Annotated in this window: 57 protein-coding genes, 4 tRNA genes and 2 pseudogenes (2 of these 63 running past the window's edge); 26 read left to right on the top strand and 37 right to left on the bottom strand. The window is 59.3% G+C overall.

The window, feature by feature from the left end; translation table 11 throughout:
• Positions 1-814: the 5' portion of a LysR family transcriptional regulator gene (locus tag AACY50_RS02625; RefSeq protein WP_090282283.1), read on the bottom strand. It extends 80 nt beyond the left edge of the window; the window shows 814 of its 894 coding nt (coding positions 1-814); the start codon lies at positions 812-814; its stop codon lies beyond the left edge, outside the window.
• A 314-nt stretch (positions 815-1,128) separates the two neighbouring features.
• Between AACY50_RS02625 and speB the strand changes: the two genes are divergently transcribed.
• The 6 genes from speB (at position 1,129) to AACY50_RS02595 (ending at position 6,694) form a co-directional block, all read left to right on the top strand.
• Positions 1,129-2,079 carry an agmatinase gene (gene speB, locus AACY50_RS02620; protein WP_339430775.1) on the top strand — a complete coding sequence of 317 codons (951 nt, stop codon included), beginning with the start codon at positions 1,129-1,131 and terminating at the stop codon, positions 2,077-2,079.
• Between the two features lie 10 nt (positions 2,080-2,089).
• The gene (locus AACY50_RS02615; protein WP_339430776.1) at positions 2,090-2,530 is read left to right on the top strand and encodes a YybH family protein; all 441 of its coding nucleotides are present in this window, start codon (positions 2,090-2,092) and stop codon (positions 2,528-2,530) included.
• A gap of 75 nt (positions 2,531-2,605) precedes the next feature.
• Complete coding sequence (locus AACY50_RS02610) at positions 2,606-4,117, top strand: purine-cytosine permease family protein (RefSeq protein WP_339430777.1); 1,512 nt, start codon at positions 2,606-2,608, stop codon at positions 4,115-4,117.
• A gap of 93 nt (positions 4,118-4,210) precedes the next feature.
• Positions 4,211-5,590, top strand: coding sequence for a sodium:solute symporter (locus AACY50_RS02605; RefSeq protein WP_339430778.1), 1,380 nt, complete (start codon positions 4,211-4,213; stop codon positions 5,588-5,590).
• Positions 5,591-5,676: 86 nt separating this feature from the next.
• Positions 5,677-6,402 (top strand): MBL fold metallo-hydrolase, encoded by a 726-nt coding sequence (locus AACY50_RS02600; protein ID WP_339538109.1) that lies wholly within the window; start codon positions 5,677-5,679, stop codon positions 6,400-6,402.
• 43 nt (positions 6,403-6,445) lie between these two features.
• Positions 6,446-6,694, top strand: a complete 249-nt coding sequence (locus AACY50_RS02595) for an acyl carrier protein (RefSeq protein WP_339430780.1) — start codon at positions 6,446-6,448, stop codon at positions 6,692-6,694.
• A gap of 89 nt (positions 6,695-6,783) precedes the next feature.
• On the opposite strand, the gene AACY50_RS02590 is transcribed toward AACY50_RS02595, so the two are convergent.
• Complete coding sequence (locus AACY50_RS02590; RefSeq protein ID WP_339538108.1) at positions 6,784-6,897, bottom strand: PA1414 family protein; 114 nt, start codon at positions 6,895-6,897, stop codon at positions 6,784-6,786.
• A 142-nt stretch (positions 6,898-7,039) separates the two neighbouring features.
• Complete coding sequence (gene ptrR / locus AACY50_RS02585) at positions 7,040-7,933, bottom strand: putrescine utilization regulator PtrR (RefSeq protein ID WP_339430781.1); 894 nt, start codon at positions 7,931-7,933, stop codon at positions 7,040-7,042.
• Positions 7,934-8,037: 104 nt separating this feature from the next.
• Between ptrR and AACY50_RS02580 the strand changes: the two genes are divergently transcribed.
• Positions 8,038-9,219, top strand: coding sequence for an MFS transporter (locus tag AACY50_RS02580; protein WP_339538107.1), 1,182 nt, complete (start codon positions 8,038-8,040; stop codon positions 9,217-9,219).
• On the opposite strand, the gene AACY50_RS02575 is transcribed toward AACY50_RS02580, so the two are convergent.
• The 3 genes from AACY50_RS02575 to AACY50_RS02565 form a co-directional block, all read right to left on the bottom strand.
• Positions 9,167-10,096 (bottom strand): DMT family transporter, encoded by a 930-nt coding sequence (locus AACY50_RS02575; RefSeq protein ID WP_221733691.1) that lies wholly within the window; start codon positions 10,094-10,096, stop codon positions 9,167-9,169. The two genes, AACY50_RS02580 and AACY50_RS02575, sit on opposite strands and share 53 nt — an antisense overlap.
• A 249-nt stretch (positions 10,097-10,345) precedes the next feature.
• The gene (locus AACY50_RS02570; protein ID WP_339538106.1) at positions 10,346-10,750 is read right to left on the bottom strand and encodes a DUF2177 family protein; all 405 of its coding nucleotides are present in this window, start codon (positions 10,748-10,750) and stop codon (positions 10,346-10,348) included.
• 45 nt (positions 10,751-10,795) lie between these two features.
• Positions 10,796-11,632, bottom strand: coding sequence for a CvfB family protein (locus AACY50_RS02565; protein ID WP_339496082.1), 837 nt, complete (start codon positions 11,630-11,632; stop codon positions 10,796-10,798).
• 340 nt (positions 11,633-11,972) lie between these two features.
• Here AACY50_RS02565 and AACY50_RS02560 point away from each other — a divergent pair, with 340 nt between their 5' ends.
• From AACY50_RS02560 to AACY50_RS02550, 3 genes are all read left to right on the top strand, one after another.
• Positions 11,973-12,161 (top strand): hypothetical protein, encoded by a 189-nt coding sequence (locus tag AACY50_RS02560; protein WP_016985943.1) that lies wholly within the window; start codon positions 11,973-11,975, stop codon positions 12,159-12,161.
• Between the two features lie 209 nt (positions 12,162-12,370).
• A complete protein-coding gene (locus AACY50_RS02555) occupies positions 12,371-13,087 on the top strand; it encodes a TorF family putative porin (protein ID WP_339430784.1) in 717 nt (238 codons plus the stop codon).
• 77 nt (positions 13,088-13,164) lie between these two features.
• On the top strand, positions 13,165-14,034 hold the full coding sequence (locus AACY50_RS02550; protein WP_339538105.1) for a DUF6279 family lipoprotein: 870 nt from the start codon (positions 13,165-13,167) through the stop codon (positions 14,032-14,034).
• Positions 14,035-14,086: 52 nt separating this feature from the next.
• Here AACY50_RS02550 and AACY50_RS02545 read toward each other — a convergent pair whose 3' ends face one another.
• Positions 14,087-14,479 (bottom strand): transcriptional regulator, encoded by a 393-nt coding sequence (locus AACY50_RS02545; RefSeq protein ID WP_339538104.1) that lies wholly within the window; start codon positions 14,477-14,479, stop codon positions 14,087-14,089.
• Positions 14,480-14,655: 176 nt separating this feature from the next.
• On the opposite strand from AACY50_RS02545, the gene AACY50_RS02540 reads away from it, so the two are divergent.
• The 4 genes from AACY50_RS02540 to AACY50_RS02525 all read left to right on the top strand — a co-directional run bounded on the left by AACY50_RS02540 (position 14,656) and on the right by AACY50_RS02525 (position 17,400).
• Positions 14,656-15,396, top strand: coding sequence for a DUF899 domain-containing protein (locus AACY50_RS02540; RefSeq protein ID WP_339430787.1), 741 nt, complete (start codon positions 14,656-14,658; stop codon positions 15,394-15,396).
• A 268-nt stretch (positions 15,397-15,664) separates the two neighbouring features.
• On the top strand, positions 15,665-15,940 hold the full coding sequence (locus AACY50_RS02535; protein ID WP_339430788.1) for a hypothetical protein: 276 nt from the start codon (positions 15,665-15,667) through the stop codon (positions 15,938-15,940).
• Between the two features lie 263 nt (positions 15,941-16,203).
• Positions 16,204-16,788 carry a papain-like cysteine protease family protein gene (locus AACY50_RS02530; protein ID WP_339430789.1) on the top strand — a complete coding sequence of 195 codons (585 nt, stop codon included), beginning with the start codon at positions 16,204-16,206 and terminating at the stop codon, positions 16,786-16,788.
• A gap of 12 nt (positions 16,789-16,800) precedes the next feature.
• Positions 16,801-17,400 carry a hypothetical protein gene (locus AACY50_RS02525; protein ID WP_339430790.1) on the top strand — a complete coding sequence of 200 codons (600 nt, stop codon included), beginning with the start codon at positions 16,801-16,803 and terminating at the stop codon, positions 17,398-17,400.
• A 61-nt stretch (positions 17,401-17,461) separates the two neighbouring features.
• On the opposite strand, the gene AACY50_RS02520 is transcribed toward AACY50_RS02525, so the two are convergent.
• On the bottom strand, positions 17,462-18,802 hold the full coding sequence (locus AACY50_RS02520; RefSeq protein WP_339430791.1) for a DEAD/DEAH box helicase: 1,341 nt from the start codon (positions 18,800-18,802) through the stop codon (positions 17,462-17,464).
• 190 nt (positions 18,803-18,992) lie between these two features.
• Here AACY50_RS02520 and AACY50_RS02515 point away from each other — a divergent pair, with 190 nt between their 5' ends.
• The gene (locus AACY50_RS02515) at positions 18,993-20,291 is read left to right on the top strand and encodes a mechanosensitive ion channel family protein (protein ID WP_221733702.1); all 1,299 of its coding nucleotides are present in this window, start codon (positions 18,993-18,995) and stop codon (positions 20,289-20,291) included.
• Between the two features lie 50 nt (positions 20,292-20,341).
• On the opposite strand, the gene AACY50_RS02510 is transcribed toward AACY50_RS02515, so the two are convergent.
• The 13 genes from AACY50_RS02510 to AACY50_RS02450 all read right to left on the bottom strand — a co-directional run bounded on the left by AACY50_RS02510 (position 20,342) and on the right by AACY50_RS02450 (position 32,814).
• Positions 20,342-21,208 (bottom strand): carboxylate/amino acid/amine transporter, encoded by an 867-nt coding sequence (locus AACY50_RS02510; RefSeq protein ID WP_339538103.1) that lies wholly within the window; start codon positions 21,206-21,208, stop codon positions 20,342-20,344.
• 141 nt (positions 21,209-21,349) lie between these two features.
• A complete protein-coding gene (locus AACY50_RS02505; protein WP_339430794.1) occupies positions 21,350-21,946 on the bottom strand; it encodes a nucleotidyltransferase family protein in 597 nt (198 codons plus the stop codon).
• Positions 21,943-22,923, bottom strand: coding sequence for an XdhC family protein (locus AACY50_RS02500; RefSeq protein WP_339496043.1), 981 nt, complete (start codon positions 22,921-22,923; stop codon positions 21,943-21,945). Before AACY50_RS02500 ends, AACY50_RS02505 begins: the two co-directional genes overlap by 4 nt.
• Positions 22,923-25,244 (bottom strand): xanthine dehydrogenase family protein molybdopterin-binding subunit, encoded by a 2,322-nt coding sequence (locus tag AACY50_RS02495; RefSeq protein ID WP_339430796.1) that lies wholly within the window; start codon positions 25,242-25,244, stop codon positions 22,923-22,925. Before AACY50_RS02495 ends, AACY50_RS02500 begins: the two co-directional genes overlap by 1 nt.
• Positions 25,241-25,711 (bottom strand): (2Fe-2S)-binding protein, encoded by a 471-nt coding sequence (locus tag AACY50_RS02490; protein WP_221733707.1) that lies wholly within the window; start codon positions 25,709-25,711, stop codon positions 25,241-25,243. The genes AACY50_RS02495 and AACY50_RS02490 overlap by 4 nt, the downstream gene beginning before the upstream one ends.
• Positions 25,712-25,958: 247 nt before the next feature.
• Positions 25,959-26,978 carry a UDP-N-acetylmuramate dehydrogenase gene (murB, locus tag AACY50_RS02485; RefSeq protein WP_339507806.1) on the bottom strand — a complete coding sequence of 340 codons (1,020 nt, stop codon included), beginning with the start codon at positions 26,976-26,978 and terminating at the stop codon, positions 25,959-25,961.
• Positions 26,975-27,439 carry a low molecular weight protein-tyrosine-phosphatase gene (locus tag AACY50_RS02480; RefSeq protein ID WP_339430798.1) on the bottom strand — a complete coding sequence of 155 codons (465 nt, stop codon included), beginning with the start codon at positions 27,437-27,439 and terminating at the stop codon, positions 26,975-26,977. Before AACY50_RS02480 ends, murB begins: the two co-directional genes overlap by 4 nt.
• On the bottom strand, positions 27,439-28,203 hold the full coding sequence (kdsB, locus tag AACY50_RS02475) for a 3-deoxy-manno-octulosonate cytidylyltransferase (RefSeq protein ID WP_339538102.1): 765 nt from the start codon (positions 28,201-28,203) through the stop codon (positions 27,439-27,441). Before kdsB ends, AACY50_RS02480 begins: the two co-directional genes overlap by 1 nt.
• Positions 28,200-28,385, bottom strand: coding sequence for a Trm112 family protein (locus AACY50_RS02470; RefSeq protein ID WP_187677807.1), 186 nt, complete (start codon positions 28,383-28,385; stop codon positions 28,200-28,202). The genes kdsB and AACY50_RS02470 overlap by 4 nt, the downstream gene beginning before the upstream one ends.
• Positions 28,386-28,407: 22 nt before the next feature.
• Positions 28,408-29,418 (bottom strand): tetraacyldisaccharide 4'-kinase, encoded by a 1,011-nt coding sequence (gene lpxK, locus AACY50_RS02465; RefSeq protein ID WP_339430799.1) that lies wholly within the window; start codon positions 29,416-29,418, stop codon positions 28,408-28,410.
• Positions 29,418-29,846, bottom strand: coding sequence for an ExbD/TolR family protein (locus AACY50_RS02460; protein ID WP_221733712.1), 429 nt, complete (start codon positions 29,844-29,846; stop codon positions 29,418-29,420). The genes lpxK and AACY50_RS02460 overlap by 1 nt, the downstream gene beginning before the upstream one ends.
• Positions 29,843-30,478 (bottom strand): MotA/TolQ/ExbB proton channel family protein, encoded by a 636-nt coding sequence (locus AACY50_RS02455; RefSeq protein ID WP_221733720.1) that lies wholly within the window; start codon positions 30,476-30,478, stop codon positions 29,843-29,845. The genes AACY50_RS02460 and AACY50_RS02455 overlap by 4 nt, the downstream gene beginning before the upstream one ends.
• Positions 30,479-30,579: 101 nt before the next feature.
• Complete coding sequence (locus tag AACY50_RS02450; protein ID WP_339538100.1) at positions 30,580-32,814, bottom strand: DNA internalization-related competence protein ComEC/Rec2; 2,235 nt, start codon at positions 32,812-32,814, stop codon at positions 30,580-30,582.
• Positions 32,815-32,950: 136 nt separating this feature from the next.
• Here AACY50_RS02450 and AACY50_RS02445 point away from each other — a divergent pair, with 136 nt between their 5' ends.
• Positions 32,951-33,469, top strand: coding sequence for a DUF2062 domain-containing protein (locus AACY50_RS02445; RefSeq protein WP_339430801.1), 519 nt, complete (start codon positions 32,951-32,953; stop codon positions 33,467-33,469).
• Positions 33,470-33,544: 75 nt separating this feature from the next.
• Here AACY50_RS02445 and AACY50_RS02440 read toward each other — a convergent pair whose 3' ends face one another.
• The 4 genes from AACY50_RS02440 to AACY50_RS02425 all read right to left on the bottom strand — a co-directional run bounded on the left by AACY50_RS02440 (position 33,545) and on the right by AACY50_RS02425 (position 36,716).
• Positions 33,545-34,324, bottom strand: a complete 780-nt coding sequence (locus AACY50_RS02440; RefSeq protein WP_339430802.1) for an ABC transporter permease — start codon at positions 34,322-34,324, stop codon at positions 33,545-33,547.
• Positions 34,321-35,253 carry an ABC transporter ATP-binding protein gene (locus AACY50_RS02435; RefSeq protein WP_339430803.1) on the bottom strand — a complete coding sequence of 311 codons (933 nt, stop codon included), beginning with the start codon at positions 35,251-35,253 and terminating at the stop codon, positions 34,321-34,323. The genes AACY50_RS02440 and AACY50_RS02435 overlap by 4 nt, the downstream gene beginning before the upstream one ends.
• Before the next feature lie 136 nt (positions 35,254-35,389).
• The gene (locus AACY50_RS02430) at positions 35,390-36,013 is read right to left on the bottom strand and encodes a glutathione S-transferase family protein (RefSeq protein WP_339538099.1); all 624 of its coding nucleotides are present in this window, start codon (positions 36,011-36,013) and stop codon (positions 35,390-35,392) included.
• Between the two features lie 43 nt (positions 36,014-36,056).
• Positions 36,057-36,716 carry a transglutaminase-like domain-containing protein gene (locus AACY50_RS02425; RefSeq protein ID WP_339430805.1) on the bottom strand — a complete coding sequence of 220 codons (660 nt, stop codon included), beginning with the start codon at positions 36,714-36,716 and terminating at the stop codon, positions 36,057-36,059.
• Positions 36,717-36,964: 248 nt separating this feature from the next.
• On the opposite strand from AACY50_RS02425, the gene AACY50_RS02420 reads away from it, so the two are divergent.
• Positions 36,965-39,412 carry an acyl-CoA dehydrogenase gene (locus AACY50_RS02420; RefSeq protein ID WP_339464092.1) on the top strand — a complete coding sequence of 816 codons (2,448 nt, stop codon included), beginning with the start codon at positions 36,965-36,967 and terminating at the stop codon, positions 39,410-39,412.
• A gap of 87 nt (positions 39,413-39,499) precedes the next feature.
• A complete protein-coding gene (locus AACY50_RS02415; protein ID WP_339430807.1) occupies positions 39,500-39,907 on the top strand; it encodes a PA2817 family protein in 408 nt (135 codons plus the stop codon).
• A 63-nt stretch (positions 39,908-39,970) separates the two neighbouring features.
• Here the strand turns inward: AACY50_RS02415 and AACY50_RS02410 are convergent, their stop codons facing one another.
• On the bottom strand, positions 39,971-40,969 hold the full coding sequence (locus tag AACY50_RS02410; protein WP_339430808.1) for a LysR family transcriptional regulator: 999 nt from the start codon (positions 40,967-40,969) through the stop codon (positions 39,971-39,973).
• Between the two features lie 90 nt (positions 40,970-41,059).
• Between AACY50_RS02410 and AACY50_RS02405 the strand changes: the two genes are divergently transcribed.
• The 3 genes from AACY50_RS02405 to AACY50_RS02395 all read left to right on the top strand — a co-directional run bounded on the left by AACY50_RS02405 (position 41,060) and on the right by AACY50_RS02395 (position 43,186).
• Entirely contained in the window at positions 41,060-41,686 is a 627-nt protein-coding gene (locus tag AACY50_RS02405; RefSeq protein WP_339430809.1) for an alanyl-tRNA editing protein, read from the top strand.
• Positions 41,687-41,775: 89 nt separating this feature from the next.
• The gene (locus AACY50_RS02400) at positions 41,776-42,546 is read left to right on the top strand and encodes a 2OG-Fe(II) oxygenase (protein WP_339430810.1); all 771 of its coding nucleotides are present in this window, start codon (positions 41,776-41,778) and stop codon (positions 42,544-42,546) included.
• Between the two features lies 1 nt (position 42,547).
• Positions 42,548-43,186 carry a LysE family translocator gene (locus AACY50_RS02395; protein WP_339430811.1) on the top strand — a complete coding sequence of 213 codons (639 nt, stop codon included), beginning with the start codon at positions 42,548-42,550 and terminating at the stop codon, positions 43,184-43,186.
• A gap of 137 nt (positions 43,187-43,323) precedes the next feature.
• Here AACY50_RS02395 and AACY50_RS02390 read toward each other — a convergent pair.
• The 4 genes from AACY50_RS02390 to AACY50_RS02375 form a co-directional block, all read right to left on the bottom strand.
• A tRNA-Gly gene (locus AACY50_RS02390) sits at positions 43,324-43,399 on the bottom strand.
• A 3-nt stretch (positions 43,400-43,402) separates the two neighbouring features.
• Positions 43,403-43,478 (bottom strand) — tRNA-Glu (locus AACY50_RS02385).
• Positions 43,479-43,582: 104 nt separating this feature from the next.
• Positions 43,583-43,658, bottom strand: a tRNA-Gly gene (locus AACY50_RS02380).
• A 2-nt stretch (positions 43,659-43,660) separates the two neighbouring features.
• Positions 43,661-43,736: transfer RNA gene (locus AACY50_RS02375), tRNA-Glu, on the bottom strand.
• 385 nt (positions 43,737-44,121) lie between these two features.
• On the opposite strand from AACY50_RS02375, the gene AACY50_RS02370 reads away from it, so the two are divergent.
• Positions 44,122-44,880, top strand: a complete 759-nt coding sequence (locus tag AACY50_RS02370; protein WP_339430812.1) for a hypothetical protein — start codon at positions 44,122-44,124, stop codon at positions 44,878-44,880.
• 141 nt (positions 44,881-45,021) lie between these two features.
• On the opposite strand, the gene AACY50_RS28645 is transcribed toward AACY50_RS02370, so the two are convergent.
• The 4 genes and pseudogenes from AACY50_RS28645 to AACY50_RS02355 all read right to left on the bottom strand — a co-directional run bounded on the left by AACY50_RS28645 (position 45,022) and on the right by AACY50_RS02355 (position 49,451).
• Positions 45,022-45,885 carry a methyl-accepting chemotaxis protein gene (locus tag AACY50_RS28645; RefSeq protein ID WP_445261464.1) on the bottom strand — a complete coding sequence of 288 codons (864 nt, stop codon included), beginning with the start codon at positions 45,883-45,885 and terminating at the stop codon, positions 45,022-45,024.
• Positions 45,883-46,107, bottom strand: a pseudogene (locus AACY50_RS28640) (HAMP domain-containing protein); the annotation flags it as partial. The gene AACY50_RS28645 and the pseudogene AACY50_RS28640, both read right to left, overlap by 3 nt.
• A gap of 990 nt (positions 46,108-47,097) precedes the next feature.
• On the bottom strand, positions 47,098-48,498 hold the full coding sequence (locus AACY50_RS02360; RefSeq protein WP_339464087.1) for an aminotransferase-like domain-containing protein: 1,401 nt from the start codon (positions 48,496-48,498) through the stop codon (positions 47,098-47,100).
• Positions 48,499-48,689: 191 nt separating this feature from the next.
• Positions 48,690-49,451, bottom strand: coding sequence for an SDR family oxidoreductase (locus tag AACY50_RS02355; protein WP_339430814.1), 762 nt, complete (start codon positions 49,449-49,451; stop codon positions 48,690-48,692).
• 237 nt (positions 49,452-49,688) lie between these two features.
• Here AACY50_RS02355 and AACY50_RS02350 point away from each other — a divergent pair, with 237 nt between their 5' ends.
• The gene (locus tag AACY50_RS02350; RefSeq protein ID WP_339464086.1) at positions 49,689-50,693 is read left to right on the top strand and encodes an NADP-dependent oxidoreductase; all 1,005 of its coding nucleotides are present in this window, start codon (positions 49,689-49,691) and stop codon (positions 50,691-50,693) included.
• Positions 50,694-50,819: 126 nt separating this feature from the next.
• Here AACY50_RS02350 and pyrF read toward each other — a convergent pair whose 3' ends face one another.
• On the bottom strand, positions 50,820-51,518 hold the full coding sequence (pyrF, locus tag AACY50_RS02340) for an orotidine-5'-phosphate decarboxylase (protein WP_339538098.1): 699 nt from the start codon (positions 51,516-51,518) through the stop codon (positions 50,820-50,822).
• 295 nt (positions 51,519-51,813) lie between these two features.
• On the opposite strand from pyrF, the gene AACY50_RS02335 reads away from it, so the two are divergent.
• The 3 genes and pseudogenes from AACY50_RS02335 to AACY50_RS02325 all read left to right on the top strand — a co-directional run.
• Positions 51,814-52,563, top strand: coding sequence for a response regulator (locus AACY50_RS02335; RefSeq protein ID WP_445261463.1), 750 nt, complete (start codon positions 51,814-51,816; stop codon positions 52,561-52,563).
• Positions 52,563-53,612 (top strand): sensor histidine kinase, encoded by a 1,050-nt coding sequence (locus AACY50_RS02330; protein WP_339538097.1) that lies wholly within the window; start codon positions 52,563-52,565, stop codon positions 53,610-53,612. Before AACY50_RS02335 ends, AACY50_RS02330 begins: the two co-directional genes overlap by 1 nt.
• Before the next feature lie 87 nt (positions 53,613-53,699).
• Positions 53,700-53,855: pseudogene (locus tag AACY50_RS02325) on the top strand (histidine kinase); the annotation flags it as partial.
• A 76-nt stretch (positions 53,856-53,931) separates the two neighbouring features.
• Here AACY50_RS02325 and AACY50_RS02320 read toward each other — a convergent pair.
• Complete coding sequence (locus tag AACY50_RS02320; RefSeq protein ID WP_339430818.1) at positions 53,932-54,984, bottom strand: AI-2E family transporter; 1,053 nt, start codon at positions 54,982-54,984, stop codon at positions 53,932-53,934.
• Positions 54,985-55,050: 66 nt separating this feature from the next.
• Positions 55,051-55,561, bottom strand: the 3' portion of a protein-coding gene (locus tag AACY50_RS02315) for a DUF4892 domain-containing protein (RefSeq protein WP_221732995.1). 299 nt of this gene lie beyond the right edge of the window; 511 of the gene's 810 nt are visible here — the last part of the coding sequence; its start codon lies off the right edge, out of view; it ends in the stop codon at positions 55,051-55,053.

The raw sequence follows: 55,561 nt of genomic DNA, 5'->3' as shown, positions 1-55,561 counted from the left end.
TCATCGAAAACGGCGCCTGATAACCAAAAGTCGCTGGCAGCAACACGCGCAAATCACCCTTGTCGGCCCAGGCCTGAGCGTAGTGTTCCGGCAGATACCCGATGTAGGCGCCGGACAGCACCAGAATCAGCTGCGCTTCCATACTTTCCACGGTGGCGGCGCTGTGTTTGAAGCCGTGACGTGCCAGTTCCGCCTGGCTCCAGTAGCCGCGACCGACCATGCGTTGCTGAGTGATGACTTGCTCGGGAATGCGCCGTTCGTTGAACAACGGGTGGCGACTGCTGCAATACAGCCAGTGCTGCTCGCGGTACAGCGGCATGTAGACCAGACCGCTCATGCGTGTGGAGAACGCGCCGATCGCCAGATCGAGGCGGTTGTCCTGCACGCCGAGTTGCAGTTCGTAAGGGCTCATCACCGACAGGTGCAAATGCACCGCCGGGTGTTCCTGACTGTAGGCGCCGATGGCTTCGGCGAAGGGTAGGGCCTTGTCGCTGACGGTGGAATCGATCACGCCGAGGTTGAGTGTGCCGCGCAGTTCGCCCTTGAGCGCAGCGGCGTATTGCTCGAAACCTTCAAGTTCGCCGAGCAGGCGCAGGGTTTCCTGATGGAACAGCTCACCCTTGCTGGTCAGGCTGAAGCCGCCACGGCCGCGATGGCACAGCACCAGACCGAGCGCGGCTTCGAGCTGGCTCATGTAGGTGCTGATCGCCGAGGTCGACAGGTTGAGTTCCTGCTGCGCGTTGGCGAAACCCTGATGACGCACCACGCTGACGAAGATGCGCAACAGTTTCAGGTCGGGTAAAGCGTTGGCCATGTCTACTCCAGGTTTGTGTCGACACACCGTAAATGTGGGAGCGGGCTTGCTCGCGAAAGCGCCGGGCCAGCCGACATCCACGTTGCCTGACACACCGTATTCGCGAGCAAGCCCGCTCCCACTGAGGCGCCATGTTCACCCCGGTGAACGACAACGAGTCTATCTTCAGCCTCGCCGTTAGTTTAGAAAAATCTGAACTAAGTATTTGCTCGTAGCGATTCTTCCCCACCCCTGCATTTCGCAGAATCGGCCCACAGCGGTGCCCGCCAGCCGGCGCGCCGACATAAATAAAACAAGACGATGAGGCCCTACCCGTGGACAAAATTCTTCACCAACCACTGGGCGGCAACGAAATGCCGCGCTTCGGCGGCATCGCCACCATGCTCCGACTCCCCCATGTACCGAGCGCTGCCGGCCTGGACGCTGCCTTCGTTGGCGTGCCGCTGGACATCGGCACTTCGCTGCGCCCCGGCACCCGCTTCGGGCCACGTGAAATCCGCACCGAATCGGTGATGATCCGCCCTTACAACATGGCCACCGGCGCCGCGCCGTTCGACTCGCTGTCGGTGGCCGACATCGGTGACGTGGCGATCAACACCTTCAACCTGCTCGACGCCGTGCGCATCATCGAAGAAGCCTACGACAACATCCTCGAGCACAACGTCATCCCGATGACCCTGGGTGGCGACCACACCATCACCCTGCCGATCCTGCGTGCCATCCACAAGAAACACGGCAAGGTCGGTCTGGTACACATCGACGCCCACGCTGACGTCAACGATCACATGTTCGGCGAGAAAATCGCCCACGGCACCACCTTCCGTCGCGCCGTCGAAGAAGGTCTTCTGGACTGCGATCGTGTGGTGCAGATTGGTTTGCGCGCGCAGGGTTACACCGCTGACGACTTCAACTGGAGCCGTGATCAGGGTTTCCGCGTGGTGCAGGCCGAAGAGTGCTGGCACAAGTCGCTGGCACCGCTGATGGCCGAAGTGCGGGAGAAAGTCGGCGGCGGTCCGGTGTACCTGAGCTTTGACATCGACGGCATCGACCCGGCCTGGGCGCCTGGCACCGGCACCCCGGAAATCGGCGGTCTGACGACCATTCAGGCGATTGAAATCGTTCGCGGCTGCCAAGGCCTCGACCTGATCGGTTGCGATCTGGTAGAAGTTTCGCCCGCTTACGACACCACCGGTAACACCTCGCTGCTGGCCGCCAACCTGCTGTACGAAATGCTCTGCGTACTGCCTGGCGTAGTTCACCGCTGAGGGTCGGGTCATGAGCGAACGTGATCAGGTATTGAAAGCGGCCGCCGAGCTGGTGTGCGCCTTCGCCCGTAACGATCGCGAGGCTTACTTCGGCGCGTTCAGCGCTGATGCGAGTTTCGTGTTCTACACCCTCGAACAGCCGCTGCTGTCGCGCGACGCCTATCAGGCGTTGTGGGACAACTGGCGCGCCGAGGATGGCTTTGAAGTGCTCTCGTGCACTTCGAGCAACGCCTTCGTCAGCCTGCAAGGTGACGTGGCGATTTTCATCCATGACGTGGCCACCGAGCTGCGCATGCAAGGGGAGCAACACTTCAGCCAGGAGCGCGAGACGATTGTTTTCAAGAAACAAGCGTCGAGCCTAGAACAACAAGGCCTTTGGCTGGCCTGTCATGAACATTTATCCGCGATGCCGGAAGGGCTGCCATCCCTAGGGTCTGCTGACGTTGGGTGACGACCGCGACGGAGACCCTACCCAAACAGGTGACGCTCACACACGATGAGCGCGCCTTTATGATCGGAGCAGATCATGAATAACAACAACAACGACCAAAGCCTTACGCAAATTGAAACCCACGGGGTCGAACAGATCCCGGACAACGAACGCACCGCAGGCCCGACGGATTTGTTCCGGATGATCTTCGGTGGTTCCAACACCTTTGCCACCGCCGTGCTCGGCAGCTTCCCGGTGCTGTTCGGCCTGTCGTTTCAGGCTGGCGTCTGGGCGATTGTCTCGGGCGTGCTGCTGGGCTCGCTGATCCTCGCACCGATGGGCCTGTTCGGCCCGCTCAATGGCACCAACAATGCCGTGTCGTCCGGTGCGCATTTCGGCGTGCACGGGCGGATCGTCGGCTCGTTTCTGTCGCTGTTGACCGCCATCGCATTCTTCTCGCTCTCGGTGTGGAGTTCGGGCGATGCGCTGATCGGCGGTGCGAAACGCTTGATAGGCTTGCCGGAAACCGACCTGACCCTGGGTTTGGCCTACGGCCTGTTCGCGATCCTGGTACTGACCGTGTGCATCTATGGCTTCCGCTTTTTGCTGTGGGTGAACAAGATCGCGGTATGGAGCGCCAGCCTGCTGTTTCTGCTGGGCGCGGTCGCTTTCGCCGCTCCTTTCGACGCGCAATACGCCGGCACGGTCAGTCTCGGTCAGCCCGGTTTCTGGGCCGCGTTCATCGGCGCCGCACTGGTGGCCATGAGCAACCCGATTTCCTTCGGCGCGTTCCTCGGCGACTGGTCGCGCTACATCCCGCGTGACACCTCCAAGCAGCGGATCATGGCCGCCGTCGTGCTGTCGCAGATCGCCACGTTCATCCCGTTCCTGTTCGGCCTGGCCACCGCGACCATCGTCGCGATCAAGGCGCCGGACTACATCGCGGCGAACAACTATGTGGGCGGTCTGCTGGCGGTGTCGCCGAGCTGGTTCTTCCTGCCGGTGTGCCTGATTGCGGTGATCGGCGGCATGTCCACCGGCACCACATCGCTGTATGGCACCGGGCTGGACATGTCCAGCGTGTTCCCTCGCGTACTGTCGCGGGTCAAGGCGACGTTGCTGATCGGCGTGCTGTCGATTGCCTTCATCTTCATCGGGCGCTTTGCGGCGAACCTGGTGCAGAGCGTGTCGACATTCGCCGTGCTGATCATCACCTGCACTACGCCGTGGATGGTGATCATGATCATCGGCCTGCTGGTGCGTCGTGGCTTCTACTGCCCGGACGACCTGCAAGTGTTCACGCGCGGCGAACAGGGCGGACGCTACTGGTTCAGTCACGGCTGGAACTGGCGTGGCCTGGGCGCCTGGATCCCGAGTGCGGCGGTCGGCCTGTGCTTCGTCAACCTGCCGGGGCAGTTCGTCGGCCCGCTGGGTGAAATGGCCGGCGGCATCGACATCAGCCTACCCGTCACCCTCGGCCTGGCTTCGGTGGTGTACCTGACGCTACTGCGCCTGTTCCCGGAACCGCGCGACGTGTTCGGCCCGCAGGATGCCCGAAACCAGGGCGCAAACGCGCCGGCTAAAGCGTCGTTGCGCCAGGCCGCCTGAAGAAACACATAACCCCTGTGGGCGCGGGCCCGCTCCCACAAGGGCAAATCGATTCGAGCCTCACATAAAAAAGACAATCGGAGACACGCCATCATGGCTTTGGATTTAATCGTCGTACTCATCTACGCCGCCGCGATGCTGATTCTGGGCTATTACGGCATGCGCAAAGCCAAGACCCACGAAGACTATCTGGTCGCCGGTCGTAACCTGGGCCCGAGCCTGTACATGGGCACCATGGCCGCAACTGTACTGGGTGGCGCGTCCACCGTCGGCACCGTGCGTTTGGGTTATGTGCACGGTATTTCCGGGTTCTGGCTGTGCGCAGCACTGGGTTGCGGCATCGTTGCGCTGAACCTGTTCCTCGCCAAGCCACTGCTGAAACTGAAAGTGTTTACCGTCACCCAGGTGCTGGAAAAACGCTACAACCCGATGGCTCGTACCGCCAGCGCCACCATCATGCTGGCCTACGCCTTGATGATCGGCGTGACCTCGATCCTGGCGATCGGCACCGTGTTGCAAGTGCTGTTCGGCCTGCCGTTCTGGATGTCTGTGCTGCTGGGTGGCGGCATCGTCGTGATCTATTCGACCATCGGCGGTATGTGGTCGCTGACCCTGACCGACATCGTCCAGTTCGCCATCCAGACCGTCGGCCTGATGTTCCTGCTGCTGCCGATCTGCCTGTACCGCGTCGGTGGCTGGGATCAACTGGTGGCGCAATTGCCGGCCGCCAGCTTCAGCTTCACCAGCATCGGCTGGGACACGATCATTACCTACTTCATGATCTACTTCTTCGGCATCCTGATCGGTCAGGACATCTGGCAGCGTGTGTTCACCGCCAAAAGCGAGAAAGTCGCGAAGTACGCCGGCACTTCGGCCGGCATCTACTGCATCATCTACGGCCTGGTCTGCGCCCTGATCGGCATGGCTGCACACGTCCTGATCCCGGATCTGGACAACGTCAACAACGCCTTCGCCGCCATCGTCAAAGTCTCGCTGCCGGACGGCATCCGGGGTCTGGTGATCGCTGCTGCACTGGCCGCGATGATGTCCACCGCCAGCGCCGGCCTGCTCGCCGCATCCACCACGCTGACGGAAGACCTGCTGCCAAAACTGCGCGGCGGTAAACAATCCAGCGTGGCCGTCAGCCGCCTGTTTACCCTGTTGACCGGCGTTGCGGTGCTGGGCATCGCACTGGTGGTCAATGACGTCATCAGTGCCCTGACCCTGGCCTACAACCTTCTGGTCGGCGGCATGCTGATTCCATTGATGGGGGCGATTTTCTGGAAACGCGCGACCACCGCAGGCGCGATCAGTGCGATGACCCTGGGTTTCGCCACCTCCTTGATCTTCATGTTCAAGGACGGGATGGACGCCAACTCGCCGATCTATTACAGCCTGGGTATCAGCCTGGCAAGTTTCGTGCTGGTCAGCCTGTTCTCGCGCCGCCCTGCGATGGTGGCGAGTGCGCTATAAGCTTTGATGTAACCACTTGATGCTTTCTTCGACGGGTGTGGCGTCGGTTGCCACACCCGTTTTTTTTCGTTTTAAGGAATGTACTGATGAAGATTGTTTCTCGCGATCAGTGGTTCGAAGTGCAAACCCTGAGTGACGGCATCCGCCTGATTCACGAGCCGTACATCCGCCCGTTCTACCGCTGCAACCTGTGGCACGTTCAGGGCCGCGACAAGGATTTGTTGCTCGACAGTGGTTCAGGGCTGGTCAGCCTGCGCGAGCAACTGCCATGGCTGACCGAGCGGCCACTGGTGGCCGTGGCCAGCCATTGCCATTTCGACCACATTGCAGGCCATCACGAGTTTGCCGAGCGGCTGGTGCACCCTGCCGAGGCCGACATCCTTGCCGCGCCGGATGGTGAAAACGATTTGAGCCGAGCTTTCGTCGGCGATGACATGTTCGAAGCACACCCGGATTGTCCGCTGTGCTACGCCGAATATAGGGTCAGAGCGGCACCGGCGACCGGGTTTGTCGAAGACGGGGATGTGCTGGATCTGGGCAACCGCACGTTGCAGGTGCTGCACACGCCGGGGCATTCGCCGGGCGGGATCAGCCTGTTTGAAGCGGCGACACAAACACTGTTCAGTGGCGACATCATCTACGACGGGCCGCTGATCGAAGACGCCTACCATTCGAATCTGGACGATTACGCCGCCAGTCTGCGACGTTTGCAGGCGTTACCGATCCGTACCGTGCATGGTGGACACTTCGGCAGTTTTTCCGGTGAGCATTTGCGCTTGATGATTGACGAATGGTTGCGCCGACATCAGTGAGGCCTGCTGTAATCAAGCAAAACAATGACTAGAACTGTTTGCCATGAGAAGAGCTGCCGTGCGTGCCGCTGTGCATCGGTTCATTCGCCGACTGCTGGAAAACCGCGAATTCGATGACCACACCCGTCTGGTGCAATTGGGACTGGAGAAAGCGGATATCGAGGATCTGATTTTTCATCTGGAGGATGAATTCGGACTGACGGCATTCACCGCCGAAGAAGATCAACTGCTCAAGACTGCGAAGACCGCGAATGACTTGAGCCGGTTTTTACTGATGATTGCGCGGCACTGAATGCAAAAGATCGCAGCCTTCGGCAGGTCCCACACCGCTCTGTGTGGGACCTGCCGAAGGCTGCGATCTCTCGATCAATTAATGAGGCATTACCGCCGACGCTGTTCGTCGTCTGTGCGAATCGGTACCGGTTGCAGAGGCGGTTCGATCAAGCCGAGGGCAACACCCAAATCGTGCAGCCAATTCTGAATTTTCTCTTTCATCGTAATGCCCCCTTCAGGGTGGTGCCGAGCGACCGGAATTCTGAGGCCGCCTCGCACTGATAATAGTCCGAAGTCCTGCGCAATGCTCGGCCTAATCCGCAATGATCTGTTACTGAATAGAACAGAATCCGTTGCCATCGGTTCAAGCCGTTTCACGGGTTTCAACCAGAGCCGCAGGATAGACGGCCTGCTGCACTTCAATCCACGCATTGAGGTTGGCGCCCAGCATGCCCTTGCGCCACATGAGCCACGTTGTCGCACGCTCGAACGGTTCGGCCAGCGGATGCACCGCGACGCTCTCGCGCCCAGGCAAACTGGCCAGCATCGACTCCGACATCAGCGCCACACCGCTGCCGGCAATCACGCAGGCGAGCATGCCCTGATAGGACTCGATCTCCATCGCCCGTCCCATCGCCGCATGCGAGTGAGAGAACCATGCCTCCAGACGCATGCGATAGGAGCAGCCCTGGCGAAAGGTGAACACCGAGCGCCCTTCTACATCCTGCGCACTGTAAACCGGCGGATGATCAGCTTCGGTGATCAGCACCAGCCGCTCCTCGCACAGCGGCACGCCGTCGAGCCCGGCCAGTTCGAGCGGGCCGTCCACCAGCGCGGCATCCAGACGTCCGGTAAGCAGGCCTTCGAGCAGTTCACCGCTCGGCGCCGACTGCACTTGCAGGTTCACCGCCGGGTATTGCTTGTGATAACGCGCCAGCAACGCCGGCAGATGGATCGCCGCCGTGCTGTACATGGTGCCGAGCACAAAGTCCCCGGCCGGTTGTCCGCCCATCACCGCCGCGCGGGCCTGATCCCTTAGGGCAAAGAGTTTGCCGGTGTAGTCCAGCAGGACTTTTCCCGCAGGCGACAGTTGCAAACGCTGACGCTCACGAACGAACAATTCGACACCCATTTGCTCCTCGAGCTGTTTAAGCCGAGTCGACAGGTTCGATGGCACGCGATGCAGCCGTTCGGCCGCGCGAGTGATCGAACCTTCCTCGGCAACCGCCTGAAAGATCCGCAGTTGGCTGAACTCCACAACCTTTCTCCAGAACAGAACAAGTTAATCACTATTATTCAATTTTAAAGAAAGTCAATCAGTCCTAGCCTGACGGTCGTTACTCTTTCAATGGAATCCAGACCATGTCGCCGCTGATTCGCTTATCCGCTTGTTTCGTTGCCCTGATGCTGGCCATGGGCATCGGGCGTTTCGCCCTCACTCCACAAATGCCGCACCTGCTCAGCGAGGGACAGATCGACCTGACTGCCGCCGGTCTGATTGCGGCGGCCAACTACCTCGGATACTTGCTCGGTGCCGTGGACGCGATGTTTGCCCACCGTCCGCAACAGGTTCAGCGCCGACTGCACGGTGGTCTGTGGTTGTGCGTGCTGCTGACACTGGCCTCGTTCTGGGCTGACGGCTTCTGGTCGCATCTGGTTTTGCGCTTTGGCACCGGCGTGGCGAGTGCCTGGGTCTTGGTGATGATCACCTCGCTGAGTCAGCCGCTGGCGGCGGCGGCCGGTCGTCCACGGCTTGGGGCCTTGGTATTTGCCGGACCGGGGCTGGGGATTTTTCTGACAGGGTTGCTGGCGCTGGTCTCACATCTGCTGAACCAGACGTCCGCGACGTTGTGGCTGATTTATGCCGCAGCCGCGTTGGTAATGATGTTGGGGGTGTGGCGCCTGCTGCCGCAACCAACCACCGCCAAGACCATTGCGGCAACCTCCGTCAGTCCGTCGAGTCGTGGCATTGGTCGGTTGGCGGTGATTTACGCACTCTACGGCCTCGGCTACATCATCCCGGCCACGTTCCTGTCGCAGATGGCCACCGCGCAGTTTCACGGGCAATGGCAGGCAGATTTGCTCTGGCCGTGCTTCGGCCTGGGCGCGGCCATCGGGGTGCTGCTGGTGAGTCTGCGCCGTCACGATCCTCGGACCACGCGTCACTGGTTGATGGCTACGTTGTGGCTGCAAGCGGCCGGTGTTTTTGCCTGCCTGTCGGGCAGCGGTTGGGGCCTGGCACTGGGCGTCATCCTGTGCGGCACGCCGTTCCTGGCCTGCATGCAGCTAATCATGCAACGCTCGCGGGAACTGGCGCCCCACACCACCCAGCGCAACGCCGGCATGCTCACCGCTTGCTTCGCCGTCGGCCAACTCAGCGGCCCGTTATTGGCCGCGTTGAGCAGCCATTTCAGCGGTGGCTTGCAGCCGGCGCTGGTCATCGCCGGATGCGGTTTGTTGATTGCCGGCGGACTGGCGATGCAATCGACTACTACTGGCCGAGCGCTTTGCGCAAACGCCGACGCAACCACTGCTCAGCGCTGACGAAAGTGATGCCGAGCAACACCAGTACCGCGCCGATGACGAAGTTCAGGCTCAGTCGCTCGCCGAGCAGCAACACACCGAAGGTGACCCCGAACAGCGGCGTCATGAATGAGAACACCGCCAGATTCGCCGCCAGATAACGGCGCAACAGCCAGAACCACACCAGATAACTGAAGAACGACACCACCAGCCCCTGGAACAGCACACTGGCCACCGCCACGGAGGTCAGGCTGACATGGGTGATCTGGCCGCTGAACAACGCGATCAACAACAGGCCGATGAAGCCGACGATCAACTGATAGAACAGGGTCAGTGTCACCGGAGCATCCGACAGGCGTGAGGCGCGCACCACCACGGTGGTCGCGCCCCAACAGGCGCCGGCCAACACACCGAAGGCATCGCCCAGCAACATGCGACGGTCGATGTTATCCCACGACACACCGCCGGCGAAGGCCAGCGCAATGCCGATGAATGCCAACACAATCCCCAGCCACTGCAAGGGCCGCAGACGCTCACTGGCCAACAGAAAATGCACGCCCAGCGCGGTGAAGATCGGCGCGGTGTAGAGGAACACCGACATGTGCGCAGCGGTGGTCAGTTGCAAACCTTCGCTGATAAAGAAGAACTCCAGGCCGAACAGTGCACCGGCCAGCAAACCGCCGCGCCAGGTGCTGCCGACCTGATCCCAGCCACCCTTCCAGCAGATGAGCAAGCCTACCAGCAACGCGGAAATCCCTGACCGCCCGGCTGCCTGCATCACCGGCGCGATATCCGGTGCGGCCCACTTGATCATCACTTGCTGCACGCCCCAGATCAGACACAGGCCGATCATCACCTGCAAGGCAAAACGGTCGGCATTGCGCCGCTCGGCACTCACCGCAACACCTCGAACACACACAACATGGCAGCCATCCAATGGTCAAAAACAGTGCCGAGGTTTATCAGTCAGCCAGACAGAAAAAACCGTCCGGAAAAGACATTTAATTCTTCCATTGCGTCAGCAGTGAATGGCTGGTGAAGACAGTGCCTCCCACAGATGTTTGTGTCGAACGCAGGACTCGTGAACGACATCAATCACGGTGGGAGCCGGGCTTGCCCGCGAAGAGGCCCGTTCAGACAATAAAGATCAATGATGCGAAGCGCATAACCTGCGAGCCACCGAAAACCCGACAGTACACGCCACAGCGGTGGCAAACGCCCCCCACATCCAATCCATCAACGTCACCTGCACCGACCATCCGCGCAATGTCGCCCAATTGGTCAGGTCATACGTGCCATACGCCACCAGCCCCAACAACGCGCCCATCTTCGCTGCCCGCTGCCAACTCGATGCCGGCAACACCACAAACACCACACACCCGAAAACGTACAGCCAATAAAAAACCGCTGCCGGAACCAGCAGCGGTTTTTCGAGCATCAGTGAACCGAGCAGTTCACGATAGGTCGGCGCCATCAACAGGCCGAGCCAGATGCCGTCGAGCAACAGAAACGTCACCAGCGTGGCGACATAGGCAATCAGCGCATTTTTCATTCAACCGACCTCAAGTAAGCCCATGAAACATGGGCCACGCAAGGCTCAGGTTAGTTCAATGCGATCGGCATGAATGACGATCTTGCCTTCCTTGTACAGCGAACCGATAGCCTTCTTGAAGTTGCCTTTGCTAACGCCGAACAGGCTAGTGATCAACACCGGGTCGCTCTTGTCGCTGACCGGCAGTGTGCCGGCGTTCTCGCGCAACTTGGCGAGGATTTTCGAGTTCAGGCTGCTGGCCGCTTCCTGGCCAACCGGTTGCAGGCTCAGGCTGATCTTGCCGTCGGCGCGCACTTCCTTGATGAAGCCTTTCTCGATCATGCCGGCGCGCATGAACTTGAAGATTTCGTTCTTGTGGATCAAACCCCAGTGCTTGTTGTTGATGATCGCCTTGAAGCCCATATCGGTGGCTTCGGCGACCAGCAGATCAACTTCCTGGCCCTGTCTGTAGTTGGCAGGGGTCTTGTCGAGATAGCGATCCAGCCGCGCGGTGGCGGTGATACGACGGGTGTGTTTGTCGAGGTAGACGTGTACCACGCAATATTCGCCGGCCGTCATCTGACGCTTTTCTTCGGAATACGGCAGCAACAGATCCTTCGGCAGCCCCCAATCGAGGAACACACCGATGCTGTTGACTTCAACAACTTTCAGACTGGCAAATTCACCTACCTGAACTTTTGGTTTTTCTGTGGTAGCGAGAAGTTTGTCTTCGCTGTCCAGATAAACAAAAACGTTGAGCCAGTCTTCATCTTCGCTGGGAATATCTTTCGGGATATAACGATTAGGCAAAAGAATTTCGCCGTCAGCACCGCCGTCCAGATATAAACCGAAGTTAGTGTGTTTAACCACTTGCAAACTGTTGTAACGCCCGACTAAAGCCATTTCCAGAACCCTCATTGCGTGGGCGGCATTCTACCCGTTTTGCCGTGAACGATGGCCGGCAGATTCCCAGGTTTCAGTAAAATCTGCGCAAAGCCTTGATTTTCCTTGGGCTCGGCTGCGCGGGTTGCCGCTCGTCAGGCCGGTTTGGCGCATTACGGCAGCTCGCCACAGCCCGGTGGAATATAAGTGATGTTATTTAAAACAGCAGGTTAGCCGATTATTTCGAGTATTGAATCGAGCGTAATGCCGTCACGGGATGGGTTATTCCGGGGGATATTTAACAAGCTATTGTCAAGTTATTCCTGTACGATGCCTGGCCGAGTTACTTTTCTACAGGTTAATGGCCGCCATGCGTGTAAAAGCATCCACCAGCAAAGCAAAGCCAGCTCCAGCCGTTGAAACCAGCGAATCGATCAACGATCAGATCGCCGCGTTCCTCAAGTCTGGCGGCGAGATTCAGCAAATTGCCAAAGGCGTCAGCGGCCAGACGTTCGGCCCGTCCAAGCAGATCAGCCTGGGCAAGAAGTAACACCCGGTTTTACCCCCGTCCAGAGGCGCTTTGAGCTTCGAAGCGTCTGGACTGGCACCACGCAATACTCCCCCCGTTTAAAACAAACAAATACTCATAAATCGACGAACGGACATCAATGCCGATCATTCGCCGGTATCCTTGCACGCGTCTGGATCAAGCGTTTCAGCAGGCCCGCCGCCCTGCGCTCGCTGTTCATGGAGTGACGCATGCGCAAATCATCCTGTTTATTGCTCTCAAGCCTGATGGCTTGCACAGCTGTGCATGCGCAGGTTTTCCAGCGTGAACTTGGCGACTTCGACCTGAAACTCGACACCACACCCAGCCGCAGCATGGCCCAGGGCCTGGTCAAACCGGCGGTCGCTGGCTCGTTTCATGGCGGGCTCGACCTCAGCCACGACAGTGGCCTGTATTTCGGCCAGTACGCGCCGAGCATGGGCATCACGCCGGGCAAGAACCTCGAAATCGATTCCTATGTCGGTTTTAAACAACCTTTCGATCAAACCCTCGGCTATGAAATCGGGATGATCCACTACAGCTATCCCGAGGTAGACACACTCGACAGCCAGGAACTGTTCGGTGGCCTGACCCTGCTCGGCAGCCGTTTCGGCATCGCCCTGAGCCACGACCCGGACAAACAGAACAACACGTTGTTTGCCGATCTTGGCGGCAACCAACCGTTCGGCATCGGCGTCAGCATGAAATACACCACCCACCAGTTGAACACGCCCGTGGCCGTTGACGGCGGTTATGTCAGCAACTTTACCGATTGGTCGGTGAAGCTGTCCCGGCCGTTAATGGGCGTCGATCTCAACCTGATCTACAGCAACTCCAGCCTCAGCGGCAGCGATTGCTCGGCCTACTCCGGACACAACAGCCAGTGCGACGGCCTCGTCACATTCAAGGCCGAGCACGCATTCTATTGATCGGCTGAACTGCCGGGTTCACTGTGCGTTCACATAAGAATCAGATCCCCAAGGCTGGCTATCGCAAGGATTCGCCCATGTCTCGCTGGTTCAAACATATCGCTACCCTCTTGATCTTCACCCTTGCCCTCGGCGCCTGCAGCCGCGTCGGCCTGGCTTATCGCAACCTCGACGTGATCATCCCGTGGACGCTCAGCGACTACCTGGACATGAACGGCGAGCAGAAAGGCTGGTTCAACGAACGCCTCAAAGAACACCTGAGCTGGCACTGCAGCACGCAATTGCCAGAGTATCTGGACTGGCTCGACCGCCTGCAAACGATGGTTGAAAACAATCAGGTGACCGACACCGCGCTGCAGACACGCACGGAAGAAGCCAAGCAGGCGATTGCTCAAACCGCACGGGAAATCACTCCGTCAGCCATCGAGTTGCTGCAAGGCTTGGATGACAAACAGGTCGCGGAAATGAACGACGCATTTGCCAAGGATTTGCGTAAACGCCAGCGGGAATATTTGAACCCGCCGCTTGCCCAGCAGATCGCCGAACGCGGCGCACGCATGGTCAAACGCCTCAACGACTGGCTCGGGCCATTGAGCGTCAATCAAGAACAGCGGGTAATGGTGTGGTCGACCGCGCTGGGCGACCAGAACACCCAATGGATCGCCAACCGCGCTCACTGGCAGCAGCAGTTCAGTAACGCCGTTGCCCAGCGTAAAAGTGCCGAATTCCCACAGCGAATCGAGACACTTCTGGTCAACCGCGAGCGTTTATGGACAACGGATTACCAGAAGGCCTATGCGAACACCGAAGCGCAAGCGCGCTCGCTGGCGGTGGATCTGATGGCCGAGAGCACACCGCAGCAGCGTCAGCGGTTGCTCAAGAAAATCGAAGGGGTGCGTAAAGAGTTCAATGACCTCAAATGCCTCAAGGCCGCACAAAAACCTTGAATCAGACGTCAAACCAATGTGGGAGCGGGCAAGCCCGCTCCCACAAAGGCTATCAGGCAATCTGCGCCTTGGAAGCCACCTCATCAAACGTCGCTTCATCCAGCGCATCTTCCTGCTCGTCCAGCACCTGCCGCGGATGATCATTTCCGGGAATGCTGCTGTCGATAAGGCTCAGCAGGCTTGATCCGCGTGGCGTCAGAATGAAATTGCTGCCGGTACTGCCCATATGATCCGGGCGCGGTTCGATAAATCCACGATCAAGCAACAAGCCTTCATATTCGCAGGCCACCGTTTTCAGGTGATCCAGATTCTCGATCGGCTCGCCTGCACTGGCTTTCTCGGCCGCATAGTCCTCGGCGTATTTTCGAGGGGCGAAACTTTCGCCAGCACTGTTCTGCACTTCATGCAGCAAGCGTTCAATCAAATCCCAGTTATAAGTCGTCATCCTGATTCAACCTCCGGTGCGCGTGATTTGGGGCGCTGTCATAGGTTGTGACCGGTGCCTGTCGCCGCCGTTCAGCCGCATTTCACGCCGCGACCGACCGGCGGTCTGTCGAATTGATCGAGGGTTAAACGACTAGTCTGACAAAGACGGTTTCAACCCCCGCAGGAGAAATCATCATGAACGTTGAGAATCATCCGGTGGTATCGCGCGAAGAATGGCTCGCTGCGCGCAAACAACATCTGGCCGAAGAAAAGGCCTTCACCCGCGAGCGCGACCGCTTGAGCGCCAAACGCCGCGCATTGCCTTGGGTCAAAGTCGACAAGGACTACCGCTTCCACGGCCCGAACGGCGAGCTGAAACTGACTGACCTGTTTGGCAAACACAGCCAGTTGATCGTTTACCACTTCATGTTTGCCAAGGACTGGGAGGAAGGCTGTCAGGGGTGTTCGTTTCTGTCCGACCACATCGACGGTGCCAATCTGCATCTGGCGCATCACGATATTGCCGTGGTCGCGGTTTCCCACGCACCGTTCGAGCAGTTTCAGGCCTTCAAACAGCGCATGGGCTGGAGATTCGACTGGGTGTCGTCAGACGGTTGCGATTTCAACTATGACTTTGGCGTGTGTGCGCGCGCTGAAGATGTCGCTGCAGGAAAGGCTACGTATAACTACGAAAAGACTGACAGTGCCGAGGAAGAAATGCCCGGCCTGAGCGTGTTTTATCGTGATGCAAAAGGAGACATTTTCCACACCTACTCAACCTATGCCCGCGGTCTGGACATGCTGGTGGGTGCCTACAACTACCTCGACCTCACGCCCAAGGGCAGGAATGAGGACGAGATCATGGAGTGGGTGCGGCATCATGATCGGTATGAGTCGGCAATCAAGTCTCAATGCTGTCATGGGAAAGAAGGTTGAACAAAGTAGCCAAAGCGGGGGCCCATGGCCATCCGCTGTTTACTTAGAGAACGGGGCAGATTTGTTATCTGAATTGCTAATCGCTACGGCTCTGCAAGAGCGCCATTCTGATCATCGAAGATAGCAGCGATCTCAAAATAGTGACCATCCAACAGATAATTTCGACCCGATCAAGTCAATGGGTTCAGCACGTTTGTTGCGCTGAACTTTATCCCTGAAAAGCTCCTCAACCGGTTAACCCGCCTTAACCGGAACGAAGGCCTACCCCATGAAAACCCTGATCAAGCTCACCCTCGCCGCCACGCTCGCCTGCGCCCTGCCCGTCTGGGCTTGCACGCCGGAAGAAGCCACCGCCAAACGCGAACAACTGGCCAAGGAAGTTGCGAAGCTCACGCAGCAGAATCCGACCAAAGCCAAAGAAATGAACGACGAACTAAAGAAAATGGACCTGGGCACGGCCAGTGCGGATCTGCCAGACAAATGTCAGTTGATCGATCAGCGCTTGAAAGAGCTGGATTCGGCCGAGAAGAAAACCGAGGGTTAATCACCGCAGAATCAAAAGATCGCAGCCTTCGGCAGCGCCTACACCGCCCCCTGTAGTAGCTGCCGAAGGCTGCGATCTTTTGACTCTAAAAATGCATCAATGCATTTTTACTTGCATAAACGCATACATTGACTAAGGTTATCTCGAGCAAGGAGATCGGCACCGTTCATCGCAGATGAAAACCTTTAACCACCGATCGCTCGGCAACACCGCTACAACCACACAAGCTGGACGCTTGTTTTCACTCATGGAGGATTGAAAAAATGTTAACCAATGAAGCAACCCGATTCACCGGCGAAACGCTGCCAAGGTGCTTGAGCAGCCATCTGCTTGACCCGCAACTGGTCGAAGTCGAAGCGGCTGAACAGATCAACGCCCTCGCCACTGCAAGCCTCAACTTCAGCATGCAGAAACAAACCCAGACCAACTGGTGCTGGGCGGCCGTTTCCGCTTCGGTCGGCAACTATTACGGCACCGGGTCCTGGACCCAGTGCGGTGTGGCCAGTTCGGAACTGAATCGCAACTGCTGCAATCAGCCGGGGCCGTGCAACGTTTACGGCTATCTGGATTCCGCCCTGCGCACCACGCGCAGTTACAACGGCATGAATCAGGGTTCGCTGCAGATGTCGGCCATCCAGAACCAGATCAACATGGGCCGTCCGGTCGGCCTGCGCTGTGCCTGGTACGGCGGCGGTGCGCACTTCCTGACGATCTATGGCACCAACGGCAACTACGTGCTGGTCGCCGACTCGATCTATGGCTATTCGACCCGTGCGTTGAACGCTTTCCCCGGTTCGTATAACGGTGGCGGCAACTGGACCCACACTTACTTCACCGCCAAAAACTAGGAGGGCGACATCATGCAACTGACTTATCCAAAGGCGCCTTCCAACGGCGTTCAGACACTGCGTCCGGCGCTGCAAGCCGCACTGCAAACCCAAGGCTTCGGCGCCAATCGCCAGTTTGCCAATGCAGCACCTGCGAAAATCAGCCTCAGCGAAGCCTATCGCGGCTACTCATTGAGTCTGGATGACCTGAGCACCGGCAAAGGGCTGAAAGACGCCAAGGTGGGCGACTGGCATTACCTGGTGTTCGCCGATGGCGTGACGATTGCCGATGCGCAACTGGCCGATGTACGCGGTCACGTCGAGTTCGCCTCGTTGAACCACGGGACGCTCGCCGCCGCGACTGTCGGAGCGCTGAAACTGGCCGAACAGTCACCACAACTGCAGGGTAAAACCGTTGAGCTGCGGGTGTTGTTTGTTTCAGCGCTGCACGTTGTGGCGATCTGGCTGCACGCCGACGGTGAAGATGTGCTGATTCCAATCGATCCAACGCCCAAAGAACTGGCGGGCACCCGGTTGTACAGCGAGGCGGCGCTGCTCGCCCTGCTGAAGCCGGCCGCTGACACGGCAAAGCAACGTTTTGATGCCGACACCAGCGGGCAGCTCGGGAGCTGACAAATCCCGGCCGTAAAAAACCCGGACACTGTCCGGGTTTTTTGTGTGCGCCTGAAACGACTTACTCAGCCGCAGGCTCTGCCGGCTTGCGGCGCTTGAGTGGGGCCATGCCGTCGCTGCTCACCAGAGAGTCCGGCTTCGGACGATTGACGCTCTTGCGCTTGGTCGGCGTCTTGGCGGCGGTTTTCTTCTTGTCGCCCTTGGCGTCGGTCTTTTTCTTCTTCACGCCGACGGCTTTGCCCGAGGCCTTGACCTTTTTCGGCCCGCCGTAGGTGCCTTTGACTTCCTTGACGGTGCGGCGCTCGAAGCTTTGCTTCAGGTAGCGCTCGATGCTCGACATCAGGTTCCAGTCGCCATGGCAGATCAGCGAGATCGCCAGACCGTCGTTACCGGCACGACCGGTACGACCAATGCGGTGTACGTATTCGTCGCCGCTGCGTGGCATGTCGAAGTTGATCACCATATCCAGACCATCGACGTCCAGACCACGGGCCGCGACGTCGGTCGCTACCAGAATCTTCACCCCGCCCTGCTTCAGACGATCGATCGCCAGTTTGCGATCCTTCTGGTCTTTCTCGCCGTGCAGCACGAACGCCTTGTATTCCTGAGCCACCAGACGACCATAGATGCGGTCGGCCATGGCGCGGGTGTTGGTGAAGATGATTGCTTTCTGATAGGTCTCGTTGGCCAGCAGCCAGTTCACGATCTGTTCTTTGTGCTGGTTGTGGTCAGCGGTGATGATCTGCTGACGGGTGGTCGAGTTCAGTTGGCTGACCGCGTTGAGTTGCAAGTGCTCAGGGTTGTTCAGCACCTTGGCGATCATCTCGCGCAGGCCGGAACCGCCGGTGGTGGCGGAGAACAGCATGGTCTGCTGACGGTTCGGGCATTCATCGACCAGACGCTGCACGTCTTCGGCAAAACCCATGTCGAGCATGCGGTCGGCTTCGTCGAGCACCAGCACTTCAACTTCTTTCAGATCGAGGTTGCCGGCGTTGAGTTGCTCGATCATCCGGCCTGGGGTGCCGATGAGGATGTCCGGCACCTTGCGCAGCATGGCGGCCTGCACCTTGAAGTCTTCACCGCCGGTGATCAGGCCGGACTTGATGAAGGTGAACTGCGAAAAACGCTCAACTTCTTTCAGGGTTTGCTGGGCCAGTTCACGGGTGGGCAGCAGGATCAGCGTTTTGATGCTGACGCGGACCTTGGCCGGGCCGATCAGGCGGTTGAGGATCGGCAGTACGAAAGCGGCGGTCTTGCCGCTACCGGTTTGCGCCGTCACCCGCAGGTCACGCCCCTGGAGCGCCAGCGGAATGGCCGCGGCTTGCACAGGCGTTGGCTCGACAAATTTCAGCTCGGCCACGGCTTTAAGCAGGCGTTCGTGCAGGGCGAATTGGGAAAACACGGGTGCTACCTCGAAGATATGCAAAAAAACAGCTGCATAGGTTACCGGTTTCGAGCGCTCAGGCCGAGTTTCTTTATACAAACGGTGCTAATCAGTGTTTTTTTGTTGCCTGATTTGTCTCTTACGGTAATACACAGCGTCTTAAATGCTCTAATCGCCCATCGCGTCTTACAGAAGAATCGTTTCTCTTATGGATTTCAAACAGCTCTGGCTCAACGCCCAGGACCTCTGGGGCACCCTGGAACAGCATCCACTCTTGCAGGCCGGCCTGGCTTTGGCAGTGTTGCTGGTGATCGCGCTGGTACTCGGACGAGTGGCGCGCTACCTGATCCTGCACGCCAGCCGCATGCTCGGCCGCCAGCCTTCGCTGCACTGGATCAACGATTTTCGCCACAACAAGGTGTTTCAGCGTCTGGCGCAAATGACGCCATCGCTGGTCATCCAGTTCGGCCTGCATCTGGTGCCCGAACTGAGTGACACCGCCATGACCTTTCTGGGCAACGTGGCGCTGGCGTTTACCATCCTGTTCCTGTTGCTGTCGGTCACCGCCCTGCTCAACGCCTTGCTCGACATCTATGCACGCACCGAACACGCCCGCACTCGCTCGATCAAGGGCTATGTGCAACTGGCGAAAATGGTCTTGTACGTGTTTGGCGCAATCATCATCGTCGCCACCCTGATCGACCGTTCGCCACTGTTGCTGCTCTCGGGTCTGGGCGCGATGTCGGCGGTGATTCTGTTGGTCTACAAGGACACGCTGCTGTCGTTCGTCGCCAGCGTGCAACTGACCAGCAACGACATGCTGCGGGTCGGCGACTGGATCGAGATGCCACAAGTCGGTGCCGATGGCGACGTGGTCGACATCACCCTGCACACGGTCAAGGTGCAGAACTTCGACAAGACCATCGTCTCGATCCCGACCTGGCGCCTGATGTCCGAGTCGTTCAAGAACTGGCGCGGCATGCAGCAGTCTGGCGGGCGGCGGATCAAACGCAGCCTGTTCATCGACGCCAGCGGTGTGCGTTTCATTCGCGATGATGAAGAAGAGAAGCTGAGCCAGGTACATCTGCTGACCGACTACATGGGCCGCAAGAAAGCCGAGCTCAAGGCGTGGAACCAAGCCCAGGGCAATGTCGCGGCGATGTCCGCCAATCGTCGACGCATGACCAACCTTGGCACGTTCCGCGCTTATGCGCTGGCGTATCTGAAAAGCCACGCAGAGATCCAGCCGAACATGACCTGCATGGTCCGTCAGATGCAGACCACGGCTCAAGGCATTCCCCTGGAAATCTACTGTTTCACCCGCACCACGGCGTGGGCCGATTACGAGCGGATTCAGGGAGATATTTTTGACTATCTGCTGGCGGTGTTGCCGGAGTTTGGCCTGAGCCTGTATCAGCAGCCAAGCGGCGGGGATCTGCGGACGGGGTTGCTGCCGGCGGTGTTGGGTGCAAGCCACATTCCCGAAGCCCAGAAACACTTGATGTAACACCGCGAAGCAAAAACGGTGGGAGCGGGCTTGCTCGCTCCCACAGTGGGTTATGCGCTGGCCAGTGGTTTGCGGATCCCCAACCGGCTGATCCACACCGCTGCCAGAATCACACTCGCGCCGAGGAACAATCTTCCAAGCGCCTCATGCTGATTCCAGATCAGCAGATTCAGCAGCAAGCCCAACGGTACATGCAGGTTGTTCATCACCGCCAAAGTCCCGCCGTTGACCATGCAGGCGCCCTTGTTCCACCAGTACATGCCCAACGCCGTCGAGACCAGACCGAGGAACAGCAACACCCCCCATTGCAGCGGCGCTTCCGGCAGGAAGTTGGCTTTGCCGAACATCAGGAACGCTGGCAACACCACCGCCAGCGCACCGAGATAGAAGAAGCCGAAGCGCCGGTAATGCGGCAGATCGCTGGGATGTTTTGCCACCAGATGCTTGTACAGCACCTGCCCGGCGGCGTAGGTGAAGTTGGCCAGTTGCAGCAGCAGGAAGCCCATGAAGAAGTCCGGGTTGACCCGGTCGAAACGAATCACCGCCGCGCCGCCCACCGCCACCAGTGCGGCGACCAGCGCCCATGGGTTGAAGCGGCGATTCAGCGCATCTTCGATCAGCGTTACGTGCAACGGCGTGAGGATGGTGAACAGCAACACCTCCGGCACCGTCAACACCCGGAAGCTCAGGTACAGGCAGACGTAGGTCACGCCGAACTGCAAGGCGCCGATCAGCAGCATGCCGCGCATGAACGCCGGCTCCACCGAACGCCAGCGGGTCAGCGGGATGAACACCAGCCCGGCCAGCACCACACGCACCAGCACCGCAAAGTAACTGTCGACATGACCGGCCAGGTATTCACCGATCAGACTGAAAGAAAACGCCTGGATCAGCGTGACAAAAAGTAGATAGCCCATGCTCGCCTCTGTTTCGAATGGCGGCGACGATAGCGGGTTTTGTCGTGAAGCGGATAAATCGCAGGCAAAAAAACCTCGAAAAAACTGCCTGGTCAGTCCCCTCGCCTTTCGGGTGAGGGCTATCAAGAACCCCCAATAAGCTCAAGCTTGAGCAAAGACCAAGGCTTGCGGCACATCGATGTCCCAAAGCACCCCGGGATCCTCCACCACCACCTCCACCACCCGTCCCTGCTTGAACAAAGGCCTGGCACCGCGCTCACCCGACAACGCCTGCAACCGCGCCCCCAACGAACGGCCGAACCCGACTGGATGCCCAAACTCGCCATCCAGCACCGGCACGCTCACCGCATCATCGGCCATCGCCGCCACCACCTGCTCGATACTCGACGGCAAGATAAACGGCATATCCCCCAGCACGATCAGCCAGCCATCCACATCCGGACACGCCGCCACACCCGCTGCAATACTGTCGCCCATCCCGGTCGATGCAATTGACAGCACCTCGCAACCATAAGCCTGCGCCATGCGCATCGCCTGCGGCCGCGCTTCAGTCGTCACAAGGATTCGTTTGTCGAGACTGGCCGGCAGATTGACCAAGACCTGCTCGATCACCGAACGCACGGCGCCATCACGACCGGCGCAATCAGCCAGTAACTTATCCTTGTCGGCGCCCGCCACTTCGCGAAAGCGACGGCCCTCGCCCGCTGCCAGCACAATCACAGCAATGGATCGACTCATGCGCCCTCCACTGCCCTTTTCTGTTTCAGCTCGACGCCGTTTTTGATCGCGACGATTTCTGCCAGCAAGGACAAAGCAATTTCCGCCGGCGAATGACTGCCGATGTGCAGCCCGATCGGACCGTGCAATCGACTGATGGCCTGTGCCGACAAGCCTAGCTGGGCCAGATTTTCCCGACGCTTCTGGCTGTTGACCCGTGACCCCAGCGCGCCGACGTAAAAAGCTCGCGAGTCGAGCGCGGTGAGCAGCGCCATATCATCCAGGCGCGGGTCGTGAGTCAGCGCGACAATCGCCGTGCGTTCGTCGGTCTGAATGCTCAACACTGCATCATCCGGCATGCCGGGGACGAAACGACCGTGATGCTCTTCCCAGCCATAGACGAACTCGGTGCGCGGATCGCAGATCAACACCTCGAAATCCAGCAACCGCGCCATGTCCGCGACGTAACGTGACAATTGCCCGGCACCGATCAACAGCAGACGCCAACGCGGGCCATAGATGGCACGCAGGGTTTTGCCGTCGAAGAGCAGCGAATCGGACTGGCTGGCTGGCGACAACACCACTTCACCGGTGTCGATATTCAGCTCGCGCGCCACAATCTCGTGGGCTTCGCAACGTGCGAGCAATTCGGCCACCCACGCCGGATCGCCGACGCGCTCTTCAGTCAGACGCAACGTGCCACCGCAAGGCAAGCCGAAGCGCGCCGCTTCTTCACGGGTAACGCCGTAAGTGATCAATTGCACGGGCGGCCCGTCGGTAGCGATGCGTCCGTCGTGCAGACGGGCGATCAAGTCATCCTCGACACACCCACCCGACACCGAGCCGATCACCACGCCATCTTCGCGCAACGCCAACATCGCGCCAGGAGCCCGGGGCGCGGTGCCCCAGGTCTGCACCACGCTGAACAGCACGACCCGCTGCCCGGCGCGGCGCCATTCGAGCACGCTGCGCAGGACGTTCAGGTCGACGCTGTCCATCACGCTTTCGCCTTCTGCCAGCCCTGCAACTGATAACGCACCGGCAGGTTCCGGATGCGTTGGCCGGTCGCCGCAAAAATCGCGTTGCACAACGCCGGCGCGATAGGCGGCACACCTGGCTCACCGACGCCGCCCAATGGCACATCACCCGGCGGCGTCACCAGATGCACCGCGACGTCCTTGGGCGCCAGCGACATGCGCGCCACTTCATACATGTGGAAGTTGTCTTGTTGAACCTTACCGTCCTTGAAGCTGATTTCACCCAGCACCGCGTTCCCCAGGCCCATGACACACGCGCCCTCGAACTGCGACCGGATGCGTTCAGGGTTGATCTGCGGCCCGCAATCCACAGCGATGTCAGCCTTGTGCACGATCAGCGTGCCGTCATCCTTGACCTCGACCTCAATCACCGCTGCCACGTAAGTCACGAAGCTGTAATGCACCGCCAATCCCAGACCACGGCCCTTGGGCAGTTTGCGCCCCCAACCGGCCGCCTTGGCAGCGGTTTCCAGCACGGTGCGCATACGCCCGGTGTCGATCGGATAACGCTCAGGGGATTCGCCGTAGTTCCACTCTTCACTCAACGTGCGCGGGTCGATCTGCCGATCCGGGCCAAGCAGCTTGATCTGGTACTTGAGCGGATCCTCACCGGCCTTGTGCGCCAGTTCGTCGACAAAGCTCTGGATCGCGAAACCATGGGGAATGTTCGACACCGAGCGATACCAGCCAACCCGCGTATGCACCGTGGCTTCGGGGTTTTCCAGACGCACATTGGGAATCGCATACGCCATGTTGGTGAAGCCCATACCCAACTCGAACGCCGCTTCATGATTCATGCCCGGCGCGAACAGCGCGGTAATGCTTGGCGCCACGGTGCGGTGCAACCAGCCGGACGGCATGCCGTCCTTGTCGACGCCAGCCTTCAGGTATTCAGCGGACACGGTGTGGAAGTACGAATTGTGAACGTCATCTTCGCGCGTCCACTGTACCCGCACGGCTTTGCCGGGGAATTGCTTGGCGAGGATTGCCGCTTCGATGACAAAGTCGGGTTTCGACTTGCGACCGAAGCCGCCGCCGAGCAAGGTGACATTAACGGTCACGTTGTCGAAAGGCAGCCCTAAACGCTCGCTGATTCGCTCACGGGTAACCTGCGGTGCCTGACTCGGCGCCCAGGCTTCGCAGTGGCCGTCCTGGTAGCGGGCAATCGCGACCATTGGCTCCATCGGCGCTTGCGCCAGATGTGGCAAATAATAAGAGGCTTGAAGGGTGCTCGCGGCGCCGCTCATGGCTTTGTCGATATCGCCAGTGTTGCGCACCACTTTGCCGGGTTTCAGCGACGCGGCTTCCAGTTCCTTGCGGTAGGCAACCGAGTCGTAACTGGCGTTCGGGCCGTCATCCCACTCGATCTTCAGCGCCTCGCGCCCCTTGATCGCAGCCCACGTGTTACTGGCGACCACCGCGACTCCGCCCAACGGCTGGAACTCCGAGGGCAACGGACGACTTTCGATCTGCATCACTTTAAGCACGCCGGGGACCTTCAGCGCGGCGCTGTCATCCAGCGATTTGACCTTGCCGCCATACACCGCTGGCCGGGCAATGGTGGCGTACAACATGCCATCGAAATGCACATCGGCGCCGTACACCGCGCGCCCCTTGACGATGTCATCACCGTCGATGGCTTTGGAGCCCTCCTTCCCGATGTAGCGAAATTCGGACGGCTGCTTGAGGCGCAGACTGTCACGCGCCGGCACCGCCAACGCACTGGCCGCAGCGGCAAGTTCGCCATAGCCCAGCTCACGGCCGGACGGTTTATGCAGCACTTTGTGCAACTGTGCATGACACTCGCCAACCGGCACTTTCCACTGCTCGGCCGCCGCTTGTTCCAGCATCGTCCGGGCTGCCGCGCCGCAGCGGCGCATCGGTTCATACCAGTGGCGCATGCTGCGCGAACCGTCAGTGTCCTGGTTACCGAAACGCACTTCATCGCCCGGTGCCTGCTGGACTTTGACGTGAGCCCAATCGGCCTCCAACTCGTCGGCCACCACCATGGTCAGACTGGTACGCACGCCCTGGCCCATCTCGGAACGGTTGCAGACCACGGTCACGGTGCCATCCGCGGCGATGCTGACGTAAACCTTCGGATCGTCGATCCAGCCGTTGGGCATGCCGTCGGCGCCGAACTTCTTCGGTTTGTCCTCAGCCAACGCATCCTGCCAACCCCAACTCGCTGCCAACACCAGTGCACCGGTGGCGGTGGCGCCTTTGAGAAAACCGCGACGGCTGAGATTGCTCAGGGCGAAATCATGGGGTAGACGACTCATGCCTTGGCCTCCTTCAAATGAGTGGAAGCCTGACGGATCGCGGTTTTGATTCGGTTGTAGGTGCCACAGCGGCAGATATTGCCAACCATCGCTTCTTCGATCTGTTGGTCGCTCGGGTTCGGGTTGGTTTTCAGCAATGCAGTGGCCGACATGATCTGCCCGCCCTGACAGAAACCACACTGGGCCACGGCGCTGTCGAGCCAGGCTTGCTGGACGACTTGCCCGACCGGATCAGCGTGCAGGTTGTCGATGGTCGTAACGTTCTGCCCGACGACCGAGCCGATCGGCGTGATGCAACTGCGTGCCGGCAAGCCGTCGATATGAATCGTGCACGCGCCACACAAGCCCATGCCGCAGCCGAACTTGGTGCCGTTGTAACCGGCGACGTCGCGAATGGCCCACAGCAGCGGCATGTCTTCGGTGACGTCAAGGGAATGGTCTTGGCCATTGAGTTTCAGGGTAATCATGGGCACGCCCGCATATTCATGGAGGTTATGGGGTCGAGCAATCTGCTGCCGAAAAAGCAACGGAGGGTTCACGCAGATCGACTCAGGCTAATGAGGCTCTCTTGTGCCGACGGGAACGCCTGCACCGGGCCTTTGATGGAGCAAATGGCTGGTATCGTTAGCTCACTAAGTTAACCCAGCGTTAACAAAAAAGCCCTGCACTTTTTAATCGGTGCAGGGCTTGGGATGGTGTTCGGCAAGCGTAGCCTCAATAACGATTGGGCTCCATTTCAAGCTCGACATTGAAACGCTCGGCAATATCGTTCTGGATACGTTGCGCCAGATCGAGCAATTGCAGGCCTGTCGCCGTCCCGTAGTTGACCAGCACCAGCGCCTGCAATTTATGCACACCGGCATCGCCCTCACGAAAACCTTTCCAGCCTGCGCGCTCGATCAGCCAACCGGCCGCCAGCTTCATCTGCCCGTCTGGCTGCGCGTACGCCACCAGATCCGGGTGCTGCGCCTTGATCTGCGCCACCCGCGCCGCCGACACCAGCGGGTTCTTGAAGAAGCTACCGGCATTGCCGAGCACTGCCGGGTCCGGCAGTTTTTCGCTGCGTATGCTGCAAATGGCGCGGCTGACGTCGGTGGGCGTCGGCTGTTCGATGCCCTGTTCGGTCAAGCGCTGACGCACCGGGCCGTACTCCAGGTGCAGATGTGCCACGCGATCGAGTCTGAAGCGCACCCGCAGAATCAGCCAACGCCCCGGCTCCTGTTTGAACAGGCTGTCGCGGTAGGCGAAGTTGCATTCTTCCAGGGTGAAATCGCGCAGCTCGCCGCTCTGACGATCCAGCGCGGTGAGCCCGGCAAATACATCCTTGATCTCGACACCGTAGGCACCGATGTTCTGCATCGGCGCTGCACCAACGGTGCCGGGAATCAGGCTGAGGTTTTCCAGTCCGGAGAAACCCTGTGCCAAGGTGTGTTGCACAAACGCATGCCACGGTTCGCCCGCTTCGGCTTCAATCACCACACGGTTGCCGTCATCACTGATCACGCGGATACCGCGTGTGGCCATGCGCAGCACCAGCGCCGCAATGTCAGCGGTCAGCAGCAAGTTACTGCCGCCACCGATCACCAGCAACGGCACCTGGTGAGCAGCAGCATAGCTCAGCGCCTCACGCACCTCGGCGTCGCTGTGGGCTTCGGCATACAGTTGCGCCTGCACATCAACGCCAAAACTGTTGAACGGTTTCAGGGAAACCCCGGGTTGCACCTGCAAACTCATAACCGGCCCTTCACTTCGATCAACAGTTGGTCACACGCCGTCTCGATCAGATCCAGCACCTGCTCGAAGCCCTGATCGCCGTCGTAGTACGGATCTGGCACGTCATCGACCACACCGGCATAACGACGCAGGAACAGATCCAGTTCGGCCTTGCCGGTGGACGGCTGCAAGGCCTTGAGGTTGCGCAGGTTGCTGTTGTCCATGGCCAGGATCAGGTCGTAACGGGCGAAATCGGCACGGCTGACCTGTTGCGCGCGTTGCGCCGACAGGTCATAGCCACGCACTTTGGCCGCGGCCTGGCTGCGCTTGTCCGGTGGGTTGCCGACGTGCCAGTCACCAGTACCGGCAGAAGCCACTTCAACCTGATCCGCCAACCCGGCCTCACGCAGTTTGCGGCGCAGCACGCCTTCGGCAGTGGGTGACCGGCAAATGTTGCCCAGGCACACAAACAGAACGCGCATCAGGCCTCCAGCAGGCGACGGACGCGCTCGAGGTCTTCGGCGGTGTCGACACCGGTCGGCGGCGCGATCAGAGCGTCAGCCACATGAATACGCACGCCATGCCACAAGGCACGCAGTTGCTCGAGGGATTCGGTGTTCTCCAGCCAGCACGGGCCCCAACTCACGAAGTCCTGCAAGAAACCGGCACGGTAGGCATAAATGCCGATGTGGCGACGGTAGGGCACGCCTTCGGGCAGTTGCTCGCGGCTCTTGGCGAAGGCATCGCGGGCCCACGGCAAGGTGGCACGGCTGAACGTCAGCGCCAGGCCGTTGAGGTCGCTGACGACCTTGACTACGTTCGGGTTGAACAGGGTTTCCACGTCTTCGATCGGCTCGGCCAACGTGGCCATGCGCGCCTCGGTGTGGGCGGCGAGATTGGCGGCGACCTGATCAATCACACTCGCAGGGATCAGCGGCTCATCGCCTTGCACGTTGACCACGATCGCGTCGGGTTCAAGCCCCAGTTTCGCCGCGACCTCAGCCAGACGATCGGTGCCGGAGTTGTGATCTTCACGGGTCAAAACCACTTCGGCGCCAAACCCCTTGCACGCCTCAACGATGCGCGCATCGTCCGTTGCGACCACCACGCGGGTGGCGCTGCTTTTGCTCGCCTGCTCCCAGACGTGCTGGATCATCGGTTTGCCGGCAATCAACAGCAACGGTTTGCCCGGCAACCGAGTGGAGGCGTATCGCGACGGGATGACAACGGTGAAGGCTGTGGTCATTTATCCAGACGCTCGTCGGTGGTCAAGGTGCGGGCTTCGGTTTCGAGCATCACCGGGATGCCATCACGGATGGGATAGGCAAGACCTGCACCCTTGCTGATCAGTTCGGTTTTGTCGGCGCTGAGCTTGAGCGGGCCTTTGCAGATAGGGCACGCGAGGATGTCGAGCAATTTGGTGTCCATGAACATTCCCTGAATAAAAGAGTTAAGGCAAAAGACGATCCGGCAACAGGCGCATCAGTTGTGTGTCGAACCAGGCCACAAAAGCCGGCGACGGCACCGCATCGACCGCCAGGTACCACCAGTCGGCAGCAGCGAAGGCACGGCACTTCACCGCGTCCTTTTCGGTCATCACCAATGGCAATGACGGTGTGAAATTCAAGGCCTGCACGCTGTATTCGGCGTGGTCGGCAAACGCATGGGGGACTGCTCGCCAGTCTAGCGCTTCGAGGGTATTGAAGAAACGTTGCGGATTGCCGATCCCGGCGACCGCGTGCACAGCCTGACCGGCCGGAAAATGATCGAGCGGCATACGTTTGCCGCTGCGCAGATTGACCAGTGCGGTGGGTTGCAGACGGAAGGCGAAACCGTCGTCGCGATCATCGAGCGCACCGTTGAACAGCACACCATCGACGCTTTGCAGACGTTCAATCGGCTCGCGCAATGGCCCGGCAGGCAGGCAGCGCTTATTGCCCAGGCCTCGGGCGGCATCGATCAGCACCAACTCCAGATCCCTGGCCAAACGGTAATGCTGCATGCCGTCGTCGGACAGAATCAGATCCAGCGGTTCGCTTTCGAGCAAGGCTTTGACGGCGGCGCTGCGATCGGGGTCGATCATCAGCGGCACGCCGGTGCGCTGAACGATCAGCAGCGGTTCATCGCCCGCGATATCGGCGCTTTGATCAGCCTCGACTCGCCATGGCAGTTGCGCAGGCTTGGCGCCGTAGCCACGGCTGACCACGCCCACACGCAAACCGCTGCGCCGGCAGTGCTCGATCAGCCAGAGAATCATCGGTGTCTTGCCCGTGCCCCCGACGGTGATGTTGCCAACCACGATCAGCGGCACTGGTGGCTGGTAGATTTCACCTTCGCCATCAAGAAAACGCTGGCGTTTGTTGACCACCACGCGGCGGTACAACATTTCCAGCGGCCGCAGCAGCGTCAGGGCCGGGTGCCCCTGATACCACGCGGCGAGCAAGCGATCAGACAGGCTCATCAGGATTTGGGCGCCGCCTCGACCGTGGTCATGCGCAGATGGCTGAAACCGAGCTTGCCGGCCGCGTCCATGGCAGTGATCACCGATTGGTGTTGAGTTTTGCCATCGGCACTGATCGACAACGGCAGGCTGGTGTCGCCGTTGGATTCTTTCTGCATGGCTTCCATCAGGGTGGCCAGATCGTTTTTCGGCAGAATCTTGTTGTTCACCGAAAACACGCCCTCGGCGCTGATGGCGACGTCGATCTGTTTGACCTGCTGATCTTCGGCGGGCGAGCCGCTGACCGCTTCCGGCAAATCGACGCGCAACTGGGTTTCACGGGTAAAGGTGGTGGTCACGACGAAAAACAGCAGCAGGATAAACACCACGTCAATCAGCGACGCGAGGTTGATGTCCACGGTTTCCCGGGGTTTGCGACGGAATTTCACGCTTTGCCCTCAGCCAGATCGACGTCACGGTCGCCCTGCACCACTTCAACCAGTTTGATCGCCTCCTGCTCCATGCCCACCACCAGTTCATCGATGCGGCGCTGCAGGAAACGGTGGAAGAAAACCGCCGGAATACCGACCATCAGGCCCGCTGCGGTGGTGATCAGCGCTTTGGAAATACCGCCAGCCAACACCGAGGCGTTGGTGCCCATGCCGGAACCGGTGAACGCGCTGAAAATATCGATCATGCCCAGTACGGTGCCGAGCAGGCCCAACAAGGGCGCCATGGCGGCGATGGTGCCCAGTGCATTTATGTAGCGTTCAAGCTCGTGAATGACCCGGGCAGCGGCCTCTTCGATGCACTCTTTCATGATCTCGCGACCATGTTTGGAGTTGGCAAGGCCTGCGGCGAGGATTTCCCCCAGCGGCGAATTGGCGCGCAATTCCTTGAGTTTTTCTTTATTGAGCTGCTTGTCCTTGATCCAGACCCAGACCTGACCCAGCAGATGCTCGGGAGTGACGCGACTGGCGCGCAGGGTCCACAGGCGCTCGGCGACAATCGCCATGGCCGCGATGGAACTCAGAATGATCGGCAACATCATCCAGCCGCCGGATTTGACCAATTCCCACACAGTGACAGCCCCCTCGAAAAAGTGCGCCACTTTACCATACCGGTTCATGATTAAGACCCGCCGCCCCGACGACCGTGACGTCGCCTTCGTCCACGCCCCGATCAATGGGTCAATGACGGTGGATCACGCCAGAAACGCCGCTGTTGGCGCATTGTCCAGGGAGGCCTGAAGCGGCCCAATTGCAGATGAATGGCGCCCTGTTCAGCACTGTCATAAATGCGCAGCCCCTGTTTGCGATAGCGTGCCAGCACCGTCGGGTGGGGGTGGCCAAACGAATTCCCGTGACCTCGGGAAATCAGCACGGCGCCGGGCTTCAACACTTTCAGCAAGGCCATCGATGAAGAACTGCGGCTGCCGTGGTGCGGCGCTTGCAACCATTGCGTCGGGACTGCCAGCGGGCTGTCGAGCAGGACACGTTCGGCATGGGTGTCGATATCGCCGGTTAACAGCAGGCGCTCGCCGTTGGCCTCGACCTGTAATACGCAGGAGCGCTGGTTGCTGTCGCGGGCATCCGCCCATTGCCACAGGTGAAAACCGACGCCATCCCACTGCCATCGGCGGCCACTTTCACAAGCTTCGGCGTTCAGTTCGGCTGGCAGCCCGGGCGGATCGCCGCTGATGACTCGATCCACCTTCAAGTGGCGCGCCACTGCCAGAGCACCACCGGCATGATCGGCATCGGCGTGGCTGAGCAGCATCAAGTCGAGCTTCTCGACCCTCCATTTGCGCAAGGCGGGCAGCACAACGCGTTCGCCGAGGTCCAAATCACCGAAACGCGGCCCGGCGTCGTAGAGCAAGGTGTGATGCCGGGTGCGGACCAGAATCGCCAGCCCCTGGCCGACGTCGAGCTGCCAGATGTCGGCCAAGCCTTCGTCCAATCGCTCGCGTGGCGGCACGACCAGAACCAGCAGTAACGGCCAGCCCAGAGGACGCATCGGTACACCGCGCGGCAGCAGTAACAGCAAGGCGCCTAGACTGCCCATGGCTAACGCCCACGCGGGAATCGACGGTGCAATCCACGCAGGCCATTGCCCGGCAATCAACGCCAAGGCTCGAAACAACCCGTCGATCAAACCGCCGGCCGCCCATAACAGGCCTTCGCCGACATACGGCACGGGTAACAATAAAGTGCCGAGCAATGCCGGCGGCAACACCACCAGACTGATCCAAGGCACCGCCAGCAAATTCGCCAACGGCCCACTCAGGCTGATCGGCAAGCTCAGCACCATCAGCACTGGACACAAACCGATTGCAATCAGCCACTGCGCCCGCGTCCAGGTTTGCCACCAACGCCAGCCTCCGAGACGACCGCCAAAGGTAAGGATCAGCACCGCCACCGCCGCGAACGACAACCAGAAACCGGGGCCCAAACCGGCCAGCGGATCAAGCAACAGCACGGCGTTGAACGCCAGCAACAGCGGCCACCACGCGCCGAGATGGCGAAAGCGCAGGCGCCACAACAGCACCAGCCCGACCATTACGCAGGCCCGGCGCACCGGCACGTCGAACCCGGCGAGCAGCCCGTAACCAAGCGCCGCGGCGAACGCCAGCGCACAGGCCCATGGCAGCCACGGCCAACGCAGCGGCCACAGCCCATAACGGGCCAACCCGGCAACCACCAGGTACATCACCGCCGCCAGCATTGCGATGTGCTGGCCGGAAATCACCAGTAAATGGACGGTGCCGGTGTCCTGCAGAATCTGCCAATCGTCGCGGCTGAGCCCAGAGCCATCGCCCAGCACCAGCGCGGCCAATGCGCCGGCCCGACCCTGAGCGTCCACCGCGAGCAAGCGCTGACGAATGCTGTCGCGCCACGCCCACCGCGCCTCGGCCAAACGCCGGCCATCCTTGATCGTACCGGTCGCACCGATGCGTTGCGCCAGCAGCCAGGCTTCGTAATCGAAGGCATCCGGATTGAGCAAACCGGCCGGGCGTTTGAGCTTGACCGCCAGGCGCCAGCGCTCGCCACTGTTGACTGGTGGCCCGGCGTACCAGGCCAGACGCATCAGTGACGGCAGTTTCTCGTGACGCGAGCGCGCATCAGCCAATTCGAAACGCACCACACCGTCGCCATTGTGCGGCAGACCAACCACCCGCCCCTCAAGCCAGCGGGTTTCGCCGTCCAGACGGGTTGAAAGTCGCTCATCCAGCGCCCATTGCGCGCCGACGCAGGCCCAAGTGAAACCAAACAATAAGAATGCCAATGGATAGCTGCGAAACGGCAGCAACATCAAACCCACCACCGCCAGCACCACGGCCAACCCGACCGGCGGCAAAGCCGGCAAAACTATCGGGGCCAGCAGACCGACTGCCAACGCCATCATCCCTGTGCGCATAAGCCCGTCCTTGAGAGTCGCGCACTTAGGCATAGCGGGTCTTGGGCACGACCGTCGTCAACAATTGTCACAAAGTCTGAATGGGCGGTTCGTAGAATCCAGACATACTTGCCGCCTTAATCGACCGAGAAGCCTTATGCCCCGGCGCTTATTCAAACGCTACATGCCCGACCCAACGAGGATCAGGGAACACAAATCCTTACGATTTCTCGGCAAGTTGCTGCATGACCCGAACCTCTGGCACCTCAATCGCCACTCGGTCGCTCGAGCAATGGCAGTGGGTCTGTTTACCGCATTCCTACCGATCCCGTTGCAGATGCTGGTGGCCGCAGCGCTGGCAATCAAGGTGCGCGGCAACCTGCCAATTGCTGTGAGCCTGGTCTGGCTGACCAATCCGATCACCATGCCAGCGGTGTTTTTTTGCACTTATAAGGTGGGTGCGTGGCTGATGGACGTGCCGATACGGCATTTGCCCGATCAACTGACCTGGGAATGGATAAGCGGTGAGCTGTCGACATTATGGCAACCGTTTTTGCTCGGTTCGGTGCTGTCCGGATTGGTGCTGGGCGCCCTCGCCTACTTCGTGGTCATGATGTATTGGCGCTGGTGGGTCGCACGGCAATGGGCGCGGCGCAAGAAAAACCGAACGCCTTGAATGCAAAACGGCCTGCGCAATGGAGGCCGTTTTTTGTGGTGCCCGGACTAGCCAAGCATGCGACTGGGCATAGCGTCAGGTCCGCATCCCGCGCCCGCTCACCAGTAAACGCGCGCAACCGAAATACAACACCACCGTCGCCACCAGCATGAAGGTGATCGCAATACCGATGCGGATATCCGAAACACCGAGGATGCCGTAGCGGAAGGCGTTGACCATGTGCAGCACCGGATTGGCCAGCGACACCGTCTGCCAGAACGGCGGCAGCAAAGTGATCGAGTAGAACACGCCGCCCAGATACGTCAGCGGTGTCAGCACGAAGGTCGGGATGATCGAAATATCATCGAAATTGCGCGCAAACACGGCGTTGATAAAGCCCAGTAACGAGAAAATCGTCGCCGTCAGCACCACCACCAGAAGGGTCACGCCCAGGTGATGCACCTGCAAGTGGGTAAAGAACAGCGACAGGAGGGTGACGATCACACCCACCATCAACCCGCGCAGCACGCCACCACAGGTATAGCCGATCAGGATTGTGTGCGGCGAGACCGGCGAGACCATCAACTCTTCGATGGAACGCTGGAACTTGCTACCGAAGAAGCTCGACACCACGTTGCCGTAGGAGTTGGTGATCACCGACATCATGATCAGCCCCGGCACGATGTACTCCATATAAGTGAAGCCACCCATGTCGCCGATCTGCCGACCGATCAGGTTACCGAAGATCACGAAGTACAGAACCATGGTGATCGCCGGCGGCAGCAGGGTTTGCGGCCAGATCCGGGTGAAGCGTTTGACCTCGCGGTAAACAATGGTTTGGAGCGCGACGAGGTTGGGACGGAATTCGGAACTCATACCGCCACCTTCGACAGATTTTTCTCCACCAGGGACACGAACAGCTCCTCAAGGCGATTGGTTTTGTTGCGCAGGCTCAACACTTCGATGTTCTGCAGAGCCAGTTGGCCGAACAACGCGGTGATGCCCATGGATTTGTCGACCTGCACCTCCAGCGTGTGTGCATCCACCAAACGGGACGGATAGCCGACCAGTTGCGGCGCGACGCTCAAATTGCCCTTGAGGTCGAGCAGGAAGGTTTCCACATGCAGTTGGCCGAGCAACTGACGCATGCTGGTGTTCTCGACAATCGTGCCGTGGTCGATGATGCCGATGTTGCGGCACAACTGCTCAGCCTCTTCCAGATAATGCGTGGTGAGGATGATGGTGATGCCTTTCTGGTTAAGTTCGGTGAGGAACGTCCACATCGAACGACGCAGTTCAATGTCGACGCCGGCCGTCGGTTCGTCGAGGATCAACAGGCGCGGCTCATGCACCAGCGCCCGAGCAATCATCAAGCGGCGCTTCATGCCGCCCGACAGCGAACGCGAAGGCACATCGCGCTTGTCCCACAGGCCGAGCTGGGTCAGGTACTGCTCGGCACGTTCCTTGGCGATTTTCGCCGCAATGCCGTAGTAACCGGCCTGGGTCACGACGATGTCGAACGTCTTTTCGAACTGGTTGAAGTTGAATTCCTGGGGCACTACGCCGATCGAGCGCTTAAGCGCGGCCGGGCTCTTGTCCAGGTCATTGCCAAAGATATTCACCGTGCCGCTGGTCTTGTTCACCAGGGTGGAAAGAATGCCGATGGTCGTGGATTTGCCGGCGCCGTTGGGGCCGAGCAAGGCGAAAAAATCACCTTCGGCGACGTCCAGATCGATACCACTCAAGGCCTGGAACCCGTTGCCGTAGGTTTTGGTTAGCTGCCGGATGGACAGAGCGGAACTCATATCTGATTTACGCACCATGGTGAAGGGAGGAAAGAGAGAAATAAGGGCAAGCGGCGAGGGATACAACCGCAGCGCAAGAGCGCAATGGTGCTTGCCCCCGCCGCACAAGTACAGTCAAGTGTGTCGATAGTAATTATCAAGTCAACGCGGTCATGACGGCTTTTTTGTAGGCCGCACGATGTTTGAGCCGCTCGTACCAGGCTTGCAGATGCGGTTGCGGAGCCCGCTCGATGGGCATCTCGAACCAGGCATAAATGAAACTGCCGAGCGGAATATCGCCCATGCCGATTTCTGTTCCGCCGAGGTAAGGCTGGCAGGCCAAAGCAGCGTCGGCCATGCTCAAAAGCTCGTTACATTGCGTGATCGCCGCGTCGATAGCCGCCCAATCCTGCTGGTCGGCCGGTGTCCGCAAAACGCCCCAGAACACGGTGCGGAAGGGACCGGCAAAACTCGAAGTGGTCCAGTCCATCCACTTGTCAGCGATAGCCCGGGCTTGTGGGTCTGCCGGGTACCAGGCACTGTCAGGCGCATGTTTGGCCAGCAGATAGCGGACGATGGCGTTGGACTCCCACAGCACAAAACCGTCGTCTTCGATCACCGGCACCCGGCCATTCGGATTCATCGCCCGGTACTGCGGCGTGTCGACCACACCGAACGCGCCACCCGCATCGATCGCCTCGTAAGCCAGGCCGAGTTCTTCGGCGGCCCACAATGGCTTCCTGACATTCGATGAGTTTTTCCGTCCCCAGATCTTCAGCATGACCGCCTCTTTGCAAATGCGTGGGCAGGCAGCATACGCCGGATCAGAGGCGGCTGACATTACTCTGCATGTCGCCCAATAGTGGCGGCTGTTGATCGCCGAACAGGTGCGGATAACATTTTTCCAGATGCTCAAAGAAGAAGGTTTGCGGCACATCGGCGAACTGGCCGTGATCGACCAGGTACTCCATCAACTGCGCACCGTCCCGGTTGTACGGGTGGAAAACACTGTCGTTGATACCGTCAAAATCCAGTGGCGCGACGTTGAACAGTTCGCAGAGTTTCTGGTTAAACGCAGGCGTAGCCTTGACCCAGCGATCACCAAGAAACAGCTCGGTGTAACCGTGCATGGCGAACACATCGCTCTTGAGCAGTTCAAGCAAACGCGGGGTCGACAGATGATTGCGCACATCCGCCAGACCGATGCGTGCCGCAATCGCGCAATGTCGCGCGCAAGCGGCCAGCAGCGTGGCTTTCGGCACGCAATAGCTCTCTCCCGTTGCCAAAGCGTAACTGCCGCGCAACGTCTGCGGATCCCGACTGAAGGTGTAAGGGTTGTAGCGCACCGCCTCGCGCACGGCGTAGTAGAGATTGATCGCCTGCTTGAGCGGATCACCGCTGGCGCCACGGTGCTGTTCGGCGAACTCCACCACCGCCGGGTGGTCACTATCGATGAAGCGGCCGGGACTCAGATACTCGTGCATGACGGCAATCTCCTGGGTGAGCCCCGAGTCTAGCGACCGCTCAAGCACAGAGATAACGACGTTTCGGCCAAACATGCACGCAAAGTTGCGCAATGAACGAACGATTTCCCACGCGTGTTGCCCACCGAACCTACGAAAACCGTCATAGGTTTCCCACGATTTCAATCACCACGGTCTGACCACCCGGTTTTACAGATGCCGTCTAAGCTCTGAAGGGTCGATTTGCCTTGGTTCACGGAGGACTGAATATGCTGTTGTTGTGGATACTGGTTTTGGTCGTTGGCGTGGCGTATCTCGCCCACCGGCGAATTTCCCCGCTGCCCGCATTGGGCATCGTTGCCGTCTACCTGCTGGCGATGGGGATTTTCAGCCACGCACCGGGCTGGCTGTTGCTGGTGCTCTGGATCGTACTGGCGATGGTGGCCGCGCCATTGGTGCTGCCTGACCTGCGCCGCCAATATTTCAGTGCGCCGCTGTTCAACTGGTTCCAGAAAACCCTGCCGCCGATGTCGCAGACCGAACGCGACGCGATCGATGCCGGCACCGTCTGGTGGGATGGCGAGCTGTTCAGCGGTCGTCCGGACTGGGAAAAACTGCTGTCCTATCCCAAGGCGCAACTGAGCGAAGAAGAACAGGCCTTTATCGATGGTCCGACCGAAGAGCTCTGCGCGATGGTCACTGACTGGCAAATCGGCCAGTCGATGGATCTGCCGCCCGAAGCCTGGGCGCATATCAAGGAACACGGCTTTTTCGCCCTGATCATTCCCAAGGAATTCGGCGGCAAGGGCTTTTCCGCCTATGCCCACTCGCAAGTAGCGATGAAACTTGCGACCCGCAGCGGCGATCTCGCCTCCACCGTGATGGTGCCCAACTCCCTCGGCCCGGCAGAACTGCTGCTGCATTACGGCACCGACGAACAACGCAATCACTACCTGCCACGGCTGGCCCGTGGCGACGACATCCCGTGCTTCGCCCTCACCGGCCCGCTCGCCGGTTCCGACGCAGGCGCGATGCCGGACACCGGGATCATCTGCAAAGGCCAATGGGAGGGTCAGGAAGTCCTCGGCCTGCGCCTTAACTGGGAAAAGCGCTACATCACACTGGGTCCGGTCGCCACGTTGCTCGGCCTCGCGTTCAAAGCGTATGACCCGGATCACCTGCTGGGGAACAAGGAAGACCTGGGCATCAGCCTTGCGCTGATTCCAACCGATACCGCAGGCGTGGAGATTGGTCGCCGTCACCTGCCACTGGGCGCTGCGTTCATGAACGGCCCGAACTCGGGCAAAGACGTGTTCATCCCGCTGGACTTCCTGATCGGCGGCCAGGAGATGCTCGGCAAAGGCTGGATGATGCTGATGAACTGCCTGTCGGTCGGCCGTTCGATCTCGCTGCCGGCAGTCGGTACCGGTGCAGCCAAGTTCACCAGCCTGGTGACCGGGCAATACGCGCAGATTCGTGAACAGTTCAATGTGCCCCTGTCGGCCTTCGAAGGCATACAGGAAGCCATGGCGCGCATCGGCGGTAACGCGTGGATGATGGACGCTGCGCGAATGCTGACCGCCAACGCGGTCGATCTGGGCGAAAAACCGTCAGTCCTGTCGGCGATCCTCAAGTACCACCTGACCGAACGCGGCCGTGAATGCATCAGCCACGCCATGGACGTACACGGCGGCAAGGCGATCATCATGGGCCCGAACAACTACCTCGGACGTAGCTGGAACGGCGCGCCGATCTTCATCACCGTGGAAGGCGCGAACATTCTCTCGCGTAACCTGATGATCTTCGGTCAGGGTGCGATTCGTTGCCATCCGTTCGTGCTCAAGGAAATGGCCCTCGCCGGCCGCGAGGACAAGGATCAGGCACTGAAAGAATTCGACGGCCTGCTGCTCAAGCATATCGGTTTCGCCGTGAGCAATGCCGCCAGCACCCTGGTGTTGAACCTGGGTTTGGGCCACTTCGAACCTGCGCCGGGCGACAAGATCAGTCAGGGTTACTTCCGCGCGCTCAATCGTCAGGCGGCAGCCTTTGCCATGCTCGCCGACTTCAGCATGATGCTGCTGGGGGGCGAACTGAAACGCCGCGAGCGTCTCTCGGCACGTCTTGGCGATGTGCTGAGCAACCTGTATCTGGGGTCCGCTGCGCTCAAGCGTTTTCACGATCTGGATTCGCCAGGGTATATGGAACCGCTGTTGCGCTGGGCCATGGAAGAAAGCCTTTTCCAGTCGGAGCGTGCTCTCGATGAGCTGCTGAGCAATTTCCCGAACAAGATATTTGGCTGCATTTTGCGGGTCATCGTGTTTCCGTTCGGCCGGCGCCACAAAGGCCCATCGGACAAACTCGGTGCCGAAGTGGCGAGCATTATTGGTCGAACCAAAGGCGATCCGGCGCTGGAAGAGTTGCTTGCCGGCTGCTATCGCCCGCAATCGGCAGAGGATGCCGTCGGCGCACTGCAACACGCCAGCGACCTGCTGAGTGCTGTGCAACCGCTGCAGAAAAAACTGCACACTTCGTTGAAAAGCGGTCAGGTCAAACCGGTCGCCGGCGAAAACGCGATCGATGCAGCGCTTGAGGCTGGGGTTCTCCAGGCAGCGCAAGCGCAGAGCCTGCACGAAGCCGAAGCGGCACGGCGCAAGGTGATCGATGTCGATGATTTCGACAAAGAGCAGTTGGTGCTGGCCGACGGCAAAGTCCGCTAATCCTTCAACGTGTAGCCGTTTATTTGTGAAAAACGGGCGCAGGGGCTTTATACTCCCGCGCCCGTTTTGCTCTTGAGGACTTATCTCGTGTCCAACGTCGTCGCCGACCATCTTGTTTTGCTCGACCACCTGCGCAGTATTCTGGTCGCCGTAGGTGAGGCCGATCAGGTTCCCGAAGAAAGCCACGCCCTGTTCCTGGAGCGCTTCGACGAATTGCTGGCGTCACTGCCGATCGATCCGATCGAAAGCCAATACCTGGGCCAGGACATCCTGACTCAAGTGATTACTCGCTATCCGCAAATTGCCCACCTGATCCCACGGGATCTGCTGTGGTTCTTCGGTGGCGACTGCCTGCACTACCTGGCCGATGAAGAAATCGACCTGTATCAGGCCCTGGAAGAACGCCGCTACGAAGCCGAACAAAACGACGAACCGTTCGACTGGAATCAGGAAAAGCAACTGATGGCAATGTCCGCTCAGGACAGCAAGCACTGATTTTCTTTCGGTAATGAAAAGGCCCGCCTGGTTGTCCAGGCGGGCCTTTTTTTTGAGTTGCCGTTAGAGCAGCCCTTCACTCTCAGGCAATTCATAGACCATCGCAGCATTACTCGCACCGCCCGATTTACCGGGCTTGCTCAAGGTCGGCTCCTTCTCCAGGCACTCCACCAGGTAGTCGATGAACACCCGCAGCTTCGGCGGCAAATAACGCGTCGGCGAATGCAGCAGCCAGAGTCCGCCATGGTAAGAAGCCAGGAAGCTCCACTCTGGCAATACCTGCACAATCAACTTCTGCTCCAGGGCATACCGTGCGGTGAAGTACGGCAGGCTGCCAATTCCAATATGCTGCAACACCGCTCCCAGCCTCACGCCAGTGTGATTGGCGGCATATCGGCCACGCACGCCGACCGTCACGGCGTTGCTGCCTTTTTTGAATTTCCAGCGCGCATCGCTTGGGGTTTCCCCAAGATAAATACAGCTGTGATCGAGCAAGTCGTGAGGGTGCTTTGGCGTGCCGTTTTCAGCCAGGTATTGCGGAGTTGCGCAGAGCAAATGGTCAATCGTCAACAATTGACGCCCGACCAATCCGGCGGGTGGCCGATCGGTGATGCGAATCGCCAGATCGACATGATCGTCGATCAGATCGACCTGCCGGTCTTCCAGTAACAACTCCACATCGACCTTGGGATAACGGCGCAGAAATTCGGGCATATGCGGATGAATCACGAAACGCCCCACCGCTTTCGGTACGCTGACCCGCACCAGCCCTTCAGCCTCATGGGTGAACTGGCCGCTGATTTCCATCACGGACTTGGCAGCGCTGACCATTTCCTGACAGCGCTTGAACACCTCTTCGCCCCCATCACTCAGGCGCAGTTTGCGCGTGGTGCGCTGCAGCAACCGTGTGGCCAACGCTTTTTCCAGTCGGGAAATGCTGCGGCTTATCGCTGAAGGCGACGATCCGAGTTGGCGGGCGGCTTCAGAAAAGCTGCCGGTTTCCACGACCTTGACGAAAATCGCCATTTCACCGAGTAACGGCAGCGGTAGATTTATGCTCACAGCGCACAAGTCCTTTGATGTTTGAACGGATTATCACGTTATTGCACGATTCATATAATAAAAATAGAAACTTTAATAAGGGCATGGAATATGACGCTTCGCCTCTTTTTCCATAGTGATGACCTCAAGGCCAATGTAGAAGTCCTCGACTGCACGCCCCACGAGAACGAATTCGCGGTAGAACTGCGCGCTACCCTGTTTCATCCGCAAGGTGGCGGCCAACCCTGTGATACCGGCTGGATCGGCGCAAGCCAGGTGCTGCGCGTAGTGCAAGAAGCAGATCGAATCATCCATTTCGTTGATCGACCGGTCACGCTCGGCATGACCTGTATTCGCGTCGACGAAGATCGCCGCTGCTTCAATACTCGCCTGCATTCGGCCGGGCATTTGATCGGGCACTTCGTCCAGGCCATGGGGTGGACGCCTGTCAAAGCGCACCACTGGCCGAATGAAGGCCGCGTGCAATTCAAGCCAGGTGATGCCGCACAGGAAGTTGACGCACACACCGTTCAACTCGGTATCGATCAGTGGATCGAGCACGATCTGCCACGCCTGACCTCGCTGCGCGAAGGCGCGCGGGAAATCGGTTTTGGTGAACTGCCAGCCTATGGCTGCGGTGGCACCCATGTACGAAGCCTGAAGGATCTGGGCACAGTCACGATCGCGTCCCTTTCACAGAAGAAAGGCACATTGTCCGTCCACTACAGCGTGGATTGAGCATTTCCGGACATTGCTCCGCGCAATGTCCGGCGCCGGGGAACCGCATTCGCCGGTTCCGTTGACTATCGATAGATGGACCTAAAAAAATGATGCTAGACGTCGAGCGTCTCGATGAGACGTGCATAAAAAAACTGGCCAACGAAGAAGTCCTCGCCATTCGCGTCAAAGGCTTTTTGCCCGAACCGCTGGCAATCCAGATTGGCGACAAGATTCTCGCCCCAGGCTTTGAGGGCTACATCAACGCACCGAGTATCGGCCGTATCGGTATGGCGTTTTACGAGGCGGAAAACCAGCCGCTGCTGATCGAGGATTACTTCGAACGCGCCACCAGCAACATCGCCGAACTGCGTAATCGCTGCGCCCCCTACTCTTCACCGGTCGACACACTGCGCTGCATGCTCGACGAGTCGTGGCCGGCCGGTGCGCATCTGGAAAATCTATACGGTCGCAAAATGTATGTAGGCCTGTCGCGTGTCGTAAAACCCGGCGTGTGCTTCCTCGCCCACCACGACATTTTCGCCAAGGACGCACCGGAGAGCTTTCAAGCGCGCAGCCTGGAAGCACAGTTTGCCTGCAACGTGTACCTGAACATGCCGACCGAAGGTGGCGCGTTGCAGATGTGGGACGACGACATAACGCCCGAACTGTTCGACGAAATGCGAGGCGACAGTTACGGCATCGACCCGACCCTGCTTGGACCGCCCACACTTGAGGTTCGGCCCGAACCCGGCGATTTCATCATGTTCAATTCGCGCTGCATGCACTCGGTGACTCCGGGTGTAGCGGATCCGCGCTTGAGCCTGTCCTTCTTTGTCGGCTATCGCGGCAATGCTTCACCCCTGACCTTCTGGAGCTGAAATGTTATCGAATTACCTGGGCGAGTTTCTGGCGCTGGCCACCATCCATTTTCTGGCCGTGGTCGCTCCCGGCCCTGACTTTGCGGTCACTATTCGCCAGAGTGTGCGCTTTGGCCGCTTGGTCGGGATTTGCACGGCGCTGGGCATTGGGGCGGGGATTTCCGTGCACGTTCTGTACACGCTGCTCGGTGTCGGCGCACTCATGCACACCACGCCGTGGCTGCTGACCGCGGCCAAAGTGGTGGGGGGCGCCTACATTCTGTATCTCGGTGTCAGCCTGATCCGCAGCAAACCGAAAACCACCCTCGATGGCGAAAAAACAGCGGAGCAAACGTTGGTTGAGCAATCTCTGTTCAAGGCGTTCAGTACCGGTTTTCTGACCAATGCCACCAACCCCAAGGCGACGCTGTTTTTCCTCGCAATCTTCACCACGATCATCAGCGCCAGCACGCCCCTGCAAATCCAGGCGTTCTATGGTCTGTGGATGTGTTTTGTAAACGCGTTGTGGTTCGTCATCGTCGCGCTGTTCTTCTCCAGCAACAAAGTGCGTTTGCTGTTCATGCGCATGGGGCATTGGTTCGAACGCACCATGGGCGTCGTGCTGATTTTGTTTGCCGGCCGACTGATGCTGTCCTGGTAATCCGAACTGAAACGCAAAAGGCCCGCCGAATCTCTTCGGCGGGCCTCTTTTTTTGACTGACTCGATGACTTCAATCCGTAAAGTAAAAACACACGCATACAAAAACGCCGCTCAATAGAGCGGCGTTTTTGTGAAATTGGAGCGGGAAACGAGACTCGAACTCGCGACCCCGACCTTGGCAAGGTCGTGCTCTACCAACTGAGCTATTCCCGCAAATGGCGTCCCCTAGGGGACTCGAACCCCTGTTACCGCCGTGAAAGGGCGGTGTCCTAGGCCACTAGACGAAGGGGACACGCTACCCGGAACACATGGTGTGTGTTTCGGTGTCCAGACCCGCATCCGAAGACTTGGCTCTGGTTTCACTCAGCTCCGCCCGAAAGCAGTGCTGTTTAAAATTGGAGCGGGAAACGAGACTCGAACTCGCGACCCCGACCTTGGCAAGGTCGTGCTCTACCAACTGAGCTATTCCCGCATTGGCGTCCCCTAGGGGACTCGAACCCCTGTTACCGCCGTGAAAGGGCGGTGTCCTAGGCCACTAGACGAAGGGGACACACTACAACATTCACTCCCTGCTTCGTTTCGCTGTGTGCTTTACGCTGCAAGTGGCGCGCATTCTATGGATGGATTGAGAGGTCGTCAACCCCCTGATATAAATTTATTTAAATCAATGACTTCGACCTGCTTTACGAAGCCAATCGGGCTTTTCCGTCGCCCGGCGTTTGACGCCTATATTCCGGCGGTCGACAAGACGTTATAGTCCACCGCACAGTGATGGCAATCTGCACATCAAGGGCCAGCATTCATATAAGCAACAAACGGCCGATACAGATTGCACCTGCCGATCCAATTCGTCGAGCGGCGCTAGGCGCATAAATGCCCCAGCCACTACACTCGCATGTGAACCCTATAAAGAGGTCTTACCGGTGACACCACTCATGATCACCCTGCTAGTCATAGCCGGGATAGCAATTCTGATCGCCATTGGCTATATGAACCATGTGGTGGAAAACAGCAAACTGGAGAAGGCCCGCACCAAAGTCGAACTCAACGACCGCCTGCGTCGCTGCGGCGAACTGACCGAGACCTTTCCAGGTCAATTCATGACGCCTGCACTCAAGCTGCTGCTGACCCGCCTGGAACTCAATGTCTGCCAGCGTCTGTTGAATCTTGAGAAAACCAGTGCGACGACTAAAGCACGCATCACTGAACTGAGCGCACTGGTGGCCCAAGGCGAGTCGATCCCGATCAACAACCCGCCGGCACCGATTCTGACCGAAGCCAAAGCCAAAGACGTGCGTTTCCTGCTCGAAGCCCTCCACGGACAGATCACCCGTGCCGCCCATGACGGCTTCCTGCCGCCGAACGAAGCCAAGCACTGGGTTCGCGAAGTCCGCCACATTCTGGTGCTGCTGCACATTGAGTTTTTCAACAACCTTGGCCAACAAGCTTTGCAACAAAACCAACCTGGCCAGGCCCGCCTCGCCTTCGAGCGCGGCGTGCAATACCTGCGCAAACAACAGGATCCGCAGATCTATTCCGAACAGTTGCAATACCTGGAAAAACTCCTCGCCCGCGCCAATGCCCAAGTCATGGACAAGATTGCGCCAGTTGAAGGAGAAGAGAACCAACTGACCGCTGGCCTCAAAGATGCCGAAACCGATGCGGACTGGAAGAAGAAAGTGATCTACGACTGATCGCTGACGTTGAAAGTTAAGCCACCGAGAGGTGGCTTTTTTGTGGTCATGCGGTTGGGGCCCAGCCTCACAGAAGTTACATCCCTCTTCGCGAGCAAGCCCACAGTTTGAAGCGAGTACACCTGTCAGGTCGTCAAGTCATCAAAGCCGAAAATGCCCGACCATCCCGCGCAACTCGCCCCCCAACTGCGCCAGTTCAACACTCGAGGCTGCATTCCCACGCATTGCAATCGACGACTGATCGGCACTCGCGCGAATACTCGTCACACTGCGATTGATCTCCTCCGCCACTGAACTCTGCTCCTCGGCCGCCGCCGCAATCTGCTGATTCATCTGCTGAATCAGCGAAACCGCCGCCGCAATACTCCCCAACGCACTCTCCGTCTGCAAGGCATCACTGACGGCCAGCTTCACCAGTTCACCACTGCTCTGAATCTGCTGCACCGAAGAATGCGCCGCCGAGCGCAAAGCACTGACCAAGCGCTCGATCTCCTCAGTCGATTGCTGCGTACGCCGGGCCAAAGCACGAACCTCATCGGCCACCACTGCAAAGCCCCTGCCCTGCTCACCGGCCCGCGCCGCTTCGATTGCCGCATTCAATGCCAAAAGATTGGTCTGCTCGGCCACGCTTTTGATCACCTCCAGCACCGTACCGATATTCTGGATTTCAGCGCTGAGGCTTTCGATACTGGAACTGGCCGAAGTCGCCGAATCAGCCAGTTGCTCGATCCGCGCCATGCTCTGGCGCACGACCTGCTGACCACTTTCGACCTTGTCATCCGCCGTCTGCGCCGCCAACGCCGCCTCTTCCGCGTTGCGCGCAACATCGTGAACAGTAGCGGTCATCTGATTCATGGCCGTGGCCACCTGCTCGGTTTCTTCCTTCTGACTGCTGACCTCAAGGTTGGTCTGTTCGGTCACGGCCGACAGCGATTGTGCCGAACTGGCCAACTGCTCAATACCGGCCTGCAACCCGCTGACAATCGTGCTCAAGCCCGCCCCCATCTGCTGCATCGCCAACATCAGTTGGCCAATTTCATCACGACGGGTGACCTCGACCGTTGCACTCAGATCTCCGGCAGCAATCTGCTGCGCGACTTGAATCACGCTGCGCAACGGCGCGACGATCAAACGGGTAATCACCCACGCAGCGATCAAACCGACAAGCAGTGCCAGCGCCGATGAGCCAATGATCAGCAGCGCGTTCTTCTTAAGTTCAGCCTGCATCGCGCTGTCTTGCGCGACATAAGCCTGATTCACCCGCTCTACCACCTGCGCAGCACGCTCGTGCAATTGTTCATAAACAGTCTTTTCCTGAGCCAGCAGCCCGGTGTACTCAGCCAGTTTTTCGTTGAAACCTGCGATGTGCCCCAAGACTTCATTGAGCACCGTCAGATAGCCTTCGTCCTTGACCGTGGACTTCAACTCATCAGCCTGCGCCTGGGCTTGGGCAGCCTGTTCGATTTTGCCTTTGTCGGCATTGTCGGCATCACCTTTGCGGCTTTGATCCAGTCGAACCCGTGCCTCATTCATCGCTTGCAGCATCAGCTTCGACACCTGACTGACCTGACTGGCCTGCTCAATGAATTGCGCGCCATCCTTGCCCTCGGAATCCTTCAAGGTATACGCACCGTCGTCCGCCAGCCCGGCCTGCAACAAGTCGAGATTGTTGGCCACACTGGAAACCGACCAACTGGCCATTTCCAGCGCCAGATCCTTGGCCTGGGTCAGCGAAACGAACTCATCGAATGCCTTTCGATAGGCCGCCAGCGACTGCTCGACATCCGTCATCACTGGCACGTTGACCGGTGATTGCGCCTTGAGCTCATTGGCCCGGGCAATAAGCCCGTCCACGCCCTCACGCACGGCATCGGCGGTTTTAGGATCACCGCGCAAGGCGTATTCCTGCTCGAGCAAGCGAACGTTGAGCAGGCCGCTATTGAGCGAGGACATCTGTTTGAGCCCGTCGAAACGCTGGCTGATGGTTTGCAGAGACCAGACACCAATGGCTGCCACCAGCGCGGTCAGCAGCAAGACCAACGCAAACCCGATACCCAGTTTTTTTGCCATACCAAGGTTGGCAAAACGTGCTTGCACGGCCGAAATCATTGCGCGTAGTCCCCTGCCAAAGTCTGTTGATGAAGAGTCGCAATGGCCATGAACCAGCACAAGTCTCTGGCGTCGGAATAATGGCAAAAAGCTACGCCCGCGTCGTTTTCAGAACACTTGAGGTCGATCCGAACCGGTATTGCGAAAAAACTGGCGGGCGCGCGGATCACAGGCGTAAGCCACGTTGATGCGATGCCATTCGCCAGCCTCGCCACTGGGGCTGAAGGCATCTGGAGCTGAAAGCAGCACCCCGCAGCGTTGGGCCTGCCTGAACACACGAGCCTGATCGGTCATTCGCGCACGCGCCCAGATAAACAATCCGCCCGTCGGTTTGCCGAAAACCTCCCAATCGGCATCCTCCAGAGCCTGTAACGCCGCTGCGCGATCGGCGTTCAAGCGCTGCCGCTGACGCTGCACCAGTTTGCGGTATGCGCCGGTCGACATCAGACTGGCCAGCACCGCTTCGGAAAATCTTGAGCATCCCAGACCGCTGATCATCTTGACCCGAGCCAGCCGTGCAACAAGCTCGCTGTCGGCCAAGACGAACCCCACCCGCAAAGCGCTGCTCAGCGTTTTGGAAAAGCTGCCGACATAGATGACCCGCTCCTCATCGTCCAGTGCAGCCAGGCGCGTACCATTGCCAGTGTGCAAGTCCGCGTAGACATCGTCTTCGATCAGGCGTACATCGTAGATCCTGCTCAACTGCACGATGCGCTGAGCCACTGCCGGTGTCAGGGAACTGCCGGTGGGGTTGTGGTGATGGCTGTTGATGAAAAACGCACTGGGCTGAAACTGACGCAGCAGAGCCTCAAGCGCTTCGATATCCGGCCCGTTCGGCGTTCGACGCACCTCAAGCATGCGCACGCCATGCAGCCGCAACAGGTCGAACAGCGGCGCATAACCCGGTGTTTCGACCACGACGCAATCGCCAGCCTTCAACAAGGTTCGAACAATCAGATCCAGCGCGTGACTGGCACCGCCAGTGCTCAGAATCTGTGTGCTGCAGGCTTCGATGCTGAACAGTTTAAGTCGTTTGACGATCTGCTCGCGTAACGCTGCAAGGCCCAGTGGCGTGCTGTAGTTGAACAGGCTCGCCATGTCGGTACGCGCTACCTCACGCAGTGCATAGCTCAGATCGTCGGGCTCGCGCCAGCTCTCCGGCAAACCGCCACCGCCGAGTTTCAAGCCACTTGAAGTGCCGCACACGGTATCGCACCAGGCTTGCCGGCCCTCGCATGGCACCGATTCATCCTCCAGGCTCTGGCTCGACGGCGACGGTGCCACGATAAACCCCGCGCCCTGCCGCGTGGACAGAACGCCTTGCGCTACCAACCGCTCACAAGCCTCGACGACACATGACTGACTGAGCAGATTACCCCGGGCGATTTGCCGAACAGAGGGCAAGCGGGTAGCCGGCGGTACCCCGCTTTGCAGGATCCAGTCAGTCAGTCCGTCAACAATCTGCTGTACGACCGGCACCATTGCCTGTCGATCAATTCTCAATTCCATGAGCAAGCAAACTCCTGTCCGTTTTGCTGGCGGCAGTAAATCACAGCCACGCCGCACAGGCTGTGCGACAACGCCGCCAAAAGCGACCGTTCTAATCATTTGATACACATTGTTTATCGGTTTAACGGAACTGACGGCGGTCCATAAAAAGAAAACCCGCACGAAGGCGGGTTCTTTCAAGCGGCGCTTTTTCAGAACGCGGTGACACCACCGTCCACGGCCAAAGAATGTCCCGTGGTGAACGCTGCACCATCGCTGCACAGATACAGCACGGCACTGGCGATCTCTTCGACCTTGCCGATGCGGCCTACCGGATGCATGGCGTTGGCAAACTCGCCCTTCTTCGGATCAGCCTCGTAGGCACGGCGAAACATATCGGTATCGATCACGGCCGGGCATACCGCGTTGACGCGGATTTTCTTCTTCGCATATTCGATGGCTGCCGATTTGGTCAGACCGATCACCGCGTGTTTCGATGCTGCATAGATGCTCATCTTCGGCGCAGCACCCAGCCCGGCCACCGAGGCAGTGTTGACGATTGCTCCGCCGCCCTGCGCCAGCAACAGCGGCAACTGGTATTTCATGCACAGCCAGACGCCTTTGACGTTGACGCCCATGATCGCGTCAAACTCATCCATCGAGCCTTCGGCCAGCTTGCCTTTCTCGATTTCGATCCCGGCATTGTTGAAGGCGTAGTCGAGGCGGCCGTAAACATTGATCACCTCTTCCATCAGGTTTTTTACGTCGTTTTCGTCGGTGACATTGCAACGCACAAAAGTGGCGTCACCGCCCGCTGTACGAATCAGCGCCACCGTGCCCTCGCCCCCTGCCGCATCCAGATCGGCCACCACCACTTTCAGGCCTTCGGCGGCGAAGGCCTGTGCGGTCGCACGGCCAATGCCGTTGGCCGCACCAGTGACTACGGCAACCTGACCGGAAAACGTCATGCTCATTGTTATGTCCTCGAACGGGTAAATGCAGGGGATGGGTTCAAGTGCAGCATAGCCACAGGGTTCTACCAGACGTCAGCACTATCAAAAGCCTGTTTAGGCGCCCATGCGCCCCAGTGATAGAACCCCGTAGATCACTATCACTGCACTGGATCGATGTGCATTCGCCGCATCAGCCAACCTTGCGACATCGCCGGTGAAGGTCTATCAACAAGGCTTAATTCAATTCGAGAACCTGCCATGACTTCCCAGACCAATCGCCAGTTCCTGCTCGCCAAACGCCCGGTGGGCGCTGCCACCCGCGAGACCTTCACTTATCAGGAAGTGCCGGTCGGTGAACCGGCTGCGGGACAGATTCTGGTCAAGAACCAATACCTGTCCCTCGACCCGGCCATGCGTGGCTGGATGAACGAGGGCAAGTCCTACATCCCACCGGTCGGCATCGGTGAAGTCATGCGTGCGCTCGGCGTAGGAAAAGTGCTCGCGTCGAACAACCCGGGCTTTGCCGTCGGGGACTACGTCAACGGAGCCATCGGCGTGCAGGATTATTTCCTCGGCGAGCCAAGAGGTTTCTACAAAGTCGATCCGAAACTGGCGCCGCTACCGGTTTATCTGTCGGCACTGGGCATGACCGGGATGACCGCCTACTTCGCGCTGCTTGAGGTGGGCGTGCCTAAGGCTGGCGACACGGTGGTGTTGTCCGGGGCTGCGGGCGCAGTGGGCAGCATTGCCGGACAGATCGCCAAGATCAAAGGTTGCCGTGTGGTGGGCATTGCCGGTGGCGCCGACAAGTGCAAATTCCTCATCGATGAACTGGGCTTCGACGGCGCTATCGACTACAAAAACGAAGACGTGGTGGCAGGGCTTAAACGCGAATGTCCGAAAGGTGTGGACGTTTATTTCGATAACGTCGGTGGCGACATCCTTGACGCTGTGCTGAGCCGCCTGGCGCCGAAAGCGCGAGTGGTGATCTGCGGCGCCATCAGTCAGTACAACAACAAGGAAGCGGTCAAAGGCCCGGCCAACTATCTGTCGCTGTTGGTCAATCGTGCGCGCATGGAAGGGTTTGTGGTGATGGACTATGCCGCGCAATACGCCAGTGCGGCACAGGAAATGGCCGGCTGGATGGCCAAGGGACAGCTCAAAAGCAAGGAAGACATCGTCGAAGGCCTGGAGACCTTCCCCGAGACGCTGATGAAATTGTTCAGCGGTGAGAATTTCGGCAAGTTGGTGCTGAAGGTTTAAGCCACCAGAAACCAATGTGGGAGCGGGCTTGCTCGCGAAGGCGGTGTGTCAGTCAACATCTGTGTCGACTGATACGCCTACTTCGCGAGCAAGCCCGCTCCCACATTTTGGATCTTCAGCGTTTGATCAGGCGATTTCGGCCACGACAGCGGCCAGCGCCCTGGCCGGATCTGCCGCCTGGCTGATCGGACGGCCGATCACCAGATAATCGGAGCCGGCATCCAGCGCCTGACGCGGGGTCAGAATACGGCGCTGATCGTCCTGCGCGCTACCCGCCGGGCGAATTCCGGGGGTCACCAGTTGCAGCGACGGATGCGCGGTTTTCAGTGCGGTGGCTTCCAGCGCCGAGCACACCAGACCGTGCAGCCCGGCCTTCTCGGCCAGTGCCGCCAGACGCAGCACCTGCTCCTGCGGCTCGATATCCAGACCGATACCGGCCAGATCTTCGCGTTCCATGCTGGTCAGCACGGTCACGCCGATCAGCAACGGTTGCGGGCCGCTGCGCTTGTCCAGTTCTTCACGGCAGGCGGCCATCATGCGCAGGCCACCGGAGCAATGCACGTTGACCATCCACACACCCATCTCGGCGGCGGCTTTCACGGCCATCGCGGTGGTGTTGGGAATGTCGTGGAATTTCAGATCGAGGAAGACTTCAAAACCCTTGTCACGCAGGGTGCCAACGATTTCGGCGGCGCAACTGGTGAACAGTTCCTTGCCCACTTTGACCCGGCACTGCTTCGGGTCCAACTGGTCGGCCAGCTTCAGTGCGGCGTCACGGGTGGGAAAATCCAGGGCGACGATGATAGGAGTCTGGCAGGCGGACATGGATGGGCTCTCAGGCAAGTCGAAATCGGCGCGCATTGTAGCGGAACCGGCGGCGGCGCGGCACCCGATGATCGGTAATTCGTCGCGCCAAACGTGATCAGCATAGCGTTCGACGCTATTGTGTCGACTCCGATACACAACCGACATGTCGCCAACAAGCGCCCGCGCTAGCCTCGCCAGCCGAAACACGTCCTTACATCAGCACTTCCCGCTTCGCGGCCGGACACCTATGCTGAAACCACAACCTCGCAGCCCATCTTTGTGGTTGGCGGCCTACTGGCAGATGAACAGCCCCATGCACAACACCCAAACCACCGGAACGGATGAGCCCAAAGACGACAAGCGCTGGAGCATTCGCGCCCTGATCGTCGACGATGACGTGCCGATCCGCGAGCTGATGATCGATTACCTTGCCCGTTTCAATATCCACGCCAGTGGCGTCACTGACGGCGCGGCGATGCGCCAGGCGATGCAAGCCGAACATTTTGATGTGGTGGTGCTGGACCTGATGCTGCCCGGCGAAGACGGTTTGTCGCTGTGCCGTTGGCTGCGCGCCGAATCGGACATCCCGATCCTGATGTTAACCGCCCGCTGCGAACCCACCGATCGCATCATCGGCCTGGAACTGGGTGCCGATGACTACATGGCCAAACCGTTCGAGCCGCGTGAACTGGTCGCCCGGATTCAGACGATTCTGCGCCGCGTGCGCGACGATCGTACCGAGCAGCGCGCCAATATTCGTTTCGACAACTGGCGCCTGAACAGCGTTCTGCGCCAACTGATCGCCGACAATGGCCTGGTGGTGCCGCTGTCCAACGCTGAATTCCGCCTGCTCTGGGTCTTCATCGAGCGCCCGCGCCGGGTACTCAGCCGCGAACAATTGCTTGATGCCGCCCGAGGCCGTTCGATTGAAGCGTTCGACCGCAGCATCGACTTGCTGGTCTCGCGTCTGCGACAGAAACTCGGCGACGATCCGAAAGCACCGCAGTTGATCAAAACCGTGCGCGGTGAGGGTTACCTGTTCGACGCACGAGACATCGGCTGATGCGGGCGCGCTTCGACACCCTGTTCGGCCGCCTGTTTGGCGTGTTGTTCGTGGCGATCGTCCTGGCGCACCTGCTGGCGTTCACCTGGTTTCACCTCTACGGTCCGCCGCCACCTCCGCCGCCCCCGGCGTTTTCCCCAAATGCCGAGGGGCAACGGCCTCACCAGGATCCGCGCTATCCGCCACGGCCAGCGCGACCCTGGTTCGGCGGCCCCGTGGTGCCACTGACCTTTCAGTTCATTACCTTGATGATCGCCGCTTGGTATGGCGCCAAGCTGCTCAGTCGCCCGATCCAGCGCTTGAGTGACGCCGCCGAGCGCCTCAGTGAAGACCTCGACAGCCCACCGCTGGACGAATCCGGCCCGCGGGAAGCCCGGCAAGCAGCGCATACCTTCAACCTGATGCAACAACGGATACGCGAACAAATTCAGCAACGCGCGCGAATGCTCGGCGCCGTCTCCCACGACCTGCGCACACCGCTGTCGCGATTGAAACTGCGCCTGGAAAACATCAGCGACGACAAATTGCAAAGCCAGATGCGCCAGGATCTGAACGACATGATCGGCATGCTCGATGCCACCCTTACCTATTTGCACGAACAGCGCACCAGCGAAGCCTTGCAATTAATGGACGTGCAGGCGCTGGTCGAATCTCTGTGCGAAAACGCCCAGGATCAAGGCTCGGATGTGCAGGTCAGCGGCCATTGCGCAGCACTTGCGGTACAGCCGATGGCGCTGCGCTCATGCATCAATAACCTGATGGACAACGCCCTGCGCTATGCCGGGCAGGCATGCATCGAACTGCTGGATCGGCGCGGCCAACTGCTGATCCGCGTGATCGACCATGGGCCGGGAATTGCCGAGGACAAGCGCGAGGCAGTGTTTGAACCGTTTTATCGCCTGGAAGGCTCGCGCAACCGCAACTCCGGCGGCGTCGGCCTGGGCATGACCATTGCCCGGGAAGCCGCGCAGCGTTTGGGTGGAGATCTAAACCTGGAACAAACCCCCGGTGGCGGCCTCACGGCAGTCATCCGCCTGCCTCGACCCTGAGAACTCCACCCTCGTGTGTACTCACCTGCCCCTTGAGGCTGCCTGCGCCGGTACACCCACCGGTTTTCCAGTTCAGGAGTGAGCCCGATGATCGGTAGCGTCAGCAGCTACACGAGCTATACCAGCACCCGCAGCGCCTCCACGCAAAACGCCCGAGGCCAGCAACTGCAAAAGCAACTGTTCGCCAAATTCGACAGCAACAGCGATGGCGCGGTGGATCAGGACGAGCTGAAACGTGCGGTGCCCACAGTCCGGACTGGGGACTCCTGCCAGAGACAGGTCAGTCCTCAGGCCCGCGCATACCTCCCATTCCAAAAAACTAACGGCGGTCTTCAACCCGAGCCTGACTCTTGCTCCAGTCCGTCAGCAAACTATAAGCAACAGCCAACAGCGTAGGTCCGATAAACAACCCGATAAACCCAAACGCAATCAACCCGCCAAAGACACCCAGCAATACAATTACCAGCGGCAGATTCCCCCCGCGACTGATCAGGTACGGCTTGAGCACGTTGTCCACGCCACTGATGACGAACGTCCCCCAGATCCCGAGAAACACCGCCATCCCATACTCACCCTTCCAGGCCAGCCAAGCCGTGGCCGGCACCCATACCAGCGGTGGTCCCATCGGAATCAGGCTGAGCAGGAACGTCACAACCCCCAATACCAACGCCCCCGGTACGCCGGCAATCAGGAAGCCGATCAACGCCAGAATCGCCTGCGCCGCCGCCGTACCGATCACGCCGTTGACCACCCGCTGAACCGTGCCAGCGACCAATTCGATGTAGTACCCGGCGCGTTCGCCAATCAAGCGTTCCAGCAAGCGATGAGCAAACGCCGCCAGCCTCGGCCCGTCGCGATAGAAAAAGAAGACAAAGACAATGCTCAACGTCAGTTCGAGAATCCCGCCGCCGATCTGCGCACTGCGCGCCAGCAACCAGTTACCGACCTGCCCCAGATAAGGTTTGATCGACACCATCAACGCGGCGCCCTGCTCATCAATGCTGTTCCAGAGCCCGACCAGCCGCTCACCCACAAACGGCAAACCTCCCAGCCACGTCGGCGCCTGCGGCAAACCATCGACTTGCACATCTTTGATGAACGCTGTGGCATCACGCACGTGATCTGCCAGGTTGAACCCCAGCCAGACCAGCGGCGCCGCCACCAGCAGCATCCAGCCCAACGTCAGAATGGCGGCGGCCAGCGATTCGCGGCCATTGAGCCAGCGGGTCAGAAGACGCATCAGCGGCCAACTGGCAAACGCCAGCACGGCGCCCCAGAACAACGCCGACCAGAACGGCGCCATCACCCACAGGCTGGCACCAAACAGCACCAGCAGAAGGATTTGCACCAACAGCCGATCGTTATTGAGCATGTAAGGTCTCGAAAAAGTCAGTCAGACAAAAATAGGCGAACACACAGCGTGCCCGCCCGATACACCTTATCGCAACAGATTAATGTGCAGGCCAGGGCCTTCGACACTGCCGGCTTCCAGCCGCCTCGCGCGCACGCCCTGCTCGATCAGTGCTTGTCGCCAAGCCTCGGCCTTGGGGCCCGACACGGTCACCCTTTGCGTAATATCCAGGTTCAGGCCCCGGGAAATCAGCCGCAGCCAGGTGTCATCCGGATCGCCCACCAACTTCGGAAAGTCCAGTTCACCAGTGCTTTTGAGCTGCCGCAACAGGGTCGCAGACGTCGGCAACAACTCGCCCAGCGGCGCTTCGGCCACGAACTGTTCAACATGCAGATAAGCCCTGCGATTGCCGCGCGTAATGCTGTAGAGCGCTATCAGCGTGTTATCCCTTGGAGCCGCCAGCCTTAGCAACAGATAGGCCTGCTGCTCATCGGAACCAAACAGTTTCGAATTACCAAAGACCTCATTGGCCCACAGGCTGCTTTCGCCACAATCACGGGACTCGCACCAATAGAGCAACTCGGCACCCTGTTTTTTT

The sequence above is a fragment of the Pseudomonas sp. RA_15y_Pfl2_54 genome (assembly GCF_963971015.1).
GTDB classification, from domain to species: domain Bacteria; phylum Pseudomonadota; class Gammaproteobacteria; order Pseudomonadales; family Pseudomonadaceae; genus Aquipseudomonas; species Aquipseudomonas baetica_A.
The sequence above is the reverse complement of the archived record's forward strand: the minus strand, read 5'-3'. Positions and strand labels throughout refer to the sequence as shown.

Excerpts from the sequence above, each read along its gene's own strand:
- AACY50_RS02615 (WP_339430776.1), top strand. The coding sequence starts at position 2,090 with ATGAGCGAACGTGATCAGGTATTGAAAGCGGCCGCCGAGCTGGTGTGC.
- AACY50_RS02610 (WP_339430777.1), top strand. The coding sequence starts at position 2,606 with ATGAATAACAACAACAACGACCAAAGCCTTACGCAAATTGAAACCCAC.
- AACY50_RS02605 (WP_339430778.1), top strand. The coding sequence starts at position 4,211 with ATGGCTTTGGATTTAATCGTCGTACTCATCTACGCCGCCGCGATGCTG.
- AACY50_RS02600 (WP_339538109.1), top strand. The coding sequence starts at position 5,677 with ATGAAGATTGTTTCTCGCGATCAGTGGTTCGAAGTGCAAACCCTGAGT.
- AACY50_RS02595 (WP_339430780.1), top strand. The coding sequence starts at position 6,446 with ATGAGAAGAGCTGCCGTGCGTGCCGCTGTGCATCGGTTCATTCGCCGA.
- AACY50_RS02590 (WP_339538108.1), bottom strand. The coding sequence starts at position 6,897 with ATGAAAGAGAAAATTCAGAATTGGCTGCACGATTTGGGTGTTGCCCTC.
- AACY50_RS02580 (WP_339538107.1), top strand. The coding sequence starts at position 8,038 with ATGTCGCCGCTGATTCGCTTATCCGCTTGTTTCGTTGCCCTGATGCTG.
- AACY50_RS02570 (WP_339538106.1), bottom strand. The coding sequence starts at position 10,750 with ATGAAAAATGCGCTGATTGCCTATGTCGCCACGCTGGTGACGTTTCTG.
- AACY50_RS02565 (WP_339496082.1), bottom strand. The coding sequence starts at position 11,632 with ATGGCTTTAGTCGGGCGTTACAACAGTTTGCAAGTGGTTAAACACACT.
- AACY50_RS02560 (WP_016985943.1), top strand. The coding sequence starts at position 11,973 with ATGGCCGCCATGCGTGTAAAAGCATCCACCAGCAAAGCAAAGCCAGCT.
- AACY50_RS02555 (WP_339430784.1), top strand. The coding sequence starts at position 12,371 with ATGCGCAAATCATCCTGTTTATTGCTCTCAAGCCTGATGGCTTGCACA.
- AACY50_RS02550 (WP_339538105.1), top strand. The coding sequence starts at position 13,165 with ATGTCTCGCTGGTTCAAACATATCGCTACCCTCTTGATCTTCACCCTT.
- AACY50_RS02545 (WP_339538104.1), bottom strand. The coding sequence starts at position 14,479 with ATGACGACTTATAACTGGGATTTGATTGAACGCTTGCTGCATGAAGTG.
- AACY50_RS02540 (WP_339430787.1), top strand. The coding sequence starts at position 14,656 with ATGAACGTTGAGAATCATCCGGTGGTATCGCGCGAAGAATGGCTCGCT.
- AACY50_RS02535 (WP_339430788.1), top strand. The coding sequence starts at position 15,665 with ATGAAAACCCTGATCAAGCTCACCCTCGCCGCCACGCTCGCCTGCGCC.
- AACY50_RS02530 (WP_339430789.1), top strand. The coding sequence starts at position 16,204 with ATGTTAACCAATGAAGCAACCCGATTCACCGGCGAAACGCTGCCAAGG.
- AACY50_RS02525 (WP_339430790.1), top strand. The coding sequence starts at position 16,801 with ATGCAACTGACTTATCCAAAGGCGCCTTCCAACGGCGTTCAGACACTG.
- AACY50_RS02515 (WP_221733702.1), top strand. The coding sequence starts at position 18,993 with ATGGATTTCAAACAGCTCTGGCTCAACGCCCAGGACCTCTGGGGCACC.
- AACY50_RS02510 (WP_339538103.1), bottom strand. The coding sequence starts at position 21,208 with ATGGGCTATCTACTTTTTGTCACGCTGATCCAGGCGTTTTCTTTCAGT.
- AACY50_RS02505 (WP_339430794.1), bottom strand. The coding sequence starts at position 21,946 with ATGAGTCGATCCATTGCTGTGATTGTGCTGGCAGCGGGCGAGGGCCGT.
- AACY50_RS02500 (WP_339496043.1), bottom strand. The coding sequence starts at position 22,923 with ATGGACAGCGTCGACCTGAACGTCCTGCGCAGCGTGCTCGAATGGCGC.
- AACY50_RS02495 (WP_339430796.1), bottom strand. The coding sequence starts at position 25,244 with ATGAGTCGTCTACCCCATGATTTCGCCCTGAGCAATCTCAGCCGTCGC.
- AACY50_RS02490 (WP_221733707.1), bottom strand. The coding sequence starts at position 25,711 with ATGATTACCCTGAAACTCAATGGCCAAGACCATTCCCTTGACGTCACC.
- murB (WP_339507806.1), bottom strand. The coding sequence starts at position 26,978 with ATGAGTTTGCAGGTGCAACCCGGGGTTTCCCTGAAACCGTTCAACAGT.
- AACY50_RS02480 (WP_339430798.1), bottom strand. The coding sequence starts at position 27,439 with ATGCGCGTTCTGTTTGTGTGCCTGGGCAACATTTGCCGGTCACCCACT.
- kdsB (WP_339538102.1), bottom strand. The coding sequence starts at position 28,203 with ATGACCACAGCCTTCACCGTTGTCATCCCGTCGCGATACGCCTCCACT.
- AACY50_RS02470 (WP_187677807.1), bottom strand. The coding sequence starts at position 28,385 with ATGGACACCAAATTGCTCGACATCCTCGCGTGCCCTATCTGCAAAGGC.
- lpxK (WP_339430799.1), bottom strand. The coding sequence starts at position 29,418 with ATGAGCCTGTCTGATCGCTTGCTCGCCGCGTGGTATCAGGGGCACCCG.
- AACY50_RS02450 (WP_339538100.1), bottom strand. The coding sequence starts at position 32,814 with ATGCGCACAGGGATGATGGCGTTGGCAGTCGGTCTGCTGGCCCCGATA.
- AACY50_RS02445 (WP_339430801.1), top strand. The coding sequence starts at position 32,951 with ATGCCCCGGCGCTTATTCAAACGCTACATGCCCGACCCAACGAGGATC.
- AACY50_RS02440 (WP_339430802.1), bottom strand. The coding sequence starts at position 34,324 with ATGAGTTCCGAATTCCGTCCCAACCTCGTCGCGCTCCAAACCATTGTT.
- AACY50_RS02435 (WP_339430803.1), bottom strand. The coding sequence starts at position 35,253 with ATGAGTTCCGCTCTGTCCATCCGGCAGCTAACCAAAACCTACGGCAAC.
- AACY50_RS02430 (WP_339538099.1), bottom strand. The coding sequence starts at position 36,013 with ATGCTGAAGATCTGGGGACGGAAAAACTCATCGAATGTCAGGAAGCCA.
- AACY50_RS02425 (WP_339430805.1), bottom strand. The coding sequence starts at position 36,716 with ATGCACGAGTATCTGAGTCCCGGCCGCTTCATCGATAGTGACCACCCG.
- AACY50_RS02420 (WP_339464092.1), top strand. The coding sequence starts at position 36,965 with ATGCTGTTGTTGTGGATACTGGTTTTGGTCGTTGGCGTGGCGTATCTC.
- AACY50_RS02405 (WP_339430809.1), top strand. The coding sequence starts at position 41,060 with ATGACGCTTCGCCTCTTTTTCCATAGTGATGACCTCAAGGCCAATGTA.
- AACY50_RS02400 (WP_339430810.1), top strand. The coding sequence starts at position 41,776 with ATGATGCTAGACGTCGAGCGTCTCGATGAGACGTGCATAAAAAAACTG.
- AACY50_RS02395 (WP_339430811.1), top strand. The coding sequence starts at position 42,548 with ATGTTATCGAATTACCTGGGCGAGTTTCTGGCGCTGGCCACCATCCAT.
- AACY50_RS02370 (WP_339430812.1), top strand. The coding sequence starts at position 44,122 with ATGATCACCCTGCTAGTCATAGCCGGGATAGCAATTCTGATCGCCATT.
- AACY50_RS28645 (WP_445261464.1), bottom strand. The coding sequence starts at position 45,885 with ATGGGGGCGGGCTTGAGCACGATTGTCAGCGGGTTGCAGGCCGGTATT.
- AACY50_RS02360 (WP_339464087.1), bottom strand. The coding sequence starts at position 48,498 with ATGGAATTGAGAATTGATCGACAGGCAATGGTGCCGGTCGTACAGCAG.
- AACY50_RS02355 (WP_339430814.1), bottom strand. The coding sequence starts at position 49,451 with ATGAGCATGACGTTTTCCGGTCAGGTTGCCGTAGTCACTGGTGCGGCC.
- AACY50_RS02350 (WP_339464086.1), top strand. The coding sequence starts at position 49,689 with ATGACTTCCCAGACCAATCGCCAGTTCCTGCTCGCCAAACGCCCGGTG.
- pyrF (WP_339538098.1), bottom strand. The coding sequence starts at position 51,518 with ATGTCCGCCTGCCAGACTCCTATCATCGTCGCCCTGGATTTTCCCACC.
- AACY50_RS02335 (WP_445261463.1), top strand. The coding sequence starts at position 51,814 with ATGCACAACACCCAAACCACCGGAACGGATGAGCCCAAAGACGACAAG.
- AACY50_RS02330 (WP_339538097.1), top strand. The coding sequence starts at position 52,563 with ATGCGGGCGCGCTTCGACACCCTGTTCGGCCGCCTGTTTGGCGTGTTG.
- AACY50_RS02320 (WP_339430818.1), bottom strand. The coding sequence starts at position 54,984 with ATGCTCAATAACGATCGGCTGTTGGTGCAAATCCTTCTGCTGGTGCTG.